Genomic DNA, 57,671 nt, shown 5'->3' with positions numbered 1-57,671 from the left:
CAATCGTTGATTTAACCCAAACAACATTTATTGATAGTACGGTGTTAGGCATCCTGGCTAAGCTAGGTTTAAAGCTTAAACAAACTCATCATATTCAAGCTGTGATGCTATCTACCAATCCAGATATCACAACCTTAGCCAACAGTATGGGGCTAGGGCAGGTTTTTGTCATTTTGAATTACTGTGGCGATCCTAACGTTTGCACATTAACGTTAACTGATGAACAGATCACTCATAATGCAATGCTAAGAACAGTTCTGGATGCACATAAGACATTGATGAAACTCAATGCAAACAATCAGAACATGTTTGAGCCACTTGTGAAGCAGTTACAGAAAGAACAAGATACGCTTGAACAGGTATCAGATAAGCAAAATGCCTGACTTTAATCATTAAGCCGGATTATTAGAATATGACCCTTATTTCTGTTGCTCAAATGAACTCTCAAGATGATATTGAAAATAATTTTCAAGTCATTGAGTCGTTGATTCAACAAAGTAAGGCGCAAAATGCTAGCCTGATTGTTTTCCCCGAAAACTTTGTATGTTTTGCAGCTGGAAAGCAACGCGAAACAGCTGAGCAATTTGAGTCTATTCAACAACGGCTTGAGAAGCTAGCACATCAATATCAAATCTGGATTGTGGCCGGTACCTTACCATGCCCATTTCGTCCAGATGGATCTACTATTCAAGATGGTCGAGTCCGGACGGTTAGTCTTTGTATTAGCCCTGAGCGTACAGAAGCACGTTATGACAAGATCCATTTATTTGATGTACAAGTGGGCGATGCGGTCGGTGGTTATCAAGAGTCTCGTTTCTTTGAACCTGGAACAGACGTAGTAGTCACATCTACCCCTTTTGGCAATATTGGCTTAATGGTATGTTATGACTTACGTTTTCCAGAGCTTGCTCTAACTCTGAGACAACAAGGCGCTCATCTTCTTACTGCTCCTGCTGCATTTACTTATACAACTGGACAAATGCACTGGCAGCTTTTGCTACAAGCTCGGGCAATGGATAGCCAATGTTATGTTTTAGGCGCAGCACAACAGGGCTGGCATGGTGAAAAACGACAAACCTGGGGACACTCTGGGGCAACAGATAGTCGTGGCCAAATTTTAAGTATGATTGGATATGAAGGGAGTGGTTTAATCACTGTACCCTTTGATTTAACAGCACAAGAACTCGTCCGCTCTTCAATGCCTCTGATGACTCACCGTAAATTGATTCATTATTAAAAGTTTAATTATTCATGTGGAAATACTTATTTAGCATTTTTTGCTTGGGGGCAAATATTCATTGTTATGCAGAGTTTGGTACAACAAACCATTTTGTTTCGCCTGCTGCACAGCTCAACTCAGATATTCTTCCAGCAACTCCTAAAAATATCCCCTTGCCCGCTTTTGGCCAAAGAATTATTGGTTGGGGTACGGGCGCAGAAGGTGCAAGACAACGTTTAGAAAATATTCAGCCAGCAGATGTTTCTGTGATAAAAAAACAAGGAACTACGCTTGAAATGATTACTGCATGGCAAGATTTTTATGAACAAGAGCAGCAACGCAATGCAAATAACCCTACTGCGAAGTATCGTGCTCGCTTAATGAAAAAGATTGCAGATTTGTGGTAAATACAGTGTTCTAAAATATTTTTATCTTATGGAATAATTGATCTAATTATTCCATTTTTTATGTACTCTCATTTATTTTATTCATAAACTATTCTGATGAACATTTAAGAAACTGAATAGAAAGCGATATACTACAAAAGTAGTATCATTTTCTTTGAGGAATATATGGACCAAGACTGTCAAAACTTAAAGCTTGAGAATCAATTATGTTTCCTCATTTATTCAACGAATTTAGCGCTTAATCAACTCTACAGAAAACTTCTAGCACCTTTGGGCATTACCTATCCCCAATATTTAGTTATGTTAGTGTTATGGGAGCAGGATGAAGTGACTGTTTCAGAAATTGGAGCTAAACTTTTTTTAGAATCATCTACCCTCACTCCTATCTTGAAAAAGTTAGAAGCCTCGCATTTACTTCATCGTACCCGTTCAACTCAAGATGAGAGACAAGTGATTATTACGCTAAGTGATGAAGGAAAAAAATTAAAAGATCAAGCAATCCATATTCCATCAGGCGTATTACAAGCAAGTTCATGTGATATGACAACACTACTAGGCCTTAAAGATCAACTTACTAAACTCCGTACAAACTTAGTCAAATAAACAGCAATATTTTTAAAAAATATACTTGTCAAAATAATTAAGTCGTGTACGATATATTTGTATTCAATTTATTTTAGGAATGAAAACGATGTCATTAGAAAAAGTTGTTTATCGTGCAAAAGCTAAAGCAACCGGTGGTCGTGATGGCCGTGCTACTTCATCAGACGGCGTATTAGATGTACAGCTTGGTGTGCCTAAAGAAATGGGTGGCGCAGGTGGTGCTGTAACAAATCCAGAGCAACTATTCGCAGCTGGTTATTCAGCATGCTTTTTAGGTGCTTTAAAATTTGTTGCAAACCGCGATAAATTTAATATTAGTAAAGACGCTTATGTAGAAGGTGAAGTAGGTATTGGTCCAATTCCTACAGGTTTTAGCATCGAAGCGACTTTAAATGTTTACTTAGTGGGTATGGATCGTGAAGAAGCTGAAAAGTTAGTTGCAGCAGCTCATATTGTTTGCCCATATTCAAATGCAACTCGCAATAATATTGATGTGACGTTTAATATTGTGACTGAATAAGTTTTGATATTTAAAAAATGCCCGAATCAAATCGGGCATTTTTTACATCTTAAATATTATGCTTCACTTGCCTCATTAGTTACACGAAGCACTTCTTCGAGTGTAGTTTTCCCCGCCAGTACTTTGCGCAAACCATCATCACGAATAGAACCTGAATACTCACGAGCATGATTTTCTAATTCATATTCAGCTGCATTACCGTGAATCAGACGGCGCATGGGTTCATCAACTGGTACGATTTCATAAATCGCTGTACGTCCATTAAAACCTAAATGTGAGCAATGATCGCACCCTTTGGCTTCAGGTAACTGCAACAACGGTTCATTATGAATATGCTGAAAAACCTGTTTCTCAAAAGTATCGGCTTCACGCCATGTCATACAATGTGGACATAGAGTACGAACCAAACGTTGAGCAATCACCCCAATTAAAGAGCTTGATAACAAGAAGGGTTCAATCCCCATATCTTTAAGACGAGTAACTGCACCAATAGCTGTATTGGTATGTAGTGTTGATAAAACCAAATGGCCTGTTAAAGATGCTTGAACCGCAATTTCAGCAGTTTCCAGATCACGGATCTCCCCCACCATCACCACATCTGGATCTTGACGTAACATTGCTTTTAAAGCACGAGCAAATGTCATATCCACTTTGGTATTTACTTGAGTTTGACCAATGCCTTCGAGTTGATATTCGATTGGATCTTCAGCAGTTAAGATATTACGAGTATTGTCATTTAAATCAGACAAGGCTGCATATAGGGTGGTCGTTTTCCCCGAACCGGTAGGCCCTGTGACCAAAATAATACCATGGGGACGATGCACTAACTGAGTTAAACGCTCATAGTCATTAGCCATTAAACCCAAGTGAGTCATGTTGAGTCGGCCCGCTTGTTTATCAAGCAAACGCATAACGACCCTTTCCCCATGTGACGATGGCAAAGTTGAAACACGCACATCCACTTCACGGCCAGCAAGACGTAAAGAAATACGTCCATCTTGTGGTACACGTTTTTCAGCAATATCAAGCTTCGCCATAACTTTAATACGCGAGACTAGTAAAGGCGCCAACTCACGGCGTGGTTGTACAATCTCACGTAATTGTCCATCTACCCGCAATCGTACAGATAATTTCTTTTCAAAAGCTTCAATATGAATATCAGAAGCCCCTACTCGAATTGCTTCAGAGAGAAGTGCATTGATCAGACGAACAATAGGTGCGTCATCTTCTTGATCCATCAAATCTTCTGTTTCAGGAACCTGATCGGCCAAACTCAATAAATCCGGATGATCTTCTAAACCAGCTGCAACTTGTTGTGATTCCCCTGTATCACCTGCGTAACTCGTACTTAAGAGCGTATTAAATTCTTGTTCAGTACATAATTGATAATGAGCTGGCTTCCCCAAGATGCGTCTTGCTTCCTGTAATGCAATTTTTTCAGTGTTTTGACGTCTAATAATAAATACCTGATCACCGTCATAACGAAATAAAACACCATGACGCTTGGCAAAACTATATGGAACTTGTATTTGTTTCAATATTTGCATCACAATTTATAATGATGAGTAAGATGATTTTGAGTGTACTCTAAGCAGATTACAGCGTGAAGTCTGTTTAACAACTCGGTAGAGGAATTTTGCGTCTTGTTTGAAAATAATGAATATCAGCCTCACCCCCAGAATTCTTTAAAATGGTGGGGTGAACAGCACTTTGAAATTAACCAGTCCAAAGCATGGCAATTCGGTTCAATGCTCTTTCGTTTAACACGTGGCATAAAAGAATGGCGCATCGAATATTATCGTCCGTCTCTCCAAGACGATAATGAACAAGATTGGCACCCAATTGCCGATCCACATTTTGCCTTTCCGCATACGGTTCAAGTAGAACGATACATGTTTCGAAAGACCAACCCAGAATTTTTACTGATGCCACGTCTGGCAGATCGTTCTGTGGTTATTAAACCCGTCGATCCTATTTATATTCCAGCAGGTCAACGTGGGACTCTATATATCAGCACACCATTATGGATTGCAGGCTTAGTTGAAAGTCAGCATGAACCTTTGTTTGAGATTCCTGTGATTCAGCCTAAAGATACATGGTTTGGTCCAAATGCCCAGCAAGGTGAAATTTGTTATGCCACTTCCGTGGATGGCCGTACTGATTTGAATCTATTAACACCACGCGCTTTCCGTGCTGTTACTCCAATTGACTTTCACAACACAAGTAATCATCAATTACGCTTTGATCGCATGAATGTGCCAGTGACGGCCCTACCACTATTTTATAGTGAAAGTACGGGACGCTTATGGACTTCCCAAATTAAAGTTTATTATGAGGGTTCTGATCGTCCTGCACGTATTCGTATTGAAAATCGTACGCCACCTCTTGCTGGTGAAGTGACCTATGTTCACCCACCACGCTCACCTGGTGGAGCATTATTCAATATGTTTGATTCATTCTTTTAAGAGGTTTATATGGCTGATTCAAATATTCCAAAAGATATCGCTGATAGCCTCAAAAGCATATTTACCAATATCAATACCGAACGTATTAGTGAAATTTTAGTCGCTGTTGTACTGTGTTTCATTGGCTTTGTTCTTGCTCGTATTATTTCGAATACGTTTATTAGAACCATTGGTTCACGTTTTAATGCTCACCAACGTCTGGTATGGCGCCGTGGTATTTTTTATTTCATTTTCTTACTCTTCATCATGACAAGTTTGAAAGAAGCTGGGTTCAAACTTAGTGTATTCCTCGGTGCAGCAGGGATTTTAACTGTAGCGCTCGGTTTTGCATCACAAACCTCTGCCAGTAACTTGATTAGTGGTTTATTTTTGATTGGTGAGGGTTCCTTTGAAGTCGGTGATACGATCCAGATTACTCTCATTCGTGGTAATACCATTGAAGGTGAAGTCATCTCAATTGATTTGCTTTCGGTAAAATTACTTACACTCGACAATGTCTATATTCGTTTACCGAACGAACAACTCATTCGTGCGCCTGTACACAACTTATCTAAATATCCGATACGACGTATTCCAATTACTTTAGCAATTAACTTTCACGAAGATATTATTAAAGTACGTGAAGTTCTACTGAATGTAGCAGCTCATTATCCACTTGTACTGGATGATCCAAAACCTGCAGTTACGGTTACCGCATTCAGGGAGTCATCAATTGAGCTTTTATTCACGATGTGGTGTAGACAAGAGAACTCTTTAAAAGTTCGGGATGAAATGCAAGAACGAATCCGAAATGGATTTTTAGATAACCGAATTGAAATTCCTGTTCCTAAAATGGGCTTGATTGATCGACCGTCTACTGGTTTTGCTGAAGATGATATCGATCAATATAGCAATCAAAAACAATTAAAAAGAGAGCCTAAAGCTTAGGCTCTTGATTCTTGTGTGCGGTAGATGACGGGGGTAATGGCGCAAGATAAGCAATAATTAACATTACTCCACCTGCCCCAATAAACGAAATGACTCGAGTTAATGTCGCACTTTGTGATAGGTCAAGCAAAATCAACTTTAATACCACAATACCTAAAAGCGCAGCACCTACAAACCAGAGTTGACGAATCATTTTACGGCTTGAGAATGTAGTTAATACAAATGCCAAAATGACCCAAAGCAATGTCAAACTTAACTGCACTTCACCATTCGTCCAAATTGCTAAGCTCCATAGTGGTGTTCCCCAGTAATGATGTAAGCCCCTAACGACCACACTACTGAATACCAATAACCCAGATAAAATTGTTGTAATTTTAAAAGTCCACTCTAGTGATTTATCTTGATCAAAAGCATGTTGATAAATAATAAAGAGCAGACCTGCAAATACTACAATAGAAAGAAAATCAGTTAAGTTAAATAAAGGAACAAAATAAAGGTACTCAGCAGAGTGGCGATCAACGCTCACAACTAGCAACCAAATTAAGCTTAAACACCAAACAGGAATTTGATGCAACAATGTAGTTTTATGAGCCTTATACGCCCAAAGCGAATAAACCACAGGGATAAAAGCCAGAGTAACAACTGGCATTTTTGGAAAGATCGCCAAACCAACTACTGCTAACGCCAACCAGCTTAAACCAGCCCAGACATTTAAGTACCCAGACTCATCCGACTGCGGTTGAGCCATAAGAAATAAAGCACTTAGAATAATGGTAGCGACTAAGAAAGTAGTTTGTTGTAATGAGTCTACCCATTTAAACAACGTAAACACTTGACTCGCAAACGCTTCACCCAAAACTAACAACAGTAACAGGCTAATTAAAATTAACTGCAAACTTTGCCATTGCACACGAAGTTTATAGTGAACAACTGCGCTAAATATTGCGATTAGAACTACGGCGAACATCAAATATGGACTCAAAGCATGATGATGCCATGCCATGATTTCTACACCAGCTACAGCACCCGCATACATTCCTAAACACAAGAAAATGCCACTAAACATGCTTGCGCTAAAATAGCGTTGCTCTTTACTGTTGTATTGCAATAAATAAAAGGCAGAAATAAATTGGGCAATTGCATAGATGCTTGTGCTTAGCGTTGGGAACTCTTCATTTGCCCACACCTGATAAAACAGTGCAATAGAGCTAAGTAAAACTAAAACTACACCAATATATCGGCTTAAACGGTAGCGCTCAGTTACTCCCCAAACAATTAAAGCCGTACCTTGAGCAACCCAACCAATTGCTGTCCAATGTGCTCCTTTTGCAAGCGGGAAAATTAAGGCAAAAAACGCAACCGCGAGAATGAAAAAGCTTTTTGCAAGGACCGAAAGCTGTGGATGAGTTTTTTTAATCCAGAAAGTTAATACGGCATAGGTACCTGCCAAGACGGCTGCACCAATCGTCAATGCTTGTGTAGACTCATGTACTAAGTAGGCATGAAGGGTAAAGCCCAGTACTGGCACACTAAAAATAAGTCCCACATCTAAGAGCGGAGGTAACCGAATGCCTTCTTGTTTTTCACTTACTGACGTGCGAGATATATTTTGGCTATAACGAACACTAAGCCAAATAAACAGCGCTATATGGCACCACAAAATCCAGTCTAATGTATTAAATTTTGCAGGTTCTGCATAAAATGCGATTGCACTACCACCAATAAACATTGTGGCAAAGAAAGCAATTTGATTTAAGATTTTCCAAGGCTGAATAAAATTAACCGCAGCAACTGCTAAGTTAATTACTAAGTAGTAGCTAAATAGGAAGGTTACATCAGGGCGATATTGCGGAATAACTAAAGGAGCCGCATAAGCCATACCAAGTGCTAATATTGCCAAATAAATAGCTTGTTGTTTTAAGCTCAGGAATACCGTAATAGCTAATAAAATCGTAAACAGAATACTCGCTGTAGTTAGGTTGGCAATTACACCAAAATGATGTGAGAACACAAGTGTCAGGAATACAACAGCCAGCCCGACACCTTGCAATGCCACAGCAAAAAGCTGATTTTTCTTTTGCAATGTATACCCAAATGCCGTTAACACACCTCCAGCAATCGCAATAAATCCAAGTTTCACACCTAAACTAAGTTGCCAATGCTCGCTTGCAAAACGTAATAGCAACACTACCCCAACCATAAGCACAGCAACAGCAACTCTTAAGATTGGATTACCATGAATCATCCAATCTACGGCTGGTTGCCACCATGCGGTCTGAACATGTGCTGGTTGTTCTGTTTGATTTAAAGGTGCCGTTCCCGCTGGGACTAGCGTGTCTGTATTATTGGAACTAACTTGTTCTATTACAGGATTTATAACTTCTGTTTGTATGGTCTCATTTACATGAACAGTTTGTTTTGCTGACTCGAGATATAATAGTCGAGTATGAAATGCACTGATGGTTTGAATCAAACATAGCAATAAAACAAGTAAAGCCCCACCAGCAATCCACATCCAATGATTTATATAAGCAACTAATGCAACCAAAGCTGCTGCATAAATCACTGTTCTTTGCATGTGAATAGAATAAAGTGGCGTTTTCTGCTGAGAAAACTGCTGTTCTAAATGAGTTAAACGCTCATGTAGATTTGACAGTAATTGAACTAGAATGACAGTAAGTGCAATAGATAAAGCAACAACGGCACTCTGGAATTTAAAACCAATTGAAATGGCTAAAAACAAAGTCAAAGCGATCAAAACAATGATCATTCCCTGTTTGTCTTTTTTATACATGGGCTTAGCAATATGACACCTTCATTACAGGTCATCTTACTTCAAGCCAATACAAGCGTATATTTATACATACAAAATACTGCAAAAATCATAAACCTGCATTCATAGCCGTTTTCACGTAAAATACCCCTAATTCAAATTAAGGAATTGTTCAATGCCACCATTTGTCTTGGTTGATGGGTCCTATTTTTTATTTCGTGCATATCATGCATTACCACCATTGACGACCTCTACAGGGTTACATACCAATGCAATACGTGGGGCAATTTCTGCCATTCAAAAATTAATGCGCCGTATGCAGCCAACACATATGGCCGTCATTTTTGATACGCCCGAGCCAACTTTCCGCCACAAGCTTTCACCTATTTATAAAGGTGACCGCCCTACCATGCCGGAAGAGTTATCTCAACAGATTCCATATTTGCATGCATTGATTAAAGCTCAGGGGATTCCTTTATATAGTCTTCCGGGTGCAGAGGCAGATGACATTATCGGTACGCTCGCTAAACGTGCCGTACTCGAAGGCCACCATGTACTTATCTCAACCGGTGATAAAGACATGGCTCAGCTCGTCAATGATCATGTAAAACTCGAAGATAGCTTTAAAGATCGTGTACTCGACACTGACGGTGTATTTGAAAAATTTGGGGTTTGGCCAAATCAAATTATCGATTACTTAACTCTTATGGGCGATGCATCTGACGGCATCATGGGTGTGCCGGGCGTAGGCGCAAAAACAGCAGCGAAGTTACTAACTGAATATGGCACTTTAGACAATATCATTGCCAATGCTGATCAACTTAAAGGCAAGATTAGCCAAAATATTAAAGATAATTTAGACAATATTAAGCTTGATCACCAGTTAGCTAGCATTGTTTGTGATCTTCCTTTAGAACTCGATTGGCATGAGTTAAAGCTTACTGATCCAAATGTTGAGGCTCTACGTAATCTTTATACTGAGCTTGAGTTTAGAAACCAATTACAGTCGCTTGATCATCCAAACAATCCAAATAGCTCAAGCTATAAACAACAAGCTTCACAGACTATTGTGCAAAATGAAGTTAGACCTGCTGAATCTATAGAAACTGAAGATCAAGCAAGCTTAACTAGTCAAGATGACCAGCTTGGAACTGCAAATTATCATACTGTTTTAACCCAAGAAGCATGGGATCAACTCTGGCAACGCATGCAAAATGCCGATCATTTTGCTATTGATACAGAAACTACAAGTCTGGACTACCGTATTGCCGAGATGGTTGGTTTCTCAATCGCATTTGATGCGAAAGATGCCTACTATGTTCCATTAGCGCATGATTATGAAAATGCGCCGCAGCAACTGGATCGTGATCAAATTCTGGCTCAAATTAAGCCTGTACTAGAAAATGAAGCAGTTAAAAAAATTGGGCATCACCTTAAATATGATGCCCATATCTTTGCCAATCATGGCATAGAACTTAAAGGCTGGTATTTCGATAGCATGCTTGCATCTTATGTATTGAATGCAGCGGCCACTCGTCACGGCATGGATGACGTAGCTCGTGTCTACTTAAGCCATTTAACCACCACTTTTGAACAAATTGCTGGTAAGGGTGCTAAACAAAAGACTTTCAATCAAATTGAGATTGAAGTTGCTGCTCACTATGCTGCAGAAGATGCTCATGTGACCTATCGTTTGTATGAAGTGCTTTCAAACAAACTTAAGCCATTTCCTGAGCTAGAAAATATTTTATATAACATCGAAATGCCAGTTGCCCGTATTTTATCGGGTATGGAAGAAGATGGTATTCGTCTAGATCATGCCTTCTTAGATAAATTAAGCGTTGAATTTGCAAAAACGATGGAAGGGCTTGAAAATCAAGCGATGGAAATTGCAGATGAAACTTTTAATATTGCATCTCCTAAACAAGTAGGTGAAATCCTATTTGATAAATTAGGAATCAAAGGCGGTAAAAAAACTGCAACTGGACAATACAGCACCAGTGAAAGTGTTTTAGAAAAAATTGAACATCCTTTAGCGGAGATTATTCTAGAGCATCGCGGTTTAGCAAAGCTAAAAAGTACCTATACTGATCGTCTAGTTGAGCAATCTCATAACGACACGCATCGTGTACATACAAGTTATCACCAAGCGCTCACAGCAACAGGTCGCCTCTCCTCTTCAGATCCTAACTTACAAAATATTCCAATTCGTAGACAAATTGGGCGTCAAATTCGTAAAGCATTCATTGCGCCAGAAGGCCGAGTACTATTGGCTGCCGATTACTCTCAAATTGAATTACGTTTAATGGCTCATTTTTCTCAAGATGAAGCATTAGTACACGCATTCCAGCATGGACAAGACGTTCACCGTCGTACTGCTGCCGAAGTATTGGGCATTGCAATTGAAGATGTGACCAATGACCAACGCCGTCAAGCGAAAGCAGTTAACTTTGGCCTACTTTATGGTATGTCTGAGTTTGGTTTGATTCGTCAATTAGGCTTTACACGTCAAGAATCGCAAAACTATATTAAGCAATATTTCCAACGCTATCCTGGCATCTATGAATATATGCAACGTACCCGCCAAGTTGCATCAGAGCAAGGTTTTGTTGAAACTATTTTAGGTCGTCGTCTTTATACACCTGATATTGATGCACGAAATGTAATGGTACGTAAGGCTGCCGAACGTGCTGCAATTAATGCACCGTTACAAGGTAGTGCCGCTGATATCATTAAACTTGCAATGATTGAAGTCGATAAAATCTTACCAAAAGATCAAGCCAAACTACTACTTCAAGTACACGATGAATTAGTGTTTGAAGCAGATCAAAACATTGCCGAGGAGCTCTCTAAGCAAATCGCGACTGTCATGGAATCTGTAGTAAAAATTTCTGTGCCTTTAGTTGTTGAAGTTGGGCAAGGGCAAAACTGGGATGATGCCCATTAATTAGTAGAAATAAAAAAAGGGCTGTATTAACAGCCCTTTTTTTTTGCGTTAACTTAAAGTCCCGTTAAAAGAACTTTTGCAACTTCATTCATTAAGATCTCGGCAATATAAAGCGCCAAAAACGCCAAAATTGGAGATAAGTCAATCATTCCCATATTAGGCAATAAACGACGGAATGGCGCGAGTAATGGTTCAGCTAAATCTTGAATCACTTCAATATAAGGTGAACGCGATTGAGTGAACATAACCACCCAACTCAAAATAATTGTCGCGAAAATTAAATAACGGCAGAAACGAATTAGGTCCTGAATCATCGTCACAAATGTCAGAATCACTAAGTGAACCGGACTATTTGGCATAGAGCCAGAAAGATACATCACGCCAAAAATTTTCAGCAAATATAAAATAATTAAAAGAACCAACGCAGCCAAATTAAATCGGCCTTTTGCGACCGTCGGAAAAATTCGGCCAAAAATATCAACAATTTTAGTCGCCTTTACAGTCGATAAAACCACAGGATTATAAGGACTTACTGCCGCCAATTGCATTAAAAAACGGAAAAAGACCAATAAAATCGCGACATTAATTAAAATTCCAAAAATTAGCGCAGAATTTGCACCCATAGTTGTCTTATCCTATTTAAGCTATTTCGCACTGTCACTCAATTCTTGAGCCAATTCTTGACTACGCTTCTGTGCAGCAGCCAATGCAGATTGAATATTTTGGGAGATTTGTGCACGGTCAAAAACTTCAAGTGCAGCTTGAGTTGTGCCATTTGGCGATGTCACATTCTTACGAAGTTCAGAAGGAGTGTTTGAACTCGTAATTGCCATTTGAGCTGCACCTAATGCCGTTTGAAGAGTCAACGCAGTTGCAACTTTTTCATCAAGTCCTAAATTTTTACCCGCACGGATCATACTTTCCATGAGATAGAAGAAATATGCAGGACCTGAGCCAGAAACCGCTGTTACCGCATCAATTTGAGCTTCGGAGTTTACCCAAATTGTTAAGCCTGTGGCTGCTAAAATCTGACTTGTTAATTCACGATCCGAAGTACCTACTACATCATTTGCATAGATACCATGTGCACCCGTCTGAACTAGAGCTGGCGTATTTGGCATAACTCGAACAATTCGATTGCTATCAATTAAGTTTGATATCGTTTGGATTTCAGCACCAGCAATAATTGAAATAACCAATTTATCTGATAACAGTCCTTTTAAAGGACGTAAAACAGTCGCCAAAACTTGTGGTTTTACTGCCAGTACAACGACATCAGCATTTTTAATTGCAGCTACATTATCTTGTGTCACATGGACTTCTTTTTCTTGCAATAATTGACGTATTTGCTCAACAGGATCTGAAACGGTAATACGTGTTGGCGGTAAACCTCTTGAAATGAGCCCACCAATCAAAGCTTGGGCCATATTACCACCACCAATAAAACAGATATTACTATTTACTGCACTTGTCATAACCATCTTCGCCATTTACCAGATTACAAGAATAAGAAATTAAATCTGGTTGCCATCCTCCTTGCTCACAATACGGAGACTGAGCCAACCAAAATCCTTTCGGTGTAAAAACCCCAAGCATAACATTATCTATGACTAATATTTGAATTGTATGACGAAGCCAAGGCAAAATATGTGCTTCTTGAATTGCTTTTTTTAATGGCCATTGCCCAACACGACCATATAAATGGACCTTTTCACCACCTTGGCGTCGAATTATTTTTAATTTTTTATTTAATAAAGATGCAGACAACCCCATATTTTTTTGAGTTATTTGAAAATATCCTGAAGCGCAATCCACTATTTCCCCTAGTTGAAAATGATGCTCCGTCTCGGTTTCAACTGGGTTTAATTTTTCAGCAAGAAAAACTTGTCTACTCAACCGATAAAGATAATGTTGATAACGGACATAATAAAACTGGTTCCAATGTAATGCCGCTTGTGCATCAGACTTAGAAGCAATTACTTCATTTTTTAACCGCTCAACCATTTCAAATGCAGGCCGATATTGTCCATCACCTTTCATCCAAACTGAAAGCAATTGGCGCTGTCGAGCAGAAGATAGTTTTAATAGCCGAGTTAAATCCAAACATTCGTCCGTACCACAATTTTGCAAATCAACTTTTAGAACTTCTTCTAAAATTTCAGAAGCATCTTGCATCAAATAGCTAGTACGACTAAGTGCTTGCTGCATTTTTGGAAATCGGTTTTGTAAGAAGGGCCAAAGTTCTTCACGCGACCATGCCCGATCATAATGGATATCGTAATTTGTAGGATCATCTACATACTCAATCTCAAGTTGAGTAGTCCACTCGGCAATCTGCTCACGGGTTAAATCCAAAAAAGGGCGCCAAATTGTCATATCAACACGATGATCAATACACTGCATAGCAGCAAGCCCATCAACACCCGCACCCGATAATAAACGCAATATTACTGTTTCAGCCTGATCTTGCTGGTGATGAGCAAGCACTAAAATTTCGTTGGCTTGTAAATGTTGTAGATAAGCGTGATAACGTGCCTGACGTGCTTGAGCTTCCAAATTACCGTCAGTAACTTGAACTTTTTGAATGGTATAAGGAATATTTAAATGAGTCGCTTGTTTAGTAACGAGTTCGCCCCACTCTGCGCTTTTTGATTGCAGTTGATGATCTATGTAAATTATTCGGATCTTATGAGGGAAAATTTGAGACATCAAATGTAGTAGCAGCATTGAATCCATGCCACCACTACATCCAATAAGAAAAGTACTATTTTCTGAAAACTCTTGAGCCTGTTTTAAGACGCAATGCCTAAATTTTCGCTGCCAAACTTCATTAAACGTTGATAACGTGCTTCGCATCGTTCATTTGCATCCATTGGTAGCAACTCATCCAAAGCTTGCTTCAAAACTACTTTTAGGTTTTGCATGACTTGCTCAGGGTCTAAATGAGCACCTTCGCCTTCATCTACTACATATTCAACAATACCTAGAGATTGTAATTTATCTGCTGTCAAACCTAAAGCTTCACTTGCTTGAGCCGCTTTTTCAGCAGTTTTCCACAAAATAGATGCACAGCCTTCTGGTGAAATCACAGAATAAATACTATGCGACAACATAATTACTCGGTCAGCAACACCAATACCTAAAGCACCACCAGAACCGCCTTCACCAAGTACTGTTGCTACAACAGGAACTTTCAAACTTGAAAGTTGAGCAAGGCTAGTTGCAATTGCTTCAGCTTGTCCACGCTCTTCAGCACCAACACCTGGGTAAGCACCCATAGTATCAATAAATGTGAAGACCGGAAGGTTAAAGCGCTCTGCCATATCTAATAGGCGTTGAGATTTACGGTAACCTTCTGGGTTAGCCATACCGAAGTTGTGCTTTAATTTTTCACGGGTACTACGACCACGGTGTTGGCCAATAACCATCACAGGCTGACCATCAAAACGAGCAAGACCACCTACCATCGCACCATCGTCACCAAACAAACGATCACCATGCAAGGCATCAAACTCTGTAAAGATTTCACCGACATAATCTAGAAACTGCGGACGATCAGGATGACGTGCAATTTGAACCGTTGTCCACGCTTTGGACTGAGTAGCTTTTTTCATAGGTCGAATATTATCCCTTTAATCGATAAATTTTTCCGACTGAATATTCAATTCAATGTCCCAATGCTTAAACTGCTCTTGCTCATCATGCAAGTCGGCAACTAACAATGGCCATTGTTTGGCATCACCAGAAACACTAAGTTGCCATTGTTGATCATTTATGATGGTCAGTTCAATGGCAGGAAGCATCTGATCACTTCGACTATGGTTGAGTAAAACTGCTAGGCGAAGTAATAAACATAGATAAAGTAATTTATTACCGCCAGCCTTCAAAATTTCATTTTTTACATCATTTCGCAATTTACGACGGTGGTGAGCAACCAAATGTGAAAGGTGATTTTGATCAATTTGTGAGAAGCCCGGAATATCAGAATGCTGCAATAAATAAGCACCATGACGGTGATACCCACCATGACTAATCGCTAAACCAATTTCATGCAAATAGGCAGCTCGACGCAGTAAGTCACTGTCTTCACTCGTTAAATTAAGAGGTTCTGCAACACCATCAAATAATTGCTGTGCTGTATTTACAACTCTTTCTGCTTGTTTTGGATCTGCGTTATAACGCCCCATTAAGGCCTGTACACTACGATCACGGATATCTTCATGTTTAAAACGACCTAACAGGTCATACATGACTCCTTCACGTAATGCACCATCAGAATATGCCAAACGATCAATTTCTAAAACTTCGAAAACTGCGTACAAAATTGCCAATCCGGCTGGCAAAACTGCTCGTCGGTCTTCTCTTAACCCTTCAAAATCAATTTCAGAAATATTTTTAAACTTAAGTAATTTATCTTTAAGTTTATATAAGCCTTCTCGAGTGACGTTTTCTTGCTCGTCACTCAAGCCCATATTCACCATAATTTGACGGCAAGCTTTAATCGTTCCACTAGAACCAACGACAGTATCCCAACCTTCCATTTTATATGTTGTTGCAATAGCTGAAAGTTCTTTACGGGCAGCAACTACTGCTTTATCAAAGGCTTTTTGTGTGATTTCGCCATCGGCAAAGTAGGCTTTTGTATAAGCCACACATCCCATTTGCAATGACTCTGTATAAATAGGCTCAAACTCTTCACCAATAATGAACTCAGTAGAACCACCACCAATATCTACAACTAAACGTCGACCACCATTTGCCATGGTATGCGATACGCCAAGATAAATCAGACGCGCTTCTTCTCGCCCAGCAATAATTTCAATAGGTTTAGGCAAAATTTCTGCTGCTTTTTGGATAAATTCATGACCATTTTTTGCCTGACGCAAGGCATTGGTCGCCACAATTCTTAAACGATTTGGTTGAACAGAACTTAATCTTCCAACAAAACGAGCCAAGCAGGCTAAGCCTCGTTGCTGAGCGGCTTCTGTTAGGTTTTTATTCTCATCTAAACCAGCTGCAAGCTGTACTTTTTCTGACATCGAAGCAACTTTTTTAACTTCGCCATGGTCTACCCGTGCAATTGCAAGGTGAAAACTGTTCGACCCCATATCAATGGCGGCAAGTAATTCTTCATCAATCAGAAAATCAGACATTATTGAACTAAACCCATAACAATTCACGCCTAGAGTAATTCACAAGAATGCAATTGAAAAGCCATTTTCATCAACAATTAGCTGTGATTTAAATTTTTCTATTTATAAGTTGATTGTACAAGTCGATGATGAATATCGTGAGCATCCATTAGACAAATTTAGTTAAGCCTTGAATAATAGCATCAAACCCTTACATTGAACTAAGTAGCTATGTAATACTGATAGAGATAATTTCTCCTGTAATAGCACTTTTTTCTAAAAATTGGAGCCGTACCATGTCTGCGACTATTGTAAATACAACTGATGATAACTTCCAAGCAGATGTTTTAGATGCTGAAACCCCTGTACTTGTTGACTTCTGGGCAGGATGGTGTGCACCTTGTAAAGCAATCGCACCTGTTCTTGAAGACCTATCAAGTGAATATGCTGGTAAAGTAAAAATTGTTAAAGTTGATGTGACTTCTTGCGAAGATACAGCAGTGAAATACAACATCCGTAACATTCCTGCTTTACTACTTTTCAAAAATGGTGAAGTTGTAGCTCAACAAATTGGTGCTGTACCTCGCTCTAAACTTGTTAGCTTTATTGATGAAAACGTTTAAGTCAAAATGCTAAAAAAGAAAATACGCTATACTTTTTTATAGCGTATTTTTTTCGCCTATAAATTGACAAATTTGCTAGGCTGGCTTATATTGCATGCTCAAGAGGCACTGAAGGGAATCATCTTCGTCCGGCTTCTTACAAGACACAAACATAAAGATCGCCACTCGGCAACAGAAATTGTTTTTTCACATTTCTCTTCGAAACAATTAATCAGACTTCTGAATTGTTATTGTGTAAATACAATTGCGATAATCTTTTTTGTATGCGAGCGATTTTTCTCCTTTTTAAACCACACTCTACTCTTTCCTAATTCTGACCCTTATGAATTTAACTGAACTCAAGAAAAAACCAATCGGCGAACTAATTAAAATTGCTGAATTTATGGGCCTGGAAGGTATGGCTCGTAACAGAAAGCAAGATATTATTTTTGCCATTTTGAAACGCCATGCGATGAATGGCGAAGAAATTTTTGGTGACGGCGTTCTCGAAATTCTCTCTGATGGTTTTGGTTTTTTGCGTTCTGCCGCAGGTTCGTATTTAGCAGGTCCGGATGATATTTATGTGAGTCCTTCACAGATCCGACGCTTTAACTTGCGTACAGGTGATACCATCACAGGTACTATTCGCCCTCCAAAAGAAGGTGAGCGTTATTTTGCGTTGCTCAAAGTTAACCAGATTAACTACGACACGCCAGAAAATTCTCGTAATAAAATTTTATTTGAAAACTTAACTCCCCTTTTCCCGACCGAACAATTGGTTATGGAATTAGGTAATGGTACGACAGAAGACTTAACTGCTCGTGTCGTTGATTTAGTTGCGCCAATTGGTAAAGGCCAACGTTCTATTATTGTTGCACCGCCGAAAGCGGGTAAAACAATGTTACTTCAAAATATTGCTCAATCGATTGTTAGAAACAATCCAGAAGTATTCTTGATCGTTCTATTAATTGACGAACGTCCAGAAGAAGTAACCGAAATGGAGCGTACTGTTCGCGGGGAAGTTATTGCGTCAACCTTTGATGAAGCACCAGCTCGCCATGTACAAGTTGCAGAAATGGTAATTGAAAAAGCTAAACGTCTTGTTGAACATAAAAAAGATGTTGTGATTCTTCTTGACTCTATTACCCGCCTTGCACGTGCTTACAACACAGTAATCCCATCATCAGGCAAAGTGTTAACTGGCGGTGTAGACGCTCATGCATTAGAGCGCCCTAAACGTTTCTTCGGTGCAGCACGTAATATCGAAGAAGGTGGTTCACTTACGATCATCTCTACTGCTTTGATTGAAACAGGCAGTAAAATGGATGATGTAATTTATGAAGAATTCAAAGGTACAGGTAACCAAGAGATTACGCTTGATCGCCGTATTGCTGAAAAACGTGTCTTCCCTGCTATGAATATCAAAAAATCTGGCACACGTCGTGAAGAGCGTTTAATGGATGAAGATAAATTACGTAAAGTATGGATTCTTCGTAAGCTACTTCACCCTATGGATGAATTGGCAGCAATGGAATTCTTACTCGACCGTATGAAAGAAACCAAAACAAATGATGATTTCTTTGATCAAATGAAACGTAAAGCTTCAACTTAATTGCTTAAACCTTAATAAAAAGCCACTCTTTTGAGTGGTTTTTTATTTGGTTGACAAGCTTTACACAAAAATACATTTCGCTGATTTTTATGTAAAATTATTTATAAGTTTTTGATAATAAATATTTTTGCATAAAAAAGCTTAATTTTTTTAGTAGCTTACCTCTACCTTTTCCAATATATACGAGCTGATTAATTGTTTTTTTCTGTTAAAAAACAGTCTGTTTTTCTCTTTTTCATACGTTTTTTTGACAGACGACAGTAGTATTTCAGCATTTGCAGTGATAGCATAGCGGCAGACCAGTTAGACTGCTCCATGCGTTGTTACCTAGCTACGTTTTAGGAATAATAAAAGCAAAACAGTCCAACTTAGGTTTTTTTAATCTCAAATCTTTTTTGTGAGAGTGATGCCATGTTATTCAAAAAATTCGCTGTTGCTGCTGCTGTTGCTGCTACTTTAGCTTTCGTTGGTTGTTCTAAGAAAGAAGAAGCTCCTGCTGCTGCTTCTGAAGCTGTAGCTGCTGCTTCTGAAGCTACTGCTGCTGCTTCTGAAGCTGCTGTAGCTGTTGACGCTGCTGCTTCTGAAACTGCTGCTGCTGCTTCTGACGTTGCTGCTGCTGCTTCTGACGTTGCTGCTGCTTCTGCTGCACACTAATCTATATTCTAGATTAGATATAAAAAAAGAGGACATTTTGTCCTCTTTTTTTATATCTAAATTTTGATTTTCTAAGATTAAGCGGTCCAATATTGCTGCCCAATAAACTATAAAAGCTATTTAAAATATAAAAAAAGCAGATCAATCGATCTGCTCATTTCCAACGCGCTGTCTAAACTTCTGACCCGCTCTGAACGTAACTACACGGCGCGCAGAAATTGGAATTTCCTCGCCTGTCTTAGGGTTACGTCCTGGGCGTTCGCGTTTATCTCTTAACTCGAAATTACCAAAACCAGAAAGCTTAACTTGCTCCCCTGCAATAAGCGCTTGGCTAATCTCGTCGAAGAACAACTCGACCATTTGTTTTGCTTCACGGCGATTTAAGCTGGTTAACTCACTTAAATGATCAGCCATGTCTGCTTTAGTTAATGCTGTCATGAGGCCCTCAATGTCGCTTGATAAGTGTTTTCCAACACTTGGATTATATTGTCCATACCAGATTTAATTTCAGCATCTTCAAGCGTACGTGAAGGATGTTGCCATAATAATGCAAACGCCAATGAGCGCTTACCTACTTCGACACCCTGCCCCGTATACACATCGAATAACCATGTAGAGTCTAAAAGCTCTCCACCAGTTTTTTCGATTAACTGCTGAATATCTCTAACATTTATATTATCAGAGATTAAAAGCGCAATATCACGTCTAATCGAAGGAAAACGTGATAATTCTGTAAAATTAGATACATAAGATTGCAAAACGGCTGTTTGATTAAGTTCAGCAACCCAAGTTGTGCTTAAATCTAGCTCATTTTCTAAAGATGGATGCAGACGGCCTAAGTAACCAACTGATTGCCCATCAACTAAAATTTCAGCAGACTGCCCTGGATGCAACCATGCACGCTCTGAACGTACATATTCAACTTTGACACGACCAGCAGCTAAAATCTCTTCAATTTCTCCTTTGAAGTCGAAGAAATCCATTGGCTGAGGCTTAACATGCCAAGATTCAGGTTGTTGTGAACCTACTGCAACCAAAGCTAAAGTTGGAATCTGTTTTAGATCTTCAATACTTTTAGCATTTTGATAATCAAAACGAAGTCCTAGTTCAAAGAAGCGAACACGGCTTTGCTGACGGTTAAGATTATATTGTACGCAAGGGATTAAACTTGAAAGCAAAGTACTACGCATCGCAGCCAAATCACTTGAAATTGGATTTGCTAGCATTAACGGATTTACTTGCGGGTTCAATTGCTTTTCAAGTTTTGCATCAGCAAAGCTAAAACTAATTGCTTCTTGATAGCCTAAAGTCACGATAGTTTGGCGCAACTCTGCAATTTCAAATTGGTCTTGATATTTAGCTAATTGAACATCCATGCTTGGTAAGCTAATTTGGATATTGTCATAACCATCAATACGTGCCACTTCTTCAATTAAGTCTTGATAAATAGCCATATCATAGCGATGTGATGGAGGTACTACATTCCACTCACCTTCAGCTTTAACAGTTACTTCACACCCTAGTCGAGTTAAAGCATCTGCAATGAAATCAGCCGTCAATTGATATCCCAACAATTGGTCTACCTGAGCTTGTTTCAGTTCAATTGCTTCACGTTTTGGTAAAATTTCAGTTTTTTCAGCTACAGTAATTGGACCAAACTCACCACCTGCCAACTCTTGAATAAGCTGTGAAGCGCGGTTCATTGCAATTAATGGCAACTCAAAATCCACACCACGTTCATAACGCTGCGAAGAATCGGTATGCAAGCCAAAACGGCGAGCACGTCCAGCAATAGCAAGTGGCACGAAGAATGCACTTTCTAGGAAAATGTCAGTTGTGTCATCAGTTACGCTTGATGCTAAACCACCCATAATTCCGGCAATTGCCAAAGCTTTCTGGTCATCAGCAATCACCATTATATCTTCTTGCAACTCAACTTCTTGATCATTAAGAAGTTGTAGTTTTTCTTGTGGCTGAGCTTGACGCACATGTACAGTTCCCTCGATTTTAGCTAAATCGAAAGCATGCATTGGCTGACCCAGTTCCATAAGGACATAGTTCGTCACATCAACCAAAATACTGTGCGTGCGAATTCCTGAACGAGCTAAAGCCTGCTCCATCCACTCAGGAGTAGCAGCTTTTACATTAACGTTTTTAATTACACGTCCTAAATAGCGTGGAGCACCTTCAGTGCTGATCACCACTTTCTTCTCATCAGCAATTGTCGCGTCAACTGATTTAATATCAGGTTCATTCATTTGCAGTTGGTTAATTACTGCAATCTCACGAGCGATACCACGGATACTGAAACAGTCACCACGGTTTGGTGTAATACTGATATCGATGACGTTATCATCGAGTTTTAAGTATTCACGGATGTTTATCCCTACTGGAGCATCGGCAGGTAACTCAAGCAAACCATCGATTTTATCTTCAAGATCAATTTCAGAAGCACCACAAAGCATGCCTTGTGACTCAACTCCACGAAGTTTACCTTTTTTGATTTTGAAATCACCCGGTAATACAGCACCAATCTTTGCAACTGGAGCTTTCATGCCAGCACGAACATTCGGTGCCCCACAAACAATTTGTAAAGGCTCGCCCGAACCAATATTAACTGTCGTTACACGCAAACGATCTGCATCTGGATGCTGCTCAACTGTTAAAACTTCGCCGACCACGACGCCAGTAAATGGCTTAGCAACAGGTGCAAGTTCATCAACTTCAAGACCAAGCATAGTTAACTGATCAGACAATGTCTCACTATCAATTGCCGGGTTAACCCATGTGCGTAACCAATTTTCACTAATCTTCATCTTTATAAACCTTTTTAATCCTGAAAAACTGTTAGGCAAATTGGCGTAAGAAACGCACATCATTTTGATAGAACATACGCAAATCATTAATGCCATAACGCAACATTGCAAAACGCTCTACCCCTAAACCAAAAGCAAAGCCTTTGTATTTATCAGGATCAATACCCGCAGCACGCAATACATTTGGATGTACCATGCCACAGCCTAATACTTCTAACCAACGTCCACGCTCATCCATGATATCTACTTCTGCACTAGGCTCTGTAAATGGAAAATATGATGGGCGGAAACGTACTTTTAAATCTTTCTCAAAAAATTCATTCAGTAGGTTAATCAATAAACCTTTTAATTCAGCAAAGCTGGTGTTCTCAGCAACATATAAGCCTTCGATCTGATGGAACATTGGCGAATGCGTTTGATCCGAATCACAACGGTAAACACGGCCAGGACATACGATACGAATTGGCGGCTCACTCGTCTCCATTGTACGAATCTGTACCCCAGAGGTATGCGTACGTAGTAGGTGAGTAGCATCAAAGTAGAAAGTATCGTGCATAGCACGTGCTGGATGGTGACCAGGAATATTTAATGCTTCGAAATTGTGATAGTCATCTTCAACTTCTGGACCAGTTGCAACTGTAAAACCAGCTTTAGTGAAGAACTGACAAATTCGCTCTTGTACCTGAGTAACAGGATGAACTGTACCAATACGTTGACCACGGCCCGGCAATGTAATATCAATCGTTTCACTTGCTAGCTTTTGTGCAAGTGCTGCCTGTTGTAGTGCCGCTTGACGCTCTGTTAATGCAGTATTAATTGTTTCTCGAACAGCATGAATCGCAGCACCTTGTACTTTACGTTCTTCAGGGTCCATTTTCCCTAATGCTTTCGATTGTTCTGCAAGCTGGCTTTTTTTCCCTGTAAATTGCACACGCACCTGATCAAGTGCAACAAGGTCTTGAGCTGCTGCAATGGCAGCAAGCGCTTCTGTGGTCAGGGCTTCCAGTGACATATTAACTCTCAAAGCAACAAATTTAAAAAATATAATAAAACACTGCATTCTAACAGTTTTTCATCGAATTGATGAAGTTTATCCATCATGAAAAATGTATTAGGCAACAAAAAGATAAAACGTATAAGATAGTAGTATCGTCAATGAGATCAACTATTATGGCGCTTAATCAGATTTGGAAACAACAACTTACGCTTGTGACATATGGTAATGAATACCTTCGTCAGAATTTAAGCTTTAACCAATGGCGACAACATCATATTTTCGACCATCATAGTTTTCAGTTTCGTGACTTAACTTCTCAACATTTGTTGGCCCAACACTTTCAAGTCTGGCTAGAAGCATTAAAAAAACAAGGCACCTCAAAACTCAGCTTACATTTATCAAGCCTTCTCAATGAAGAGCAAAATCCAAACGGTAATATCGAGCTCTTACCTTATACTCATTTTATCGTGAGCCATCAGAATGATAAGAAGTTTGCTTGGATTTTTGGCCATGAGCTTGCCGAATGGTATAACAATGATAATGAGTTTGAAGCCCCTGCCTCACAAACCTGTGAGCTTCGTTTAGAAACTTTCTGGCGTTTTGAACTCAATGAAAAATTATCAAAAAAAATTGAAGCTGATTTAAAAAATCCGCCATGGCAAGAAATAGCTGACTTCATGGATAGTGAATTATTTCGTAGTAAATATGCAGCAGGCTTTGAGGAGCCAGAACTTCAAAATGCTCTTTTTGATGGTACAAATATTAAAAGCTTAGAGCCAAAACTTGCCTTAATTCCTGAGAGCTATCCCGCAGATTATGCCCATCAGCTTTTATCTCGTACTCAAGCATTAGCTGACTATTTAGAACAAAAGAAACGTATTGCAAATGATCCTTTGGGAGAAGAACTAGACCAGGAGCAACTCATCAATTTAAGAAACTTTACACAAAAAACTGATGATTTGTTTGCCAAGCTTATTGTAAAAGTTGCCAACCATTATCAGACAGCTCAGATGGTGCCTGTAGTTAAAGCATCTCCATTTGAGCAATCAAACGAAAATCCACAGCATCTCAAGTCTCAGCACCATAAAGGCACTGGTTCAGGTGTTATTAAACTGGTTATTCTAACGATTATTATTTGTGCTTTGGCTTATTATTTTGGACTTTAGATAAATAATAAAAAAGACCGCTAAAAAGCGGTCTTTCTTTGATTCTCTAAGCTTATGCAGCTAATGCGCCTTTAGCTTTTTCAGCTAAAGCAGCAAATGCTACTGCATCATGCATAGCGATGTCAGCTAATACGCGACGGTCGATGATCACTTGAGCTTTTTTCAAGCCATCGATCATACGGCTGTAAGACAAACCGTTTTGACGAGCACCAGCATTAATACGCGCAATCCATAGAGCACGGAATTGACGTTTCTTTTGACGGCGGTCACGGTAAGCGTATTGACCAGCTTTGATTACCGCTTGGAACGCTACGCGGTAAACGCGTGAACGAGCACCATAGTAACCTTTAGCGCGAGCAAGAATTTTTTTGTGACGACGATGAGCCACTACACCACGTTTTACACGAGCCATTTATAATCTCCTTAGATGTATGGGCACATACGACGAACTGAATTCATGTCAGAAACATGAACCATTACACAGCCGCGTAATTGACGGATACGTTTAGCAGATTTTTTGGTCAAGATGTGGCGCTTGAACGCTTGTTTACGCTTAAAACCGTTTGCAGTCGCTTTGAAGCGTTTAGCTGCACCACGGCGAGTTTTTAACTTAGCCATAGTAACCTCTTTTAGGCACCTGTTCGGCGCGATTGCACCATTGCAAAATCGACCTGCAGGTAAGGAAGCGCGTATTTTATAGCATGCTGACTAAAATTAAAACTATTAGTTACTGTTTTTATGAGTGCGAAGAAAGACTTTCTCGATTTCAACTTGTGGCAGCCATATCAATAATAAATAAAGCGCCTGTGCTTTTTTCCATTTATAATACGATCAAATTATCAACATACGATATTCCTAATGCAGAAACATGATGCATTTGCTGCCTTACGCTACAGAGATTTCTCAATTGTTACGATTAATCAATTTTGCTTAACTTTAGCAATTCTGATTCAAGAAATTATTGTTGCCTACTCACTCTATCAAATCACCAAAGACCCTCTGACTCTAGGTTTAATTGGACTCGCAGAAGCCATTCCTTTTATTGCTCTTTCTCTTTGGGGGGGGCTATTTTGCAGATAGATTTAATAAACAGATTATTATGAAAATCTGTTTATTTTTCTCGGTTCCTCTTCCTTTAGTGCTGTGGTCGTTGTTCCATCTGCATGGTTTAGGTCATATCAGCGTAAATTTCCTTTCTTGGGGTATTTATGCGGTTATTTTTGGCTTAGGTACAATTCGTGGTTTTTACAATCCTTCTGCAACATCTTTAAAACCATTTTTGATACCTCGTGAACTGTATGCAAATGGTGCAACATGGACGACGATCGGTTGGCAAAGTGGTGTAATTATCGGGCCAATGCTTGGTGGTTTCATGCTTGCCTATTTAGGCCGAGAAACAAGTCTATTTAGTGTTGCGGTTTTACTTGGTATTTGTTTCATCTTAATCAACCTATTGCATAAGCATACTTTTCCTAAAATTGAAACTGCTAATGTTTTAGAAAGTTTAGGAGATGGTTTCCGTTTTATCTGGAAAACTAAAATTGTTCTTTGGGCAATTTCTCTTGATTTAGCTTCTGTTTTATTTGGTGGAGTCATCGCATTATTACCAATTTTTGCAGAAGATATCTTAAAAGTCGGTCCAGAAGGACTGGGATATTTGCGTGCGGCGCCATCTATTGGAGCGCTTGTCACTATGATTGCTCTAACTCGCTTTCCACCAACTCAGCATGCATGGCGTAACATGCTACTTGCTGTTGCAGGATTTGGTGTTTTCACGATTCTTTTCGCGTTCTCAAATAACATGTGGTTATCACTATTTGCGTTGGCTATGACGGGCGCTTGTGACAGTATTTCAGTTGTGGTTAGACAAACCATTTTGCAAATTTTTCCGCCAGAAAATATGCGTGGTCGCGTTGCTGCTGTAAACGGAATGTTCGTTTCATCAAGTAATGAGCTTGGTGCATTTGAGTCAGGTTTAGCAGCTAAATATTTAGGAACGATTGCAGCAACTATTTTTGGTGGTTGTATGACACTTGCAGTGGTCACCTTCTGTTGGCTAAAAACCAATGATCTATTTAAAGTCGATATTACCAAAAGCTCAGAAGACTAATTAAATCCTTTTAATAAAAGCATCTTCGGATGCTTTTACTTTAAATAAAGTCTGTAATTACCCAATAAATAAAAATATAACGCCCTGCTTTAGCAATCAAAACGATAATTAAAAAGCGCCAAAAATTTTCTTTGAATAAACCTGCAACTAAAGTAATTGGGTCACCAATCACAGGTGTCCAACTTAGCAGCAGCGAATAAAACCCATACTTATAATAAAAGCTTTGAGCTTGCTCTAAGCGCTTTTCAGAAACAGGAAACCACTTTTTGTGTTTAAAATGCTCTATTTTTAAACCAAGCCACCAGTTCACACACGAGCCCAGTACATTTCCAAAAGTGGCGATAGAAATTAGAAGAAAAGCAGAATATTCTTTTTTTAATAATAAGGTGGCGAGCACAGCTTCTGATTGTAACGGTAATAATGTAGCCGCCCCAAACGCACTCAAAAAAAGTAAAAAGTAACTTAGCATATTAAATTAGACCAAATCACCTTTCACTTTATTCATTACGCTACCAATAAAAGTTAGATGACTTTAATTGATAGTGCTTTTTGTACCGCAGGACGTGCCGTCAAGCGAACAATATATTCTTGTACATAAGGATAATCCTCTAGCTGAATACCTTGCCATTCATAGCGCAAGATCCAAGGTAAAATTGCCATATCAGCAATCGAGTATTCACCTGCAACAAACTTCTGACCAATAAGCTGCTTATTCAGCACACCATATAAACGCTTAGTCTCATTTACATACCGGTCGATCGCATATGGTATTTTTTCTGGGGCAAAACGATTGAAATGATGATTCTGCCCTAGCATAGGCCCTAGCCCACCCATTTGCCACATGAGCCATTGTTCAACTTCAACTCGCTCTTGCTCATCAGTTGGATAAAATAATCCAGTTTTTCGACCTAGATATTGCAAGATAGCGCCTGATTCAAATATTGAAATTGGCTCACCACGAGGTCCATCTTGGTCAACAATCGCCGGAATTTTATTATTTGGAGAAATTCTCAGAAAGTCTGGTTGAAATTGATCATTTTCTAAAATATTGATTGGGTAAAGAGTGTAGTCCAGTCCCATTTCTTCTAAGGCAATTGTGATTTTATGTCCATTGGGAGTTCCCCAATAATATAGATCAATCATTCTATTTTCCTATTCATCGTTATCATGACTGCGTCTTGCGTTATAGCATGTTTTAAGAGGGACGATGAGATTTCCAACACTAAAAAATACATAAAATTCAAGAATTGAATTTCTTTTAAAAGATATAGCAATTGTCTTAAATAAAACTGAACAGAGAAAATTAAATCATCTTTTTTTATTATGATAAGGATATAAAAAAGCACTGCTTTTGCAGTGCTTTTTTTGAGTATTACTTTTTCTTTTTCGGTCCAAGTAACATACCCATTTGACGGCCTTCCATTTTAGGTGCTTGTTCCACAACCCCAAACTCAGCAACATCAGCTTCAATCTTTTGTAATTGAGCTAAGCCAAGTTGTTGGTGAGCCATTTCACGACCACGGAAACGTAAAGTGATTTTCACTTTGTTTCCTTCTTCAAGGAATTTCAAAATAGCACGAAGCTTAACTTGATAATCACCAACATCAGTTGCAGGGCGCAGTTTGATTTCCTTCACTTGCACTTGATGCTGTTTTTTCTTCGCATCTTTTTGCTTCTGCTTAAGGTCAAACAAGTGCTTGTTGTAATCCATAATTTTACAAACAGGCGGCTCGGCGTTTGCAACGATCTCAACTAGGTCAAGATCTGCCTCTTCAGCAGCGCGCAGTGCTTCATTTAATGAAACAATTCCTTTTTGCTCACCATCAGCACCAACGAGGCGTACTTCTTTTGCACGGATCTCGTCGTTAATTGCTGGACGGTTGCTTTTTGCACCTTGTTGTTGGTTACGGTCAGGCTGTTTAATCTTTCTTACTCCACAATATACCGGCCACGTTCGGCGACGGCAGACTTCACTAAGTCAATGAATGCATCTACTGACATAGTACCTAAATTTTTTCCTGAGCGGGTACGCACATTCACTGTACCTTCTTCAACTTCTCGATCACCAAGAACTAATAGGTAAGGAATACGCTCTAGAGTACGCTCACGAATCTTAAATCCGATTTTTTCATTTCTCAAGTCAGAAATAGCACGAAGGCCATTTTCTTTGAGTTTTGCTACGACTTTCTCACAAGCTTCAGCTTGAGAGTCCGTAATATTCATGACACATGCTTGTAACGGCGACAACCAAGGTGGCATGAAACCAGCGTAGTGTTCAATTAGTATACCAATAAAACGCTCAAAACTGCCAAGAATTGCACGATGCAACATCACAGGCTGATCACGATCATTGTCTTCAGTCACGTAAGACGCATCTAAGCGTTCTGGCAAGTTGAAGTCACACTGAATAGTACCACACTGCCATACACGTCCGAGACAGTCTTTCAATGAGAATTCAATTTTCGGACCGTAGAACGCGCCTTCACCAGGTTGTAATTCCCATTCGAGACCCGCTGCATCTAAAGCATCTGCTAAAGATTTTTCAGCCATATCCCAAAGTGCATCATCACCCACACGTTTTTCTGGACGTGTAGAAAGTTTCATTTGCACTTCTTCAAAGCCAAAATCTTTATAAACTTCTAAAGTCAGCTTAATAAAGTCTGCAACTTCTTGACCGATCTGTTCTTTAGTACAAAAGATGTGCGCGTCATCTTGTGTAAAGCCACGTACACGCATAATGCCGTGTAAAGAACCTGATGGTTCGTTACGATGACAAGAACCAAACTCTGCTAAACGAACCGGTAGATCACGGTAAGACTTCAAACCTTGGTTGAACACTTGCACGTGACATGGGCAGTTCATTGGCTTAACGGCATAGTTACGATTCTCAGAATGAGTTGTAAACATGTTGTCAGCATAGTTCGCCGCATGACCTGATTTTTCCCACAGTGTAAAATCTACAATTTGTGGTGTTTTAATCTCAAGGTAACCGTTTTCTTGCTGAACTTTACGCATGTATTGTTCAAGTACTTGGTAAATAGTCCAGCCATTTGGATGCCAGAACACCATACCCGGTGCTTCTTCTTGCATATGGAACAAGTCTAAAGCTTTACCAATTTTACGATGGTCACGCTTTTCAGCTTCTTCGATACGTTTGATATATGCAGCGAGCTGTTTTTTGTCTGCCCAAGCTGTACCATAAATACGTTGAAGCTGTTCGTTCTTCGCATCACCACGCCAGTATGCACCAGAGATTTTTGTGAGCTTGAACGATTTTAAGAATTTGGTATTCGGTACGTGTGGACCACGACACATATCCAAATAATCTTGATGGTAGTACAAGCCCATTTGTGTTTCTTCAGGCATGTCTGCAATCAAGCGTAATTTATATTCTTCGCCACGCGCAGTAAATTCAGCAATAACTTCATCACGTGGTGTCATTTTTTTAACGACATCATAATCTTGATCGATGAGCTTTTTCATGCGCTCTTCGATAGCTGCCATATCATCCAAAGTAAAAGGACGTGGCATCCAGATGTCGTAGTAAAAACCTTCTTCAATGACTGGACCAATCACCATCTTGGCTTCTGGGAAAAGCTGTTTAACAGCATGCCCTACAAGGTGTGCACAAGAGTGGCGAATAATTTCAAGACCTTCCTCATCTTTTGGAGTGATAATTTGTAAGGTCGAATCTTCGGTAATTAAGTCACATGCATCAACTAAGCGATCATTTACACGGCCAGCAACAGTATTTTTTGCTAGACCAGGCCCAATACTTTGGGCAACTTCCATAACAGATACAGCGTGATCAAAACTCTTTTGATCGCCATTTGGCAATGTGATAATTGGCATAAAAAAATCCTTAAGGAGTGATGCCCTATACGAAGGAGCATTTCACCGCGAGATTATGATCGAGGCGAACCTCAAAATATAAAAACGGTGTAAATCAAAGTTAAAAAACCTGAAAGATTTTACACTTGTTCAAGCAATGTGAAAACCTTTGAGTCCATAAAATCATAAATACATTTTGCTTATCGCGTAAACAGCAATAAATGACTTAAAAATATATTGAGATGATTTTTAAACATGTTTAACACAAGTGGTTTAAGATGAAGAAAATAGCATTTCTGCTCATTTTTTGACTGGAGGGTATCACCTTTAAGACTAAAGCATAGATGCTTTGATTAATATTACATCATATGTTCAAAGAATGAATTAAAAATAGAACACGGAGTTGTTTCACATGGTTAGTGCTTATGATGAGTTACCACGCACACCCGCAAACTTTGTTGCGTTATCACCTCTACGCTACCTAGAGCGTGCGGCTTATATTTACCCAGATCAAGCTTCAATTATTCATGGTAAGCGCCAAATTTCATGGAAAGAAACTTACCAACGTTGTTGCCAATTTGCATCTCAGCTCAAGCAACTGGGAATTGAGAAAAATGATACGGTATCTGTCTTATTGCCAAATATTCCAGCCATGATTGAAGCACATTTTGCAGTTCCTATGGCGGGGGGGGTACTTAATACCCTAAATACACGTTTAGATGCAAAAACAATCGCTTTCATGTTGGAACATGCTGAAAGTAAAGTGCTGTTGGTTGATCCTGAATTTGTGAATTTGGCAAGAGAAGCCCTCTCACTTATTCCTAACCAGCACATTATTGTAATTGATGTAGCCGATACAGAATATGAAGGTGAAAATCAGTTTTTAGGTTCTTTTGAATATGAAGAATGGATCGCTCAAGGCGACATTAACTTCTCTTGGCATTTACCAGAAGATGAATGGGATGCGATTAGCTTAAATTACACATCTGGAACTACAGGTAATCCTAAAGGTGTGGTCTATCATCATCGTGGGGCTTATCTTAATGCTGCAAGCAATATCTTGGCTTGTGGAATGAAACCGCGTGCTGTGTATTTATGGACACTACCCCTCTTTCATTGTAATGGCTGGGGTTTTGCATGGAGCATAGCAGCAAGTGGTGGAACCAATATTTGTTTACGCAAAGTCGATCCTGAATTAGTCATGCAATTGATTGCAGAACACAAAGTTGATTATTTCTGTGGTGCGCCTATTGTTCTTTCAATGATTCTTAACTTACCTAAAGAAAAACAAACCAGCTTTGATCACCATGTTGAAGTTATGGTTGCTGGGGCAGCTCCCCCTGTTGCCATTATTGAAGGGATGCGAAACATGGGGATTAACGTAAACCATGTATATGGCTTAACAGAAACTTATGGACCTTCTGCCCTATGCGCTTCTCAATCTGGATGGAATGAGCTATCAATTGCTGAACAAGCCCAACTTCATTCCCGTCAAGGTGTACCCTACCCGTTGCAAGACAGCATGCGTGTGTTAGATCCCGAGACTATGGAACCTGTGCCTAATGATGGTCAAACCATGGGGGAAATCATGTTCCGTGGCAATATTGTCATGAAAGGCTATTTAAAGAACCCTAAAGCGACTCAAGAAGCATTTGCAGGTGGATGGTTTCACACAGGCGACCTAGCCGTTTGCCACCCAGATGGTTATGCAAAAATTACTGATCGTTCGAAAGACATCATTATTTCAGGTGGAGAAAACATTTCATCTTTAGAAGTAGAAGATGTTTTGTATAAACATCCTGCTGTATTAACCGCTGCGGTAGTCGCTAAACCCGATGCACGTTGGCAAGAAGTACCATGCGCGTTTATTGAATTAAAGATGGGTACTACAGCAACACCTGAAGAAATTATTGAACATTGCCAAAAAGAGTTAGCGCGCTTTAAAGTGCCTAAGGATGTGGTTATTACAGAAATTCCAAAAACATCGACAGGCAAATTACAGAAATTCATTTTGCGTGAATGGGCAAAAGAACGGGCTGAAAATGTATAAATAAAAAAGCGACGCCTTGAGCGTCGCTTTTTTATGGAAGAGCATTTAGCCTTGATCAGACAATAAGGCAATTTGCTGTACATAGTTCACAAATTTACCTTTTGACACCTCAAGCTCTGCTTCACTCACTTGTTGACTCTTATCACGGTTGATTCTCAACACATGCTGACGCAAGGTGTGACGTTCCGAAGCATTATAAATTTTACTAAATTCATTAATTGCAGGGTCACCTTGTTCGATCATACGATCAACCCAACGCATCAATTGAGCCTGTTTTTTTGCGCCTTGCTGCGGAGTTAAATAAGACAAAATAATGGTCTCATCTTCATTACGCAATAATTTACCAATACGTTGAAACTGACGACGACGAGCTTCAAAAGAACTAATGTTCTGTACTTCCATTAACGCATCAATTAAACGTTCATCAACTGGGAGTTTTTGAATCTGTTTAACAGAAAGTTGTGCTAATTGCTCACCTAAAGCAGCCATACGTTGAACTGCTTTTTTCTGCTCTGTCTTACTTGCACGTCCTTCTAAAGAGCCAAAATCTTCTTCAGTATAACGTTGGGGACGACGTGCCACGATTAATCTGCCTCATAAAATTTTGCGGCGAATAACGCCTGTACTTCATTTAATGCCTGCTCTTCGTCGGTACCATCAATGACCAATCGTAAAGTGGTCCCTTTACCTGCACCTAACATCAGCAAAGACATAATATTTTTTGCATCTACTAAATGATCGCCTTTTCCAATTTGGATCGACGAACGAAATTTTGTAGTGACCTCTATCAGTTTTCCTGATGCACGAGCATGTAAACCGAGTTTATTAATTACATCAACAGTTGTGTCTATCATGACCAGTGCTTCATTTCTCTGTGTAAGACCTGAACAGACCATTCTGCCTCAAGTGCTTGTTTTAGTCTATCTACGATATAAACGGAACGATGTTGACCACCAGTACAACCAATAGAAATCGTCATATAGTGACGATGTCCTTCAGCAAATGCTGGAAGCCATTTTTTTAAGAAGTGAAGAATATCATCAAACATTTCGTTTGCTTGCGGACTTGCTTCTAAAAATAGTCTTACTGGCTCATCCAAACCAGAAAAACGTCTCAATTCTAAATCCCAATGCGGATTTGGTAAATGCCGTACATCAAAAACATAATCAGCATCTAAAGGAATGCCATGTTTATATCCAAATGACTGCAATATCACGATGAGCTTATCTGACTGCCCCAATTTAGACAGTAAAATATGCTTTAAATCATGAACACTTTTATCCGTTGTATCAATATGAACTGTAGCGCGGAACTGAATTGGCAGCAGTAACTGCTTTTCTTCATGAATACATTGCAACAGACTTTTAAAACGATTGGCCAATGGATGGGGACGACGCGATGCACTAAAACGTGCAATCAAATCCTGATCTTGCGTAGTCAGATAAATCACATCAACTGTGCCATGTTTTTGTAGTTGCTCAAAAACATGGTCGAACTCTTGCATATCTGCACGAGTGCTTCGAACATCCACACCTAGTGCCAACTGCTCTAGATTATTTTCATGATCTAGCTTTGCCACAATTTCGGGCAGCAATGCCAAAGGCAAATTATCAATACAGTAATAGCCCAAATCTTCTAACACTTGGAGAGCCGAAGATTTTCCTGAACCAGACTGTCCTGTCACGATAAGTATACGCTTCATGGCATGGCTGTCCTTTGATCTGTTTATTGGAGTGTAAAGGCAACTTCTAAATTATCAATCAAACGAGTTGCACCCAATTTTGCCGCGATGAACAACACAATATCACGATCAAACTGAGTAGCAGGTAACAGATTTGACTGACGAGCTTCGACATAATCCACAACAAACCCATTATCTGTCAACTGAGTTTTGATATCTTCTAAAACTTGTTGTAGATCTTTGCCTTGATGTAACTGCTGCTCAGCTTGCTTTAAACTTTGATAAATAACCGGAGCGACCTGACGTTGCTCTGGACTTAAATAACCATTTCTTGAACTAAGAGCTAAGCCATCTGCTGCACGAACAATTGGCACACCAATTACTTCTAGCGGGATATTTAAATCTTGTACAAACTGGCGAATCACTGCTAACTGTTGGTAATCTTTTTGACCAAAGAAAGCATAGTTAGGTTGCACAATATTAAAGAGTTTGGTGACCACCAAAGCTACGCCATCAAAATGCCCAGGACGTGAACTACCACATAAAGCATCAGTAATTTGGCTGACACTTATGTTGGTTAAACGTGGCTGAGTACCGTACATTTGCTCAACTGATGGTGCAAAAATAATGTCACACCCTACATCGGCCAATAGACGACTATCTTGTTCTAAAGTACGAGGATAGTTGTCAAAATCTTCACCCGGTCCAAATTGAGTTGGATTTACGAAGATACTAACAACCACAACATCACATAACTTTTTCGCTTCACGAACAAGTGTAAGATGTCCTTCATGTAGATTTCCCATGGTTGGGACAAAACCAATAATTTTACGCGCAGCTCTAGCAGGATTTAAAGAAGCTGCAAGACCTTGTATGGTGGTTTCTGTTTTCATGAATTACAGCTCAACGTGGAAAGTATGTTCTTTGGCTGGAAATGACTGGTCCTGCACAGCAGCATGAAAAGCTTTAAAAGCGTCTAGGATTGCTGTTTCGCCAGATTGTTCTTTCATAAAGTTACGGACAAAACGCGCAACTCGACCAAAAGTTAAACCCAACATATCCTGTACTACAAGTACCTGACCATCAGTCGCATTACCCGCACCAATACCAATCACAGGTGTATTTGGAAATAGTTCAGCAATTTCTTGTCCCAACTGAGCAGGAACACATTCAAGCAATAGAACTGCCGCACCTGCTTCAACCACTGCCGTACAGTCAGCAATAAGTTGATCAGCTGCTTCACGTGTTTTAGCTTGTAATTTGTAACCGCCAAATACGTGTACAGATTGAGGAGTTAAACCTAAATGTACGCACACAGGTACACCATTACGAGTTAACACTTGTACAGTTTCACTTAGCCAAGCGCCGCCTTCGATTTTGATCATCTGGGCACCAGCTTGCATAACTGTTCTTGCGTTTTGCAAAGCATCATTTAAGGTGGCATAACTCATAAATGGTAAGTCAGTCATAATCAAAGCATGCTGGTTACCGCGACGCACCGCCGCCGTATGATAAGCCATGTCCTCAACAGTTACAGGTAAAGTTGAGTCACGACCTTGAATTGCCATTCCAAGAGAATCACCAATTAAGATTGTATCAATTTCAGCAAGTTCCATTGCTTTTGCCATACTCGCATCGTAACAAGTTAGACAAGAGAACTTACGTCCTTCGGCTTTAAATTTTCTTAAGTCACTTAGACTAATCATGATGGTATCCTCTACAGGAGTTTGCAGAACGTAATAAGTCAGGCGTTAAGCCCAAGACTCATCAGCAAGTACAGTCAGCGTGGGCTGCTGTATGAGTTCTAAATTTTTAAGTGGCTGATCATTAATATGTAAATCAGCGTCTAAATCTAATAAAGGAATTACAACGAAATCTCGCTCTAGAATTCCAATGTGTGGCACAGTTAAGCGCTCATTTTGAATTTTTTCATCACCATATATAAGCAAATCCAGATCTAAGGTACGCTCTCCCCAACGACGAACGCGTACACGACCAGCTTCTTGCTCAAATCGTTGTAACTGGTCTAACAAATCTAAAGGCATGAGATCTGTATTTAGCTCTGCAACTGCATTTAAATAATTTGGTTGATCTTGAGGCCCCATAGGTGGACTTTGATAAAGTTTAGAAACTTTCACTCCACCTAAAGTTTTAAGCTTAGCAATGGCTTCAGATAAGATTTGGCGCGAATCACCCAAATTACTTCCTAAACCAATATAGGTCTTCGTTGTCATTGCGTTGGCCCAAAAATAACTTGGCTTAAATCGCGTTGTACACGCTTACGCTTCAAAATCGGATGGTCGCTCATCACCCCAGCTTCTGAAGCAGAGGCTTTTTCAACGAAACGACCCATCGATTGTTCTTGTCGAGCACGTTCTTTTTTCCCACGACGGCTGCGTGGTTCAGGAATATCAACCAAAGGTTCGATTTCCGTCTCAACTTTATTGTTTTCAACAGGTTCAGCAACGGCTTTACGACGGTTTCTAGCTTTCTGACGATTGTACTGGCTAATTGCAGCTTCTTTTTCGTCATTCGACATTTCTTGGTAGGCTTCCCACCAGCTTCCCATTCCCTGTGTCGTGTCATCACCTGACTTTTCACGAAGTAACAAGAAGTCAAAACCAGCACGGAAACGCGCATGTCCAGCCAATGCTTCAATTTGCTGTGGTTTCGGATTAAGCAAACGGGTCTGCATTTCCCAAACTTCACGAATAAAAGTTTCTGCAAAACGAGGAATCACAGTGCGTGTTGCCTGACGTTTTAAGACATCTAAACCAGCTTGTGCACGCGCTTCAGCTGGTACCACACCTTTAGATAAATAAAATTCACAACGCTCTAAAAATGGTTGCCACAATAAGACTGCATAGAAAAATGCAGGGTTGATTGTTTTACCCACTTGAATACGCTGATCTGTATTCTTTGCTGCTCTTAAAATAAATGGAGTGAGGTTAGGCTGAATATCGGCAAAGAGTTGTTTCCAAACACCAAACTCAATCAACATTGGCAAAACACGCGCCAAATGCCCCATTGTAAAGAGCTTCTGAGATTCATCATATAAACGATGCGGAGAAACATCACGCAATAGTTGCGTCATCTCTGCATCAAATATATCGAGAATATCTGAATCAATTTTAAAATTTAACTTCGCTGCAAAACGTAAAGTCCGCAGCATACGCACAGGGTCTTCTTCGAAGCGCTGTGCCGGATCACCTAATAAACGTAGAGTTTTATTTTTTACATCGTCAATTGCTTTGCAGAAATCAAGCACAATACTCTTACGCGGTTGGTAATATAGCGTATTGATTGAAAAGTCACGGCGAGCAAAGTCTTGTTCGATTGTTCCCCAGTTATTGTCACGTAAAATCATGCCCGAAGCACTAGTGACTGCTTTTTTTGGAGGAGCACGGAAAGTTGCAACTTCAATAAGCTCACGCCCTGAATAGACATGTGCTAATTCAAATCGACGGCCAATGATTCGACAACGTCGGCCAAAAACTTCTTTAATCTGGGAAGGTGTTGCATTAGTGACTGCATCGAAATCTTTAGGATTAAGCCCTAGCATTAAATCACGGACACCACCCCCAACAATATAAGCTTCATAGCCAGCTTTAGTCAGGCTATCGATCACATCTAAAATCGAAGAAGGAAGTTGGGCTGTGGACAAACCACATTTTGACGCTCGCAAGGTTTGCAAAAGACGCTGTCTCCTACGTCAGGACGTAAATAACAAGTTGTCGCTAATCATAGCTCTAACGCACACAAAGGGCAATTTGATTCTCTGTAGTTTGCGCATGAAATGATAATTGACAGACAGATGATTTATAAAGTCAAACGCGTTTTATTCTTTTCAAAAATGGCTGGACCAATACCCTTTACATTTTTAAATTCATCAATATTTTTAAAGCCGCCATTCTTTTGACGGTATTCTACAATCGCCTGAGCCTTTTTCTCACCAATACCTTTTAGCTTTTGGAGCTCATCAATATTGGCTTGATTCAAGTGTATTTGCCCTGACGAATCAGTCATAACTGAGCTTTTTGGACTATTAGAATGAGAGGCTTGTTGCATGCTCAACTTCTGATCACACATCTGCTGTTTAGCCTTCCACTCCTTAAAATTTTGATCAAAAGATTGAGCCTGAACAAAGGTTGAAGAAATCAGGCTCCAAAATAAAACAATGAAAATGTTGTGCTTATTCTTCCAAAGATTCATGCTGAGCTGCATGTGTTTTTTCCCCTAACTTTAACTGCCGCTTTGCCTGATTCCACAATTCATCCATTTCAAACAAGGTCATGTCCTCTAATGTTCTTTGCTGTTTTTGCGCTTGATCTTCAATAAAAGCAAAACGGCTTCTAAATTTATGTATTGTCGATAAAAGTGATGTTTCACTTGAAATCGCAAGTTTACGTCCAACATTGACTAATGAAAACAGGCAATCTCCAAATTCGTCTTGAATTTCATCAATATTTTGATTTTTTAGGGCCTGCTTAAACTCATCCAACTCTTCTTCTAGTTTTTCATAAGCATCTTCTACCGTTTCGAAATCAAACCCAACCTTAGCTACATTTGCTTGAATTTCTTGTGCCTGTAACAGAGCTGGCCCATGTTTAATTTCATCTAATCTTGATTGCCGCTTGCCTTGTTTTTCTTGTTGCTTAATTTGTTTCCAAAGCTCACTTACTTGTTCGGGTGTTAAAGTATTAAATTGATCTGCCTGAAAAACATGGGGATGACGGCGTATTAACTTTTCACTTATTGCCTCAACAACATCTTGAAAGTTAAAAGCGCCTTGCTCACTAAACATTTGTGATTGAAACACAACTTGCAATAACAAATCGCCTAGTTCATTTCTAATTTCATTAATATCACCTTGACGGATGGCCGCCTCGACTTCATACGCCTCTTCAATCGCATATTTAGTCAGTGACATTGGGGTTTGTTGTTGATCCCACGGACATTTTTCACGTAACTCTTGCATGATTTTAAGCAATTTATCCATGGTAACCCTCAAGTTTAAAAAGTCGGTCAGTCAAACTAAGATTTTAATTTGTTATGATCAAAATCAAAGCGATTAAATCAGTCGCACTATTGTACTGACAAAGAGAAAAAAGATGAGATACAGTATTCTGATTAGTGGTGCCGCTCAAGGTATTGGGGCTGAAATTGCACGCGTATTCTACAAACAAGGATATAAAGTAGGCATTTACGATATTAATGAATCGCTTGCTCAGGAACTAGCAAATGACTTAGGGCCAAATGCCCGTGCCGGCTATCTAGATGTAAGTGATTACAGCCAGTGGCAATACACATTAAAAGAATTTACCGAATGGGCTGGTGAACTTAATATTTTGGTAAATAATGCAGGTATTTTATATTCTGGCGCGTTTGAAATGACTGATATTAAAGCTCACCAAAGAACAATAAATATTAATGTAAACGGCGTAATCAATGGTTGTCACGCTGCTCTACCCTACTTAAAGCAAGCGTCTTTTGCACGCGTTATCAACCTCTCTTCAGCCTCTGCAATTTATGGGCAAGCTGATTTGATTTCTTATTCAGCTAGTAAATTTGCAGTTCGCGGAATTACTGAAGGTTTAGATGTGGAATGGAAAAAATATGGTATTCGCGTTTTAGATGTGATGCCGCTATTTGTGCAAACTGCAATGGTTAACAATATGGATGCAGGCACAATTCAAAATATGGGGATAGATTTAACCCCCAATGATATTGCTCAGCAGGTGCTTACGCTTGTAGAGAAAAAGGCTCATTTTTGGACGCCTACTCACACTCCAGTGGGTATAAAAACCAAACTACTTTATCAACTATCAACGTTGAGCCCTCAGTTTCTAAATCGACTCACCAATATTTATTTATCTAAAAAGTAATTTGCAATAAAAAGGCTGTCATTTGACAGCCTTTTTACTTAATTTATTAAACGCCTTGAATCATGCGTCGCGCACTAATGATTCCAGGTTGCTGCTCTAGGCGAGCCAATAAACGAGAAAGCTGCGCTAAACCTTTAACCTCAATGAGCAACTTCATATTAGCAATACCATCTGCCTCAGAAATTGTATTAACCTGACGAATATTGATTTGGTCAGAGAAAATCACTTGAGTTAAGTCTTTAAGCAGACCACGACGATCATATGCTTCCACCACAATCTGAACGCTTTGACCCCGTGTTGGCTGCATTTCCCAATCAGCTTCAACAGCACGCTCTGGCTCTTGCTTAATCATCCGCTGATAGTCAGAACAAATGACTTTATGGATGCTGACACCACGGTTCAAAGTAATATATCCAGCGATTGATTCACCATGTACCGGCTGACAGCACTGAGCGATGTGCAGCTCTACATTATCTAAACCATCAATTAAAATGCCATGTGCTGATAGCGTATGGCTAGCACGCGGATTTAACGTTGGTTTAAGTACTAGTTCAGGCTCATCCTGATCTAGATGCATTTGGCGGTTCACCTGATTAATCAGGGCATGTAAGCTAATATCGCCACTGACCAAATTCACCAAAATGTCGTCGCCGGTCTTCACATTAAAATGTGATGAATAATCGTTTAGGTCGATACTTTTTGGGTGAATCGCAAGACGAGCCAACTCTTTATTAAGCAGTTCTCGGCCTACTTCAAGATTCTTACTACGGTCTTGCTGTCTAAACCAATGACGCAACTTGTCACGTGCACGAGAGGTTTTGATATAACCCAAAGAGTTCACCAACCAGTCACGGTTTGGTTCACGATCTTTTTTAGTTAAAATTTCAACCTGTTCACCCGTTTTTAAAGTATAGGTAAGTGGCACATAACGCTGATTGACCCGCGCTGCATAACACTTATTCCCTACTTCTGTATGCACATGATAGGCAAAATCTAAAACTGTTGAACCACGCGGCAATTCTTTAATATCACCATCACGACTGAAAACATAAATCTTCTCAAAGCCTTCAAAGTCTTGTAACTGTTCAAAGCCTTCTGTTTCATCTTCGTTTTGATGTACCGTCGTTTCATTACGTTCTTGATAGTGTTCTAAAACAGCACGTAATGAATGCAAACGATGGTTAAAGGAATGGTCGGTATTCTTTGAACCTTCTTTATAGTTAAAGTGTGAACATACGCCTAACTCTGCTTCATCATGCATCTCATGAGTACGAATTTGTACTTCAAGAGATTTGTTTTCAGCAATTACAGCCGTATGCAAAGAACGATAACCATTGGCTTTCGGATTGGTAATATAGTCATCAAACTGATGCGGAATATGACGCCAGATTTGATGTACGATACCTAAAGAGTGGTAACACTCTGGCACACTATTGACCAACACACGCAAAGCACGAATGTCATAAAGTTGGTCGAAGCTCAGGTTTTTGCTCTTCATTTTTCGATAAATCGAATAAATGTGTTTTGCGCGCCCTGTAATTTCAGCTTCGATGCCGTAAGACGCTAACTCATTTTTCAAACGATCAATGACGAACTGAATATAATGCTCACGCTCTAAACGCTTTTCATTTAATAAAGAAGCAATCTCTTTATAACGATCTGGTGCCAAATAGCGAAATGCTAGATCCTCAAGTTCCCATTTAAGCTGAGCAATACCAAGTCGATGTGCCAACGGCGAATAAATAGTTAGAATTTCACGCGCGACACGCTCTTGACGCTCACGTGATGAGTTCGCCAACTCACGTAAAGAATAAGTACGCTCAGCCAACTTAATTAAAACAACACGAACATCTTCGGTCACCGAAATCAGCATTTTATAAATGCCGCTTAGATGTTCTCGTTGATTATTATTAAAGTGATCTTCTAACCGTTTATTTTTTTCAATAAGTTCTGAGAGTTTACCCATTGCCAAAGTACCTTTGACAAGGTTGTAAACTTGCTCCCCGAATTTCTGTTTTACTTCTTCTATATCGGTAATGCCTTCACGCACACTACGATAAAGCATTGCTGCTGATAAAGTATCTTCATCTACATGGAGATGTGCCAGAATGTCGGCCATTCCAACGCCTGTAGCAAAAGTATTGGAACGATGATTAACCGTTGAATCTAACTCTTTTTGCAGGGTTAAATGAGCGACTTTTTCAAGTTGTTCAAGCTCCGCCCCATCTAATATTTCACGCACCCGATCCAACCATGAGGCTAAACCGATTTGCGTTTCGGCGGCATGCTCTACAGTCGTTTCCTCTGACAACTCGGTTAGTTGTTCAGGTAACTGTTCACGTACTGTGACCATACCATTCTCCTCAATATGTAACTCATGTTTTTAATCGTTTATCTCTTGAATTTTTTCAAATAGTGCAATGGATTCAACATGTTCGGTATGCGTAAACATGTCCATCACTGCTGCTTTTTTTAACTGGTAACCATATTGGACCAAAACACCCGCATCCCTTGCCAGTGTAGCTGGATTACATGATACATAAACGATTCTTTTTGCTCCAAAATTTGATACATACTGCATAATTTCATATGCACCAGCACGAGGAGGATCAATCAATAATGCATCAAATCCTTGATTTGCCCAAGAATGATGCGAAAAATCTTTTGTTAAATCTTGTGAAAAGAAGGTTGCTTGCACCAAACTATTGCATTTCGCATTAGCTGTTGCTCGCTGCACCATTTCTTCACTCCCTTCAACACCGACAACCTGACCACTCTCACCAACACATCGTGCTAACGGGAGTGAGAAATTGCCCAAACCGCAAAATAGATCAAGTACCTTTTCACCTGGTTGCAATTGAAGCAATTCACATGCCAATTGAACCATTTGTTCATTTACTGTGGCATTGACCTGAGTAAAATCCAATGGCGAAAAAGCAAAATTTACATTAAACCTTTCGAAGGCATAGTGTAAACGTAAAGCACCTTGTTCATCATCAATACGATGAATGCTTTCAGGACCTTTAGGTTGCAAATACAACTGCCACCCTTTGTGTAACGCAAATTGCTTTAATTGGTTGACATCAGAATTGTTTAATTTTTCTACATGACGAACCAATAAAGAAATTTCATTATCACCTTTTGCTAATTCTACATGACCAATGTGCGCTTTGCCTTTTAGACTTTGGAGTAAAGTGCGTAGCTCAGGAAGACTATTTGATAAGTTTTTATCCAAAACACTACAGCTATGGATCGAAGTTAGACGATTACTATGATGTTCACGAAAACCCATGATTAAGCGATCTGGTTTTGGCAAATAGCGCACGCCTATTCGAGCACGACGACGATAATCACTTTGTAAAGATCGAATCGGTTCTAGCCACTGTTCAGGTTGAATACCTGCAAAATGCTGTAAATGTGACTGGAGTACATTTTGTTTTAAACGGATTTGTTCATCAGGATGAATATGCTGCATGCTACATCCACCACAGATACCATAATGAGGACAAATTGCCTCTATACGATGTGCTGAAGGTTCTCCTAACAACTGCAACATTTCAGCTTCTTCAAGACGCTTCGCTTGATGGGTAATCCGAGCTTTTACAGTTTCTCCTGGCAATGCATAACGAATAAAAACTTTTTTGCCATGCTTATCTGCAGGGTGCTCAGGATGAGAACCATAATGCGCAATTCCACGCCCCTCATGAGAAAGTGTTTCCACCTGAAAAATATATTCGGGTTGTTGGAGGTTGCGAGATTTGGCTTGTTGTTTCAAAGAATGAACCTAAAAATCTGAAGAATTAAAATAGTGAGAAGTAAATTCGGTATGTTTCGAAGTACGTTCCCATACTTCAAGGAAATCGGCTTGCTGTGGCATAGTCTGTAAATATTCAATACTCGAACTAATCCAGTGGTTATGTTCATCTGCATTCAATTGACCTTTTAGTACTAACCAACGCAAATAAATAAACCATGTATTGAGCACATCTCCTTCACAATAGCTCGTTAATTTTGACCACTGTTGATTACGAACATATTCAGGCACATGATAACCCGACTCACCACGCTTACCCGGCAAACCTAAAATACAGGCAATATCGTCAAGCTTTTGAAAATTACGGCCATTAAACATTGCCATAACGTCCATTAAGTCTATATGGCGATGGTGATAACGGTTTTGGTAATTATTAAAACGCTTCTGGCTATCAATCTCGCCTTGATCAAACAGACCGGGGGCAGATAGCCCATGATACATAGCCCGAAATAGGATAACTGGTAAATCAAATTGCGAACCATTCCAACTTACTAGAGTCGGATGGCGCTTATCAAAAATAGATAGAAATTTTTGCAAAATTTCTGCTTCAGAATAGTGTTCTCGACTAAAAGAAAATAATCGAAAACCAGACTCATCGATCCATAAGCCAGAAATACAAACAATTTCATGTAAAGGCAAACGCTGAAAATCCATACCAGATTCTTGGCGACGGATTTTCGTCAATGCTTGCTCTACATCGGCTTCAGGTAAATCAAGATGATATAAATGCGCACCCGCTTTTAAATCAGTTAAAGTTTCAATATCAAAAACTAAGGTAGGGAAACGCATTATTTCTCTCAATTATGAGTTATCGTCCTGTACTGAAAACAGACCTGTAGACAAGTAGCGATCTCCACGGTCACAGATAATGCAAACAATAACAGCATCTGGATTTTCTTCTGCAATTTTGATTGATGCCCAAACTGCACCGCCTGAAGATGTACCAGCACTAACACCTTCCATACGCGCTAATTTACGCATAGTTTTTTCAGCTTCAATTTGTGGAATATCAATAATACGATCCACACGGCTACTATCAAAAATAGTAGGCAAATATTCTTTTGGCCAACGGCGAATACCGGCAATACTTGATCCGTCTGCTGGCTGTAAACCAACAATTTGAATATCTGGGTTTTGTTCTTTTAAATATTTAGAAACACCCATAATAGTACCGGTTGTACCCATTGAACTCACAAAATGGGTAATTTTACCGCCTGTTTGCTTCCAGATTTCAGGACCAGTCGTTAGATAATGAGCTTCAACATTATCAGGATTACCAAACTGATTTAAAACGTGACCTTTACCTTCTTTTTCCATTTGCAAGGCTAAATCACGTGCACCTTCCATACCTTGCTGCGGTGTTACTTCAATCAGCTCTGCGCCATAAGCCAACATTGCGTCTTTACGCTCTTGGCTCATATTATTCGGCATAATAAGTTTCATTTTATAGCCGCGCATTGCCGCAACCATAGCCAACGCAATACCTGTATTACCGCTGGTTGCTTCAATTAATGTATCACCCGGTTTAATTTGACCACGTTTTTCTGCCTGCATAATCATGTTATATGCAGGACGGTCTTTTACAGAACCTGCCGGATTATTACCTTCCAATTTTGCTAAAACTATCGCTTGCGTATGAGAAGCTAATCGCTGCAAACGAACTAGAGGTGTCTTACCTACATAGTGATCTAACAAAAATTCGTCGGCTAAAAAATCAGGTTGTGTATTACTCATGATCAACACCTATATCGAGGTGGGCCTATTGTATGAAAAAATGCTCGGTACTGCACCCATTTCAATATGCTTTTTCATGAAAGCGATTAAAGCTCGGTCATTTATAAAATGCCGTCTGTTTTAAAATAAAGCGTGATAAGATGCCGTACAGAGAGATAAATCTGATGTAGCCATGTCTAATTTCAATAAAACCTTATCGAAACGCTTACGTCTGAATCATGCATATGGGCAATTGATTGCTCTTATTTTTGTGCCCATTATGATTTTAACGTGTGTTGGTGCTTTTCTGGTTTTAACTGAAACCTCACATTCAGTAAAACAACAACAGCTACATCATGCCTCAGCAATTTTAGCTCGCTATAATCAAATCGCACTAGATTTATACCACCTAGTCGAACTACAACCCGATGAATATGACCATGCCCAGCACATCATGCAAAGCATGTTTAATGAAAAAAATCTAAAGCGTGCTGCGTTAATTGATAGTAACGGCCAAACCTATTTAAGTATCGGTTATCGAGACAATCGTTACTGGCCAAATTTTACTGAAAAAAATAATTTTTTTGGTCCAATCTCTTATAACCACAACAATATTTATGGACTTCGTATTAGCGATACACCAGAAAAAACACCTGTCTGGCTCGTGATTGAGATGGACAATCAGCCACTGGAATTGGCACGTTACCGTATTTTGATTGCCCTCGTCATTACTGGCTTAATGACCTTATTGTTACTTTTACTTTGCTTGAATTTTTATTCGCGTCGCTGGATTGCGCCGATGTACGAAATTCGCATGCAGTTGCAACGTTTAAATGCAGACACGTTGGACCAGCATATGGTTATTAACAGTACGGGTGAATTGCGCTTGTTACAGCGAGATATTGCAAACGTTGTTAAACGCTTACACTTTAGCTTTTTAGAGTTAAAAGAACACACCGAACAAACCGAAGAAGACTTACGCAGAACACTAGATACCTTAGAAGTTCAAAACATTACCTATCGTCAAGCACGTGACCAAGCGATTTCATCGAACCAAGCCAAATCGGTTTTTCTTGCCAATATTAGTCATGAGCTTCGAACGCCTTTAAACAGTATTGATGGCTTTATTCATTTATTACTTCGTCAACAAAATCTAAATAACGAACAAAATCTTTACCTGCAAACTATTCGCAAGTCATCAGCCCATTTATTGGCATTAATTAATGATGTATTAGATTTCTCAAAAATTGATGCTGGTAAATTAGAGCTCGAAACAGCGCCGTTTGATTTAGAAGAAGCCGTCTTTGATGTCATGGATATGCTGTCTCCACTGGCTGCCCAAAAGCATATCGCTATGGCTTTTTACTATGCCGACAATATTCCACAACAAGTGATTGGTGATGCTTTACGCTTCAAACAAATTCTGACTAACTTGATTTCGAATGCGATTAAGTTCACTCCAGATGGCGAAATTATTGTTCGTGTTCGTATGGAACATGATGATATCGGACAATGCCTACTTCATTTTAGTGTTCAAGACAGTGGTATTGGTTTAAGCGGTACAGATCGTAAAAAATTATTTGAATCATTCTCGCAAGGTGATGCATCCGTTACACGTCAATTTGGCGGTACAGGTTTAGGTCTTGCGATCTCTAAACAGCTTGTCCATCTCATGCATGGCCAAATTGGCTTTGAAGATAATCAGGAACGTGCTCCAACAGAAAAAGGCTCAACCTTCTGGTTTACCGCACAATTTGTAGTAGATGAAGATTACGAGATCGAACACCCACACTTTGAACATTTACAAGTGGTGTCTTATCTTGCGCACCCTGCTACAGCGAGTGTTTTACGTTACTACCTTGAAAACTATCATGTTCCTCACATCGAGACACAATCGATTCTGGACTTATTTAGTCGTTTAAAACATCTTGATCAGAAAGATAATACATGGCTCATTGTTGACCATAGTGGTGATACTGAGGCGTTATTAAAAGAAATTCGTAGTCGTTATCAAGGTAATTTGGCAGTTTATGGCTATCAAATGACGCTTGAGCCAAACATGCTCACTGAATATCGTGCTCGCCCTCTCTATCAACCGCTTAGCCGAAGCGGACTCATTCAATTACTAAATGATCAACCTATTTTTGAAGAGGAACAACAAGATTTCAATGGTCAGGGTTTACACATTCTGGCAGTGGATGACCATTTACCTAACTTAATTGTTTTAGAAGCTCTACTGGGTGAACTTAACGTTAGAACAACTAAAGCAATCAGTGGTCAAGAAGCGCTTAATCTGATTCAAGAGCGAATCGATCAGAAACTCAAACCATTTGATTTAGTGTTTATGGATATTCAAATGCCTGTTATGTCAGGTATTGATACCACGCGTGCTATTCGTTCATTAGAGTCGACTTTAGATGGTGAAATGCAACTTCCAATTATTGCATTAACAGCCCATGCCCTTGCCGATGAAAAACAAAAACTTCTCAAAGTCGGCATGAATGACTACGTCACTAAGCCAATTCAAATGGAACAAATTATTCAGATTTTAACGCAATGGACTAAAAACAACTTTACAGCAAAAGCTCCAGATAAAGACCATCATGTCGTTGCAGAAGCATTAGACCCAGAAATTCTAAACTGGCAACAAAGCTTGCAGCTTGCAGCAAACAAAGAAGATCTTGCTCAAGATTTACTTAAAATGTTAGTTGATAGTTTCCCAACTGAGCTAGACGAAATGCAGCAGCTCATCGAGCTTGAAGACTTCCCTCAACTTGAGCATGTTTTACATCGTCTTTATGGTGCTACCCGCTATGTAGGTACTCCAAAACTGCAACAAGTGACAGGTGATTTTGAGCAATTTATTTCAACACTACGCAAAGAACGCCGTATAGCAGATGAAAGCTTTATTGAAGAAGTTATGAGACGCTTTGATGAGTTAGGACTTGTAGTGAAAGAAGTAGAAAGTGCTGCTCATCAAATCTTGGTGATTCCTGACTAGCATATCTACCAAATGGTATGACTGAGCTGTCATGTTTCCAAATTACAGCCATGTTATGCTCCGCTTATCGATAAAAAAATAAGCGGGAATTTCATGGCACTTTTACGTATTGAAAAGAATAATGGCATTGCAACAGTTTATCTAAACCGTCCTGATAAACGTAACGCCATGAGTTTTGCCCTTCTCAAAGAACTCGTTTCAACAGCAAAAGCCATTAAAAAAGATAGAGATATCCGTTGTGTGATTTTGACAGGTGAAGCACAAGTTTTTAGTGCCGGAATTGATTTATCTGATCTGAATAATCCAAAAAATTCTGCCTTTGCCATTTGGGAGCTAGTGAAACCCGGACAAAGCTTATTCCAAAAAGCATTTCTTATTTGGCAAAATTTACCTGTACCTGTAATTGCGGCACTTGAAGGATATTGTTTTGGTGCCGGAATGCAACTTGCCTTAGCAGCTGATATTCGAATTTCTCATCCAGACACAAAAATGTCGATTATGGAAAGCCGTTGGGGCTTAGTGCCAGACATGGGACTTACTCGTTCATTGAAGGGACTAATTGGCGTTGATCTTGCAAAAGAACTCACCTTAACCGCTCGTGTTTTCGATGGAAATTATGCAAAAGAAATTGGTCTTGTAACTCATTTAAGTGACTCTCCGCTAGAAAAAGCAAATGAAATTGCCACTGAAATGTTACAACGCTCACCCGATGCTCTCACTGCTGCAAAACGTGTACTTGATGCAATGGAACACCAACCTGAAAAGTCATTGCGTCTAGAAAAAATCTGGCAACTTAAATTATTACTTGGTAAAAATAGCAAACTTGCTCGTAAAAAAGACAAACATCCGGAAGTTAATTTTTTACCACGCCAATATAAATAAAGAGCTTAGATTATGAATTTTGATCGCAACACCCCTATTGCTTTTTTAGGTATAGGGCTTATGGGGAGCCGCATGGCAACCCGCCTTATTCAAGCTGGCTTTCAAGTTGCGGTTTGGAATCGAACCCCTTCTGCATGTGAAGAACTGATTGATATCGGCGCACAGCCTCTAGATCTTATAAATATTGGCGAATATCCTGTTATTTTAATCTGTCTAGCAGATGACAAAGCCGTAGAGGCAGTATTTGAACAAATTCAGCCGAACTTAAAAGCTAAACAGGTAATTGTTGATTTCTCGAGCTTATCTGTTGCTGCAACAAAAACGCTTGCTCAAACTGCTGCCACACATGACGTTATTTGGATTGATTCACCTGTATCAGGTGGAACAGCTGGAGCAGAACAAGGCACGCTTGTTATTTTTGCAGGTGGTGATGCTCAAACCATTACAGAATTAACGCCTGTTTATAATGTTTTATCTCAACGTGTAACACGGATGGGAGATACAGGAACTGGCCAAGCCACCAAAATCTGCAATCAACTCATTGTTGCAGCCAACAGTGCGCTTATTGCAGAAGCTGTTGCTCTTGCAGATCGAGCAGGTGTAGATACGACTTTGCTCGCTCCAGCTTTAGCGGGTGGATTTGCAGATTCAAAACCTTTTCAAATTCTCACCCCACGTATGGCAACTCATACCTTTGAACCTGTTCAGTGGAAAGTTCAAACATTATCAAAGGATCTTAACAACGCAGTAACATTGGCTAACAATGTTAATTTAGATATCCCAGTTGCACAAAAAGCTCTATTACAGCTACAAACTCACCAAAAAAATGGCTTTGCCGAGAAAGATTTAGCTACTATGATTCAATTAATAGAGCAAAAATAAACGGAGTTTGAGTATGGGTCGTCTTGCAGTCAATTTATCCATGATTTTTACAGAAGTTCCTTTAATTGAACGCTTTGCTCTGGCCCATGCTCAGGGCTTTGAATATGTCGAAATTCAATTTCCTTATGAATTGTCTATTACAGATATTCAAACTCAACTCGAACACTACAACCTCAGCCTTTGTTTAATTAATGTGCCTGCAGGTGATCTTATGCAAGGCGGAAACGGTTTAGCAGGCATTCCCGGCCAAGAAACAGCTTTCCATGAGGCATTAGAATTGGCTATTAGCTATGCCACGGCTTTAAACGTTCCTCGTGTTAATATTTTGGCGGGTAAGCAACCACTAGATGCTGACTTACTTCCTTGTTTAAAAACACTAGCAGCCAATTTAAAACTTGCCTGCAACTTACTCAGTGAACATGATATAGAACCCGTTTTTGAAATGATTAATGGCACGGATATGCCTCGCTTTTTGGTGCAGAACATTGCGCAGGGCCAAGAAATGCTTGAAGCAGTCAATCACCCTGCCCTCAAAATGCAATATGACTGCTATCACATGGCCATGATGGGTGAAGATGTACTTGAGGGTTTACAAGAAAACATTAACTTAATTGGTCATATTCAATTTGCAGACTGCCCGGGCCGCCATGAGCCTGATACAGCTCAAATTCCTTATGAACAAATTTTTTCTTGGTTAAAGCAAAGTTCATATCAGAACTATATTGCAGCGGAATATAAACCTGAAAATGGTTCAAATCAGTCGTTTACATGGAAGAAAAAATACTTTTCTGATGATGTAAATATATAAACTGTTACGACTTCTGTTTGAAATTTAGTGCGAAAACCACTATATTAGATAGTGAGTAATTGTCAGGAAAATATACCCTATATGAATTTAGAACCATCGCCCAGCGTGTCTAATTCTCACGATTTCGCAATGAACACCTCAAATAAAGACGTACAAGCTTGTCTCAAAGTCGTCCACGACGCTTTAGTTGATGTAAAAGCAAAAGATATTCTCCAGTTAGATGTTAGCTCAATTAGCAATGTCGCTGATGCTATTGTAATTGCAAGTGGTACTTCTACTCGCCATGTCAAAGCACTTGCTGACAATGTTGCAGAAGAAGCTCGAAAAGCCGGTTTCCGCCCGATTGGCGTTGAAGGTGAACGAGATGCAGAATGGATCTTAATTGATCTTGGCTTTGTTGTAGTACACGTAATGCTACCAACAGCTCGTAAATTCTATGATTTAGAAAGCTTATGGCGTACCGCTCCAGAGTCGGTTGCTTAAAATTTTGCTTTTAAAAAAAGCGGCTCTTTTGAGCCGCTTTTTTGTTTATTTGAGAGTTATAAATAGATGAATTAGTGTCCCAATTTCGACATTCTAATTTGTAATATACTGATATGCTCAGGTTTCTCGTTAGCATATAGCTCATCCAACAATTCATTAGCTTTTCTCGCAATTCTCCGTACTATCACCACAATATCTCTTTTTGCTCTTTTTGAAACACAATTCAAGCTTCTCATTTGATCTAGAACCACCCCCGAAAAGCATATCGAATAAAACCTAGCTTCTTCTTCTAAACTATTTTTCAAATGATCTATTTGACCATCATTATCTACTCTTAAAGAAAGACTATTTAATGATGGATGTGTGTAATCTGATAAAAACTTATATAAAAAATTAAATAGCAAAGTATCTTCTTTATATTTACTACTATTTAACATTAAATAGTTTGAAATATGTCCCTTAAATTTCTTTCCATCAGACTTTCTAATAATTACTCTTCTATCCTCATCTCCCTTATTATTTTTACCATATACATATACTCCTTGAGACAACCCCAAAGGTACATCAATTAAATTTATAAGTTGATCAGGACAATTCAGCGCAAAAACAATATGGATATAATTTTCATATATATGTCTCACTAAAGGCAAACTATTACCACTCATTCTTTCATTTAACAATACATCAATCGCCCTAAGAGTATTTGCAGTCTGCGTTACATGTAAGAGCACATAGTCATCCACAGTAAAAAATTTACTTGAACTTTTTTCTTTTATTGCTGACTTTAATATTGCATTCTCCAAAATATAACCAATACGAATAATACAAGCGAAAATCTCCTCAGTAAAAGATTGGAATAAAATCTCTAATTTACTTAATTTTTTTGAAACACCACTAAAATACTCATCAATTGCATTATTCCAATCTTCTAAATCCTTGCCTGTTGCTAGCTTTTCATTTTCCTCTGTCAATAAAAGCCCACCCGTCTTTTGATAAGCGTAAATGAATTCAGGCCCTATTTCAGCCTTTTCCATAACCCTAACCATTTCACGCTGCATATCAACATCCGAGAGCAGATATTTAGCGAGAAATACTGGATCATTTTTATGAGGCTTCCTTTCAAACACTTGAAAGAAGTGTTCTTCAGCTTGTTGTAAAAGTTTTACTGGCTCATCTGTTAATGAAATTTTTTTCAACACCATTCCATTATCATTAACACACCACTTTAGATCAGTTTGTTTACAACACTGCGCGTATGTTCTCCCACTTTCACAAGGACACTTTGTTCTGCCATGAATTTCTCGTGTATGATTTTTTTGATTTCTCTTCATCATTTCACACTCTTAGTATCAAAAAAACATTCGAATCAGCCGTTTGACTTTAGTTATTAACAGCCAAACATCACATATATCCAAAATTGACATGACAAATTGTCAGATTTGCAGCACTATATATTTTCTGAAAGTTCTCACCAATAAATAGCATAACCGGAGTACAGAAAGTGAAGATATTAATTACAGGTGCCAATACGGGCATTGGCTTTGCCACAGCCGAACAACTCGTTAAACAAGGACAACATGTCATTCTAGCGTGCCGAAATCCACAAAAAGCGCAAGAGGCGCAAAACAAACTACGCTCACTCAATAAAGGCCAAGTCGATTTAGTTTCTCTCGATTTAAACAATCTTGAGTTAACCCGAAAAGCAGCAGATGAAATTGCAGATAAATATGGCAATCTTGACGTACTCATTAATAATGCAGGCTTATTTGCCAGAACCAAACAATTGACCAATGAAGGCTTTGAGCAACAATTTGGGGTTAACTATTTAGGTCATTTTTTACTTACTCAAAAATTACTTCCAGTTTTAAAACAATCTCCAAAAGCACGTATTATCCATCTTGCATCTATTGCCCACTGGGTGGGCTCAATTAAACCCAACAAGTTTCGTGCAGAAGGTTTTTACAATCCCCTGTTCTATTATGGTCAATCAAAGCTTGCGAATTTACTATTCAGCAATGCATTAGCAGAACAGTTAGCTGGAAGTTCAATTACCAATAATGCATTACACCCGGGTGGTGTTGCTTCTGATATTTATCGAGACTTACCCAAACCTGTCTATGCAGCGATGAAATTAGGCTTAGTGCCAACCTCAGTTCCAGCAAATCTCATTACAGAAATGGCAACTTCTGAAGCATGGCAACACCGTAATGGCGAATATGTCAGTGCACATATGCCAGACTGGAAATCATCACATGCTAAAAATCAGCAACTGGCACGTGACCTGTATCAACAATCTATGGATCTTGTAGAAAAATTTCTTTAAAAAACCAGCTCAAATAAAAAACCACCCGAAGGTGGTTTTTTTATTTCAAAGCAAATTAGTGGCCTGTACCGTTAATTGCTTTTGTCATATCTTCAACAACTTTCTTAGCATCACCAAAGATCATCATTGTTTTTTCGTTATAGAACAAATCGTTGTCTAGACCAGCATAACCAGTTGCCATAGAACGCTTAATCACCATGATTGTACGCGCTTTATGAGCCTCAAGAATCGGCATACCATAAATCGGTGAGCTTGGATCATCTTTCGCAGCTGGGTTTACAACGTCGTTTGCACCAATTACAAGTACTACGTCAGTTGCAGGGAAATCTGAGTTAATCTCATCCATTTCCAAAATGTCTTCATATGCTACGTCTGCTTCAGCAAGTAGTACGTTCATATGACCAGGCATACGACCCGCAACCGGATGAATTGCAAAACGAACGCGAACACCTTGCTCTTTTAGAATTTCACACAACTCTTTTACAGCATTTTGTGCACGACCTTGCGCCATACCATAACCTGGTACAATCACAACGCTGTCCGCATTTGACATTAAGAAGCCAGCATCATCAGCAGAACCTGAACGGTAGTTACGTTGAACTTGTTCACCTTTATCTGCAGATGCAACTGCTGCACCACCCATTGCTCCACCAAACAATACATTGATGATCGAACGGTTCATTGCTTTACACATGATGTACGACAGAATCGCACCAGATGAACCTACAAGCGAACCCGCAACGATCAACATGTTGTTTTCAAGAGTAAAACCAATACCTGCCGCTGCCCAACCAGAGAATGAGTTAAGAAGCGATACCACTACAGGCATATCACCACCACCCACTGGTGCAATCCAAACCCAACCAAATGCAAGTGCAAGTGCTGTCATTGCCCAGAAAGCAGTCATGTTGCCAGTTGTAAAGAAGTAGAAACCACAAGCCAACATCGCAACAAAGATAAGTGCTTGAACAGGTTTAACCCATGCACCAGAAATTGTTTTAGCCCATTTTTTCGCAGCCAATTTACCATACGCAAACACAGATGCAGTAAAGGTAATCGCACCAACGAAACAACCAACAAACAATTCAAATAAGTGAACCTTACTCATGTGTGCATGCTGCACGCCAGCTGCTGTTAAAGCCGCCTCATTTTGAGCAAATAGTTCAGTAAGTTGGTTGTTATGTAAAATTGCAGCAATCGCAATTAAAACAGCAGCCAAACCCACTAATGAGTGCATAAGCGCAACAGTTTCCGGCATTTGCGTCATTGGCACTGTACGTGCACGCGCAATACCCACGATTGCACCTAACACCATTGCCCCAACGATCATCCAAATAACTGGGTTATTCGCAACAAAGAAGGTTGTTACAACTGCAATCGCCATCGCGATCATACCGTAACGGTTACCTTGAATTGCTGTTTTAGGACCAGATAAGCCACGAAGCGTCAAGATAAAGAGGATTGCGCCAACAAGGTACAACCAGTTTGCATTTGCTTGAATAAATTCCATGTCAAAGCCCTCTTATTTCTTTTGCTTAGGCTTGAACATTTCCAGCATGCGTGCAGTTACTGCAAAGCCACCGAAAATATTAATGCTTGCCAAAAATACTGCAATCGCACCGAGTACGCTCACCACATTCACACTTTGAAATGCAACGTTAGCATCTACACCTAAAACTGGCAGACCTACAGTTTGCAACATCGCACCTACCACAATAATAGATGACAACGCATTAGTTACTGCCATAAGTGGTGTATGCAAAGCTGGCGTAACACCCCAAACCACGTAATAACCTACGAAGATGGCAAGGACGAAAATTGTAATAGTTTCAACCATGAGAAATCTCCTTAACCACGCTTAAGCAGTACTTGACCGCCATGAGTGACTAATAGGGCTTTTTGGATTTCGTCTTCCTGATTAATCGCAAAGTTTTTCTCTTTGTCGAATAGGGTCTCTACGAAATTAAAAACGTTACGCGCATACAATGCAGAAGCTTCTGTTGCTACAGTTGCTGGAATATTTGGAACACCCAAAATTTTCACGCCATTTTCTGTAAACACAGTCTCACCAACTTTAGAGCCTTCAACGTTACCACCAGTTTCAACAGCCATATCTAAAATGACAGAGCCCGGTTTCATCTTGGCAACAGTTTCAGCTTTAATTAAACGTGGTGCATCACGACCTGGTAACAATGCAGTAGTAATCACGATGTCAGCATTAGAAACAGCTTTATCTACAATCGCAGCTTGGTCTTTGATGTATTGCTCACCCGGCATCCATCCATAACCATTTTTAGCGGCATCTGCTGCACGTTGTTGCTCTTCTTCAGACATTGGTACGTCTAACCACTTACCACCCAAAGACTCAACTTGATCTTTTGCTGTAGGACGCAAGTCAGTCGCTTCAACAATTGCACCTAAACGTTTTGCAGTTGCAATCGCTTGAAGACCAGCAACCCCAACACCCATGATCACAACACGCGCAGGCTTTACAGTACCCGCAGCAGTCATAAGCATTGGGAACATGCGTTGATATTCAGCAGCAGCAAGTAAAACTGACTTATAACCAGCTAAGTTTGCTTGAGAAGACAACACATCCATGTTTTGTGCACGAGAAAGCGTACGAGGAAGCAGTTCTAAAGCAAAAGCAGACACTTGTTGATTCGCAAACTGATCTAGCTCGGTGTTACGATAAGGATCAAACATTGCTACAACAGCAGTATTTGCTGCAAGTTTCTGAATTTCCCCGCCCTGTGGTGCGCGAACTTTCAAAATAATTTGACTACCCGTATAGGCATCATCCGTAATGGTTGCACCGACCTGTTCATAAGCACTGTCAATGTACGCAGCCTTTACACCAGCACCACGTTCAATCACAACGCTATGACCAGCGCTAATCAACTTCTTTACTGTCTCTGGCGTAGCAGCTACACGATTTTCACCGACGACAGTTTCGGTTGGGATTCCGATCTGCATGAGCGTTCCTCAAGCTAATTTCTCATTGTCAAAAACATTGCAAGCTGCAATGTTTCCCCCATGTGTATTCTTTGTACAGAATTTGGATTCTAATTGAACTTTTTTAAAATACCACCCACTATTTATTTAATAAATACCCATATTTTGAACTGATGATTCACGATATTTGTTTAGAGGTGTAACATAGGAGGATTTTTCTTTTTTTGCAGACAACAGTCTCTCTTATACAATCCTGTATATGAAAATTTCTTTATCTTCGTTTCAAATCGGGTCTTTTTTTGCTCTTTGCTCTGCGTTTCTATTCAGTACAAAAGCAATCTTTATTAAACAGACTTATGCCCTTTCTCCATTAGTAGACGGTACAGTCCTGATGGCTTTACGCATGTTAAGCG

Annotated in this window: 55 protein-coding genes and 2 pseudogenes (2 of these 57 cut by a window edge); 22 read left to right on the top strand and 35 right to left on the bottom strand. The window is 39.6% G+C overall.

Going from position 1 to position 57,671, the window contains the following annotated elements; all coding sequences use genetic code 11:
* The 5 genes from gigB to J580_RS19150 form a co-directional block, all read left to right on the top strand.
* Positions 1 to 383, top strand: partial view of an anti-anti-sigma factor GigB gene (gene gigB / locus J580_RS19170; protein ID WP_002117273.1) — the 3' portion only. The gene continues 139 nt to the left of window position 1, outside the view; only the last 383 of its 522 coding nucleotides appear in the window; its start codon lies off the left edge, out of view; its stop codon occupies positions 381 to 383.
* A 29-nt stretch (positions 384 to 412) separates the two neighbouring features.
* The gene (locus tag J580_RS19165; protein WP_032005320.1) at positions 413 to 1,237 is read left to right on the top strand and encodes a carbon-nitrogen hydrolase family protein; all 825 of its coding nucleotides are present in this window, start codon (positions 413 to 415) and stop codon (positions 1,235 to 1,237) included.
* 14 nt (positions 1,238 to 1,251) lie between these two features.
* Positions 1,252 to 1,626: a DUF4951 domain-containing protein gene (locus J580_RS19160; protein ID WP_005804300.1), complete on the top strand. Its 375-nt coding sequence runs from the start codon at positions 1,252 to 1,254 to the stop codon at positions 1,624 to 1,626.
* A gap of 165 nt (positions 1,627 to 1,791) precedes the next feature.
* The gene (locus J580_RS19155; protein ID WP_032005318.1) at positions 1,792 to 2,229 is read left to right on the top strand and encodes a MarR family winged helix-turn-helix transcriptional regulator; all 438 of its coding nucleotides are present in this window, start codon (positions 1,792 to 1,794) and stop codon (positions 2,227 to 2,229) included.
* A gap of 88 nt (positions 2,230 to 2,317) precedes the next feature.
* Complete coding sequence (locus tag J580_RS19150; RefSeq protein ID WP_005066315.1) at positions 2,318 to 2,749, top strand: organic hydroperoxide resistance protein; 432 nt, start codon at positions 2,318 to 2,320, stop codon at positions 2,747 to 2,749.
* 56 nt (positions 2,750 to 2,805) lie between these two features.
* Here J580_RS19150 and gspE read toward each other — a convergent pair whose 3' ends face one another.
* A complete protein-coding gene (gene gspE, locus J580_RS19145; protein WP_002117200.1) occupies positions 2,806 to 4,296 on the bottom strand; it encodes a type II secretion system ATPase GspE in 1,491 nt (496 codons plus the stop codon).
* A 96-nt stretch (positions 4,297 to 4,392) separates the two neighbouring features.
* Here gspE and J580_RS19140 point away from each other — a divergent pair, with 96 nt between their 5' ends.
* Together J580_RS19140 and J580_RS19135 are read left to right on the top strand one after the other, a co-directional pair.
* Positions 4,393 to 5,214: a hypothetical protein gene (locus tag J580_RS19140; protein ID WP_005804297.1), complete on the top strand. Its 822-nt coding sequence runs from the start codon at positions 4,393 to 4,395 to the stop codon at positions 5,212 to 5,214.
* Between the two features lie 9 nt (positions 5,215 to 5,223).
* A complete protein-coding gene (locus J580_RS19135) occupies positions 5,224 to 6,141 on the top strand; it encodes a mechanosensitive ion channel family protein (protein WP_032005316.1) in 918 nt (305 codons plus the stop codon).
* Here J580_RS19135 and J580_RS19130 read toward each other — a convergent pair.
* A complete protein-coding gene (locus J580_RS19130; protein WP_032005314.1) occupies positions 6,131 to 8,935 on the bottom strand; it encodes a DUF2339 domain-containing protein in 2,805 nt (934 codons plus the stop codon). The two genes, J580_RS19135 and J580_RS19130, sit on opposite strands and share 11 nt — an antisense overlap.
* A 154-nt stretch (positions 8,936 to 9,089) precedes the next feature.
* Here J580_RS19130 and polA point away from each other — a divergent pair, with 154 nt between their 5' ends.
* Entirely contained in the window at positions 9,090 to 11,861 is a 2,772-nt protein-coding gene (gene polA, locus J580_RS19125) for a DNA polymerase I (protein WP_032005312.1), read from the top strand.
* 53 nt (positions 11,862 to 11,914) lie between these two features.
* Here the strand turns inward: polA and J580_RS19120 are convergent, their stop codons facing one another.
* Genes J580_RS19120 through ppx form a run of 5 tightly spaced genes read right to left on the bottom strand, consistent with a single transcriptional unit; the run spans position 11,915 to position 17,014 of the window.
* Positions 11,915 to 12,484, bottom strand: coding sequence for a YggT family protein (locus J580_RS19120; RefSeq protein WP_000501183.1), 570 nt, complete (start codon positions 12,482 to 12,484; stop codon positions 11,915 to 11,917).
* Between the two features lie 21 nt (positions 12,485 to 12,505).
* Positions 12,506 to 13,342 carry a pyrroline-5-carboxylate reductase gene (gene proC, locus J580_RS19115; RefSeq protein WP_005804294.1) on the bottom strand — a complete coding sequence of 279 codons (837 nt, stop codon included), beginning with the start codon at positions 13,340 to 13,342 and terminating at the stop codon, positions 12,506 to 12,508.
* Positions 13,317 to 14,717 (bottom strand): tRNA lysidine(34) synthetase TilS, encoded by a 1,401-nt coding sequence (tilS, locus tag J580_RS19110; protein WP_080759739.1) that lies wholly within the window; start codon positions 14,715 to 14,717, stop codon positions 13,317 to 13,319. Before tilS ends, proC begins: the two co-directional genes overlap by 26 nt.
* The gene (locus tag J580_RS19105; RefSeq protein WP_005066304.1) at positions 14,654 to 15,475 is read right to left on the bottom strand and encodes an acetyl-CoA carboxylase carboxyltransferase subunit alpha; all 822 of its coding nucleotides are present in this window, start codon (positions 15,473 to 15,475) and stop codon (positions 14,654 to 14,656) included. Before J580_RS19105 ends, tilS begins: the two co-directional genes overlap by 64 nt.
* An 18-nt stretch (positions 15,476 to 15,493) precedes the next feature.
* The gene (gene ppx / locus J580_RS19100; protein WP_032005308.1) at positions 15,494 to 17,014 is read right to left on the bottom strand and encodes an exopolyphosphatase; all 1,521 of its coding nucleotides are present in this window, start codon (positions 17,012 to 17,014) and stop codon (positions 15,494 to 15,496) included.
* Between the two features lie 275 nt (positions 17,015 to 17,289).
* On the opposite strand from ppx, the gene trxA reads away from it, so the two are divergent.
* Positions 17,290 to 17,616, top strand: a complete 327-nt coding sequence (gene trxA / locus J580_RS19095; RefSeq protein WP_002054512.1) for a thioredoxin — start codon at positions 17,290 to 17,292, stop codon at positions 17,614 to 17,616.
* 322 nt (positions 17,617 to 17,938) lie between these two features.
* Positions 17,939 to 19,207 carry a transcription termination factor Rho gene (gene rho, locus J580_RS19090; protein ID WP_002117304.1) on the top strand — a complete coding sequence of 423 codons (1,269 nt, stop codon included), beginning with the start codon at positions 17,939 to 17,941 and terminating at the stop codon, positions 19,205 to 19,207.
* Positions 19,208 to 19,398: 191 nt separating this feature from the next.
* Here rho and J580_RS23330 read toward each other — a convergent pair whose 3' ends face one another.
* Complete coding sequence (locus tag J580_RS23330; protein WP_002117184.1) at positions 19,399 to 19,524, bottom strand: hypothetical protein; 126 nt, start codon at positions 19,522 to 19,524, stop codon at positions 19,399 to 19,401.
* Between the two features lie 94 nt (positions 19,525 to 19,618).
* Here J580_RS23330 and J580_RS19085 point away from each other — a divergent pair, with 94 nt between their 5' ends.
* A complete protein-coding gene (locus J580_RS19085) occupies positions 19,619 to 19,861 on the top strand; it encodes a hypothetical protein (protein WP_017387628.1) in 243 nt (80 codons plus the stop codon).
* 141 nt (positions 19,862 to 20,002) lie between these two features.
* Here the strand turns inward: J580_RS19085 and J580_RS19080 are convergent, their stop codons facing one another.
* Genes J580_RS19080 through pheS form a run of 3 tightly spaced genes read right to left on the bottom strand, consistent with a single transcriptional unit; the run spans position 20,003 to position 23,689 of the window.
* Positions 20,003 to 20,299, bottom strand: coding sequence for an integration host factor subunit alpha (locus tag J580_RS19080; protein ID WP_000126166.1), 297 nt, complete (start codon positions 20,297 to 20,299; stop codon positions 20,003 to 20,005).
* On the bottom strand, positions 20,296 to 22,677 hold the full coding sequence (gene pheT / locus J580_RS19075; protein WP_032005305.1) for a phenylalanine--tRNA ligase subunit beta: 2,382 nt from the start codon (positions 22,675 to 22,677) through the stop codon (positions 20,296 to 20,298). The genes J580_RS19080 and pheT overlap by 4 nt, the downstream gene beginning before the upstream one ends.
* A 31-nt stretch (positions 22,678 to 22,708) precedes the next feature.
* On the bottom strand, positions 22,709 to 23,689 hold the full coding sequence (gene pheS / locus J580_RS19070) for a phenylalanine--tRNA ligase subunit alpha (protein ID WP_002117277.1): 981 nt from the start codon (positions 23,687 to 23,689) through the stop codon (positions 22,709 to 22,711).
* A 158-nt stretch (positions 23,690 to 23,847) separates the two neighbouring features.
* Here pheS and J580_RS19065 point away from each other — a divergent pair, with 158 nt between their 5' ends.
* Positions 23,848 to 24,840, top strand: a complete 993-nt coding sequence (locus J580_RS19065) for a hypothetical protein (protein WP_032005302.1) — start codon at positions 23,848 to 23,850, stop codon at positions 24,838 to 24,840.
* Between the two features lie 52 nt (positions 24,841 to 24,892).
* Here the strand turns inward: J580_RS19065 and rplT are convergent, their stop codons facing one another.
* From rplT to J580_RS23325, 3 genes and pseudogenes are all read right to left on the bottom strand, one after another.
* Positions 24,893 to 25,252 (bottom strand): 50S ribosomal protein L20, encoded by a 360-nt coding sequence (gene rplT, locus J580_RS19060; RefSeq protein ID WP_000124858.1) that lies wholly within the window; start codon positions 25,250 to 25,252, stop codon positions 24,893 to 24,895.
* A gap of 11 nt (positions 25,253 to 25,263) precedes the next feature.
* Positions 25,264 to 25,458, bottom strand: coding sequence for a 50S ribosomal protein L35 (rpmI, locus tag J580_RS19055; RefSeq protein WP_002054552.1), 195 nt, complete (start codon positions 25,456 to 25,458; stop codon positions 25,264 to 25,266).
* A gap of 11 nt (positions 25,459 to 25,469) precedes the next feature.
* Positions 25,470 to 25,660 (bottom strand): annotated as a pseudogene (locus J580_RS23325) (hypothetical protein).
* Positions 25,661 to 25,698: 38 nt separating this feature from the next.
* On the opposite strand from J580_RS23325, the pseudogene nreB reads away from it, so the two are divergent.
* Positions 25,699 to 26,950, top strand: a pseudogene (gene nreB, locus J580_RS19050) (nickel resistance MFS transporter NreB).
* Positions 26,951 to 26,990: 40 nt separating this feature from the next.
* Here nreB and J580_RS19045 read toward each other — a convergent pair.
* The 4 genes from J580_RS19045 to thrS all read right to left on the bottom strand — a co-directional run bounded on the left by J580_RS19045 (position 26,991) and on the right by thrS (position 30,802).
* Positions 26,991 to 27,419, bottom strand: a complete 429-nt coding sequence (locus J580_RS19045) for a YqaA family protein (RefSeq protein WP_032005300.1) — start codon at positions 27,417 to 27,419, stop codon at positions 26,991 to 26,993.
* A gap of 53 nt (positions 27,420 to 27,472) precedes the next feature.
* Positions 27,473 to 28,093 (bottom strand): glutathione S-transferase N-terminal domain-containing protein, encoded by a 621-nt coding sequence (locus tag J580_RS19040; protein ID WP_002117212.1) that lies wholly within the window; start codon positions 28,091 to 28,093, stop codon positions 27,473 to 27,475.
* Positions 28,094 to 28,322: 229 nt separating this feature from the next.
* A complete protein-coding gene (infC, locus tag J580_RS19035) occupies positions 28,323 to 28,874 on the bottom strand; it encodes a translation initiation factor IF-3 (RefSeq protein WP_075383312.1) in 552 nt (183 codons plus the stop codon).
* 5 nt (positions 28,875 to 28,879) lie between these two features.
* Entirely contained in the window at positions 28,880 to 30,802 is a 1,923-nt protein-coding gene (gene thrS, locus J580_RS19030; RefSeq protein ID WP_032005298.1) for a threonine--tRNA ligase, read from the bottom strand.
* Positions 30,803 to 31,193: 391 nt separating this feature from the next.
* Between thrS and J580_RS19025 the strand changes: the two genes are divergently transcribed.
* Entirely contained in the window at positions 31,194 to 32,831 is a 1,638-nt protein-coding gene (locus J580_RS19025; protein WP_032005295.1) for an acyl-CoA synthetase, read from the top strand.
* Positions 32,832 to 32,876: 45 nt separating this feature from the next.
* Here J580_RS19025 and yjgA read toward each other — a convergent pair whose 3' ends face one another.
* The 9 genes from yjgA to mazG form a co-directional block, all read right to left on the bottom strand.
* Complete coding sequence (yjgA, locus tag J580_RS19020; RefSeq protein WP_032005293.1) at positions 32,877 to 33,413, bottom strand: ribosome biogenesis factor YjgA; 537 nt, start codon at positions 33,411 to 33,413, stop codon at positions 32,877 to 32,879.
* Between the two features lie 2 nt (positions 33,414 to 33,415).
* Positions 33,416 to 33,685 carry an HPr family phosphocarrier protein gene (locus J580_RS19015; protein WP_000567533.1) on the bottom strand — a complete coding sequence of 90 codons (270 nt, stop codon included), beginning with the start codon at positions 33,683 to 33,685 and terminating at the stop codon, positions 33,416 to 33,418.
* Positions 33,682 to 34,533 (bottom strand): RNase adapter RapZ, encoded by an 852-nt coding sequence (gene rapZ, locus J580_RS19010; protein WP_002117179.1) that lies wholly within the window; start codon positions 34,531 to 34,533, stop codon positions 33,682 to 33,684. Before rapZ ends, J580_RS19015 begins: the two co-directional genes overlap by 4 nt.
* A 23-nt stretch (positions 34,534 to 34,556) precedes the next feature.
* The gene (panC, locus tag J580_RS19005; protein WP_032005291.1) at positions 34,557 to 35,405 is read right to left on the bottom strand and encodes a pantoate--beta-alanine ligase; all 849 of its coding nucleotides are present in this window, start codon (positions 35,403 to 35,405) and stop codon (positions 34,557 to 34,559) included.
* A 3-nt stretch (positions 35,406 to 35,408) separates the two neighbouring features.
* On the bottom strand, positions 35,409 to 36,218 hold the full coding sequence (panB, locus tag J580_RS19000) for a 3-methyl-2-oxobutanoate hydroxymethyltransferase (RefSeq protein ID WP_002117298.1): 810 nt from the start codon (positions 36,216 to 36,218) through the stop codon (positions 35,409 to 35,411).
* Positions 36,219 to 36,263: 45 nt separating this feature from the next.
* Positions 36,264 to 36,746 carry a 2-amino-4-hydroxy-6-hydroxymethyldihydropteridine diphosphokinase gene (gene folK / locus J580_RS18995; RefSeq protein WP_002117282.1) on the bottom strand — a complete coding sequence of 161 codons (483 nt, stop codon included), beginning with the start codon at positions 36,744 to 36,746 and terminating at the stop codon, positions 36,264 to 36,266.
* Positions 36,743 to 38,206 carry a polynucleotide adenylyltransferase PcnB gene (gene pcnB / locus J580_RS18990; RefSeq protein WP_002117192.1) on the bottom strand — a complete coding sequence of 488 codons (1,464 nt, stop codon included), beginning with the start codon at positions 38,204 to 38,206 and terminating at the stop codon, positions 36,743 to 36,745. The genes folK and pcnB overlap by 4 nt, the downstream gene beginning before the upstream one ends.
* A gap of 125 nt (positions 38,207 to 38,331) precedes the next feature.
* Positions 38,332 to 38,736, bottom strand: coding sequence for a ComEA family DNA-binding protein (locus J580_RS18985; protein WP_032005289.1), 405 nt, complete (start codon positions 38,734 to 38,736; stop codon positions 38,332 to 38,334).
* The gene (gene mazG / locus J580_RS18980) at positions 38,705 to 39,511 is read right to left on the bottom strand and encodes a nucleoside triphosphate pyrophosphohydrolase (protein ID WP_002117253.1); all 807 of its coding nucleotides are present in this window, start codon (positions 39,509 to 39,511) and stop codon (positions 38,705 to 38,707) included. Before mazG ends, J580_RS18985 begins: the two co-directional genes overlap by 32 nt.
* A gap of 112 nt (positions 39,512 to 39,623) precedes the next feature.
* On the opposite strand from mazG, the gene J580_RS18975 reads away from it, so the two are divergent.
* Positions 39,624 to 40,397 (top strand): SDR family oxidoreductase, encoded by a 774-nt coding sequence (locus J580_RS18975; protein WP_032005288.1) that lies wholly within the window; start codon positions 39,624 to 39,626, stop codon positions 40,395 to 40,397.
* A 46-nt stretch (positions 40,398 to 40,443) separates the two neighbouring features.
* Here the strand turns inward: J580_RS18975 and J580_RS18970 are convergent, their stop codons facing one another.
* Genes J580_RS18970 through cysM form a run of 4 tightly spaced genes read right to left on the bottom strand, consistent with a single transcriptional unit; the run spans position 40,444 to position 45,945 of the window.
* Complete coding sequence (locus J580_RS18970; protein WP_002117181.1) at positions 40,444 to 42,750, bottom strand: RelA/SpoT family protein; 2,307 nt, start codon at positions 42,748 to 42,750, stop codon at positions 40,444 to 40,446.
* A 30-nt stretch (positions 42,751 to 42,780) separates the two neighbouring features.
* A complete protein-coding gene (gene rlmD, locus J580_RS18965) occupies positions 42,781 to 44,172 on the bottom strand; it encodes a 23S rRNA (uracil(1939)-C(5))-methyltransferase RlmD (RefSeq protein WP_014208393.1) in 1,392 nt (463 codons plus the stop codon).
* Positions 44,173 to 44,181: 9 nt separating this feature from the next.
* Positions 44,182 to 45,000, bottom strand: coding sequence for a 3'-5' exonuclease (locus J580_RS18960; protein WP_014208392.1), 819 nt, complete (start codon positions 44,998 to 45,000; stop codon positions 44,182 to 44,184).
* 12 nt (positions 45,001 to 45,012) lie between these two features.
* The gene (gene cysM / locus J580_RS18955; protein WP_002117176.1) at positions 45,013 to 45,945 is read right to left on the bottom strand and encodes a cysteine synthase CysM; all 933 of its coding nucleotides are present in this window, start codon (positions 45,943 to 45,945) and stop codon (positions 45,013 to 45,015) included.
* 172 nt (positions 45,946 to 46,117) lie between these two features.
* Here cysM and J580_RS18950 point away from each other — a divergent pair, with 172 nt between their 5' ends.
* The 5 genes from J580_RS18950 to rsfS all read left to right on the top strand — a co-directional run bounded on the left by J580_RS18950 (position 46,118) and on the right by rsfS (position 51,980).
* Positions 46,118 to 48,925 carry an ATP-binding protein gene (locus J580_RS18950; protein WP_032005286.1) on the top strand — a complete coding sequence of 936 codons (2,808 nt, stop codon included), beginning with the start codon at positions 46,118 to 46,120 and terminating at the stop codon, positions 48,923 to 48,925.
* A gap of 93 nt (positions 48,926 to 49,018) precedes the next feature.
* The gene (locus J580_RS18945; protein WP_032005285.1) at positions 49,019 to 49,807 is read left to right on the top strand and encodes a crotonase/enoyl-CoA hydratase family protein; all 789 of its coding nucleotides are present in this window, start codon (positions 49,019 to 49,021) and stop codon (positions 49,805 to 49,807) included.
* A 12-nt stretch (positions 49,808 to 49,819) separates the two neighbouring features.
* Entirely contained in the window at positions 49,820 to 50,689 is an 870-nt protein-coding gene (locus J580_RS18940; RefSeq protein WP_002117186.1) for an NAD(P)-dependent oxidoreductase, read from the top strand.
* A 13-nt stretch (positions 50,690 to 50,702) separates the two neighbouring features.
* Positions 50,703 to 51,497 (top strand): hydroxypyruvate isomerase family protein, encoded by a 795-nt coding sequence (locus J580_RS18935; RefSeq protein WP_032005284.1) that lies wholly within the window; start codon positions 50,703 to 50,705, stop codon positions 51,495 to 51,497.
* An 81-nt stretch (positions 51,498 to 51,578) separates the two neighbouring features.
* Positions 51,579 to 51,980, top strand: coding sequence for a ribosome silencing factor (rsfS, locus tag J580_RS18930; RefSeq protein WP_001047580.1), 402 nt, complete (start codon positions 51,579 to 51,581; stop codon positions 51,978 to 51,980).
* A gap of 71 nt (positions 51,981 to 52,051) precedes the next feature.
* On the opposite strand, the gene J580_RS18925 is transcribed toward rsfS, so the two are convergent.
* Complete coding sequence (locus J580_RS18925; protein WP_032005282.1) at positions 52,052 to 53,314, bottom strand: SEC-C domain-containing protein; 1,263 nt, start codon at positions 53,312 to 53,314, stop codon at positions 52,052 to 52,054.
* 167 nt (positions 53,315 to 53,481) lie between these two features.
* Between J580_RS18925 and J580_RS18920 the strand changes: the two genes are divergently transcribed.
* The gene (locus J580_RS18920; RefSeq protein WP_032005280.1) at positions 53,482 to 54,303 is read left to right on the top strand and encodes an SDR family NAD(P)-dependent oxidoreductase; all 822 of its coding nucleotides are present in this window, start codon (positions 53,482 to 53,484) and stop codon (positions 54,301 to 54,303) included.
* Between the two features lie 55 nt (positions 54,304 to 54,358).
* Here the strand turns inward: J580_RS18920 and J580_RS18915 are convergent, their stop codons facing one another.
* From J580_RS18915 to J580_RS18905, 3 genes are read right to left on the bottom strand one after another with little or no spacing between them, the layout of a single operon-like run.
* Positions 54,359 to 55,813 (bottom strand): NAD(P)(+) transhydrogenase (Re/Si-specific) subunit beta, encoded by a 1,455-nt coding sequence (locus J580_RS18915; protein ID WP_002117259.1) that lies wholly within the window; start codon positions 55,811 to 55,813, stop codon positions 54,359 to 54,361.
* A gap of 12 nt (positions 55,814 to 55,825) precedes the next feature.
* The gene (locus tag J580_RS18910; protein ID WP_000230434.1) at positions 55,826 to 56,140 is read right to left on the bottom strand and encodes a proton-translocating transhydrogenase family protein; all 315 of its coding nucleotides are present in this window, start codon (positions 56,138 to 56,140) and stop codon (positions 55,826 to 55,828) included.
* 11 nt (positions 56,141 to 56,151) lie between these two features.
* The gene (locus tag J580_RS18905) at positions 56,152 to 57,279 is read right to left on the bottom strand and encodes a Re/Si-specific NAD(P)(+) transhydrogenase subunit alpha (RefSeq protein WP_002117245.1); all 1,128 of its coding nucleotides are present in this window, start codon (positions 57,277 to 57,279) and stop codon (positions 56,152 to 56,154) included.
* 238 nt (positions 57,280 to 57,517) lie between these two features.
* Between J580_RS18905 and J580_RS18900 the strand changes: the two genes are divergently transcribed.
* Positions 57,518 to 57,671 carry the start of a DMT family transporter gene (locus J580_RS18900; RefSeq protein WP_017387604.1) on the top strand. Its footprint extends 773 nt past the window's final position, so only the first 154 of its 927 coding nucleotides appear in the window; it begins with the start codon at positions 57,518 to 57,520; its stop codon lies beyond the right edge, outside the window.

The sequence above is a fragment of the Acinetobacter sp. 1542444 genome, from assembly GCF_000581835.1.
Classification (GTDB): domain Bacteria; phylum Pseudomonadota; class Gammaproteobacteria; order Pseudomonadales; family Moraxellaceae; genus Acinetobacter; species Acinetobacter pittii.
Note: the sequence above shows the minus strand (reverse complement) of the source record. Positions and strands in the feature narration are given on the sequence as shown.

Coding starts and splice junctions, on each gene's coding strand:
- J580_RS19165 (WP_032005320.1), top strand. CDS start 413: ATGACCCTTATTTCTGTTGCTCAAATGAACTCTCAAGATGATATTGAA.
- J580_RS19160 (WP_005804300.1), top strand. CDS start 1,252: ATGTGGAAATACTTATTTAGCATTTTTTGCTTGGGGGCAAATATTCAT.
- J580_RS19155 (WP_032005318.1), top strand. CDS start 1,792: ATGGACCAAGACTGTCAAAACTTAAAGCTTGAGAATCAATTATGTTTC.
- J580_RS19150 (WP_005066315.1), top strand. CDS start 2,318: ATGTCATTAGAAAAAGTTGTTTATCGTGCAAAAGCTAAAGCAACCGGT.
- gspE (WP_002117200.1), bottom strand. CDS start 4,296: ATGCAAATATTGAAACAAATACAAGTTCCATATAGTTTTGCCAAGCGT.
- J580_RS19135 (WP_032005316.1), top strand. CDS start 5,224: ATGGCTGATTCAAATATTCCAAAAGATATCGCTGATAGCCTCAAAAGC.
- J580_RS19130 (WP_032005314.1), bottom strand. CDS start 8,935: ATGTATAAAAAAGACAAACAGGGAATGATCATTGTTTTGATCGCTTTG.
- polA (WP_032005312.1), top strand. CDS start 9,090: ATGCCACCATTTGTCTTGGTTGATGGGTCCTATTTTTTATTTCGTGCA.
- J580_RS19120 (WP_000501183.1), bottom strand. CDS start 12,484: ATGGGTGCAAATTCTGCGCTAATTTTTGGAATTTTAATTAATGTCGCG.
- proC (WP_005804294.1), bottom strand. CDS start 13,342: ATGGTTATGACAAGTGCAGTAAATAGTAATATCTGTTTTATTGGTGGT.
- tilS (WP_080759739.1), bottom strand. CDS start 14,717: ATGCGAAGCACGTTATCAACGTTTAATGAAGTTTGGCAGCGAAAATTT.
- J580_RS19105 (WP_005066304.1), bottom strand. CDS start 15,475: ATGAAAAAAGCTACTCAGTCCAAAGCGTGGACAACGGTTCAAATTGCA.
- ppx (WP_032005308.1), bottom strand. CDS start 17,014: ATGTCTGATTTTCTGATTGATGAAGAATTACTTGCCGCCATTGATATG.
- trxA (WP_002054512.1), top strand. CDS start 17,290: ATGTCTGCGACTATTGTAAATACAACTGATGATAACTTCCAAGCAGAT.
- rho (WP_002117304.1), top strand. CDS start 17,939: ATGAATTTAACTGAACTCAAGAAAAAACCAATCGGCGAACTAATTAAA.
- J580_RS23330 (WP_002117184.1), bottom strand. CDS start 19,524: ATGGAGCAGTCTAACTGGTCTGCCGCTATGCTATCACTGCAAATGCTG.
- J580_RS19085 (WP_017387628.1), top strand. CDS start 19,619: ATGTTATTCAAAAAATTCGCTGTTGCTGCTGCTGTTGCTGCTACTTTA.
- J580_RS19080 (WP_000126166.1), bottom strand. CDS start 20,299: ATGACAGCATTAACTAAAGCAGACATGGCTGATCATTTAAGTGAGTTA.
- pheT (WP_032005305.1), bottom strand. CDS start 22,677: ATGAAGATTAGTGAAAATTGGTTACGCACATGGGTTAACCCGGCAATT.
- pheS (WP_002117277.1), bottom strand. CDS start 23,689: ATGTCACTGGAAGCCCTGACCACAGAAGCGCTTGCTGCCATTGCAGCA.
- J580_RS19065 (WP_032005302.1), top strand. CDS start 23,848: ATGGCGCTTAATCAGATTTGGAAACAACAACTTACGCTTGTGACATAT.
- rplT (WP_000124858.1), bottom strand. CDS start 25,252: ATGGCTCGTGTAAAACGTGGTGTAGTGGCTCATCGTCGTCACAAAAAA.
- rpmI (WP_002054552.1), bottom strand. CDS start 25,458: ATGGCTAAGTTAAAAACTCGCCGTGGTGCAGCTAAACGCTTCAAAGCG.
- J580_RS19045 (WP_032005300.1), bottom strand. CDS start 27,419: ATGCTAAGTTACTTTTTACTTTTTTTGAGTGCGTTTGGGGCGGCTACA.
- J580_RS19040 (WP_002117212.1), bottom strand. CDS start 28,093: ATGATTGATCTATATTATTGGGGAACTCCCAATGGACATAAAATCACA.
- thrS (WP_032005298.1), bottom strand. CDS start 30,802: ATGCCAATTATCACATTGCCAAATGGCGATCAAAAGAGTTTTGATCAC.
- J580_RS19025 (WP_032005295.1), top strand. CDS start 31,194: ATGGTTAGTGCTTATGATGAGTTACCACGCACACCCGCAAACTTTGTT.
- J580_RS19015 (WP_000567533.1), bottom strand. CDS start 33,685: ATGATAGACACAACTGTTGATGTAATTAATAAACTCGGTTTACATGCT.
- rapZ (WP_002117179.1), bottom strand. CDS start 34,533: ATGAAGCGTATACTTATCGTGACAGGACAGTCTGGTTCAGGAAAATCT.
- panC (WP_032005291.1), bottom strand. CDS start 35,405: ATGAAAACAGAAACCACCATACAAGGTCTTGCAGCTTCTTTAAATCCT.
- panB (WP_002117298.1), bottom strand. CDS start 36,218: ATGATTAGTCTAAGTGACTTAAGAAAATTTAAAGCCGAAGGACGTAAG.
- folK (WP_002117282.1), bottom strand. CDS start 36,746: ATGACAACGAAGACCTATATTGGTTTAGGAAGTAATTTGGGTGATTCG.
- J580_RS18985 (WP_032005289.1), bottom strand. CDS start 38,736: ATGCAGCTCAGCATGAATCTTTGGAAGAATAAGCACAACATTTTCATT.
- mazG (WP_002117253.1), bottom strand. CDS start 39,511: ATGGATAAATTGCTTAAAATCATGCAAGAGTTACGTGAAAAATGTCCG.
- J580_RS18975 (WP_032005288.1), top strand. CDS start 39,624: ATGAGATACAGTATTCTGATTAGTGGTGCCGCTCAAGGTATTGGGGCT.
- J580_RS18970 (WP_002117181.1), bottom strand. CDS start 42,750: ATGGTCACAGTACGTGAACAGTTACCTGAACAACTAACCGAGTTGTCA.
- J580_RS18960 (WP_014208392.1), bottom strand. CDS start 45,000: ATGCGTTTCCCTACCTTAGTTTTTGATATTGAAACTTTAACTGATTTA.
- cysM (WP_002117176.1), bottom strand. CDS start 45,945: ATGAGTAATACACAACCTGATTTTTTAGCCGACGAATTTTTGTTAGAT.
- J580_RS18950 (WP_032005286.1), top strand. CDS start 46,118: ATGTCTAATTTCAATAAAACCTTATCGAAACGCTTACGTCTGAATCAT.
- J580_RS18945 (WP_032005285.1), top strand. CDS start 49,019: ATGGCACTTTTACGTATTGAAAAGAATAATGGCATTGCAACAGTTTAT.
- J580_RS18940 (WP_002117186.1), top strand. CDS start 49,820: ATGAATTTTGATCGCAACACCCCTATTGCTTTTTTAGGTATAGGGCTT.
- J580_RS18935 (WP_032005284.1), top strand. CDS start 50,703: ATGGGTCGTCTTGCAGTCAATTTATCCATGATTTTTACAGAAGTTCCT.
- rsfS (WP_001047580.1), top strand. CDS start 51,579: ATGAATTTAGAACCATCGCCCAGCGTGTCTAATTCTCACGATTTCGCA.
- J580_RS18925 (WP_032005282.1), bottom strand. CDS start 53,314: ATGATGAAGAGAAATCAAAAAAATCATACACGAGAAATTCATGGCAGA.
- J580_RS18915 (WP_002117259.1), bottom strand. CDS start 55,813: ATGGAATTTATTCAAGCAAATGCAAACTGGTTGTACCTTGTTGGCGCA.
- J580_RS18910 (WP_000230434.1), bottom strand. CDS start 56,140: ATGGTTGAAACTATTACAATTTTCGTCCTTGCCATCTTCGTAGGTTAT.
- J580_RS18905 (WP_002117245.1), bottom strand. CDS start 57,279: ATGCAGATCGGAATCCCAACCGAAACTGTCGTCGGTGAAAATCGTGTA.